The sequence below is a fragment of the Paucibacter sp. KCTC 42545 genome (genome assembly GCF_001477625.1).
Classification (GTDB): domain Bacteria; phylum Pseudomonadota; class Gammaproteobacteria; order Burkholderiales; family Burkholderiaceae_C; genus Paucibacter_A.
The window spans coordinates 3,144,214-3,199,334 of record NZ_CP013692.1 but is presented as its reverse complement, the minus strand read 5'-3'; the positions used below and the strand labels follow the sequence as shown (position 1 = coordinate 3,199,334).

Annotated in this window: 56 protein-coding genes, 3 tRNA genes, 2 pseudogenes and 1 riboswitch (2 of these 62 only partly in view); of the genes and pseudogenes, 42 read left to right on the top strand and 19 right to left on the bottom strand. The window is 59.5% G+C overall.

Annotated elements, in window-relative coordinates; genetic code table 11:
- The 9 genes and pseudogenes from AT984_RS13895 to tatC form a co-directional block, all read left to right on the top strand.
- A protein-coding gene (locus AT984_RS13895; RefSeq protein ID WP_058720598.1) for an ATP-binding protein crosses the window boundary here: on the top strand, positions 1–540 show its 3' portion. 396 nt of this gene lie to the left of the window's left edge; 540 of the gene's 936 nt are visible here — the last part of the coding sequence; the start codon falls outside the window, past its left edge; the stop codon is at positions 538–540.
- Positions 506–967: pseudogene (locus AT984_RS23280) on the top strand (NUDIX domain-containing protein); the annotation flags it as partial. The gene AT984_RS13895 and the pseudogene AT984_RS23280, both read left to right, overlap by 35 nt.
- A gap of 6 nt (positions 968–973) precedes the next feature.
- Positions 974–1,375 (top strand): phosphoribosyl-AMP cyclohydrolase, encoded by a 402-nt coding sequence (hisI, locus tag AT984_RS23275; protein ID WP_058722328.1) that lies wholly within the window; start codon positions 974–976, stop codon positions 1,373–1,375.
- Positions 1,372–1,743 carry a phosphoribosyl-ATP diphosphatase gene (locus AT984_RS13880; protein WP_058720597.1) on the top strand — a complete coding sequence of 124 codons (372 nt, stop codon included), beginning with the start codon at positions 1,372–1,374 and terminating at the stop codon, positions 1,741–1,743. The genes hisI and AT984_RS13880 overlap by 4 nt, the downstream gene beginning before the upstream one ends.
- Positions 1,736–2,125, top strand: a complete 390-nt coding sequence (locus AT984_RS13875) for a DUF4870 family protein (protein ID WP_058720596.1) — start codon at positions 1,736–1,738, stop codon at positions 2,123–2,125. Before AT984_RS13880 ends, AT984_RS13875 begins: the two co-directional genes overlap by 8 nt.
- Before the next feature lie 17 nt (positions 2,126–2,142).
- Positions 2,143–2,490 carry a histidine triad nucleotide-binding protein gene (locus AT984_RS13870; protein WP_058720595.1) on the top strand — a complete coding sequence of 116 codons (348 nt, stop codon included), beginning with the start codon at positions 2,143–2,145 and terminating at the stop codon, positions 2,488–2,490.
- Positions 2,491–2,638: 148 nt separating this feature from the next.
- A complete protein-coding gene (tatA, locus tag AT984_RS13865; protein WP_058720594.1) occupies positions 2,639–2,866 on the top strand; it encodes a Sec-independent protein translocase subunit TatA in 228 nt (75 codons plus the stop codon).
- Between the two features lie 24 nt (positions 2,867–2,890).
- Entirely contained in the window at positions 2,891–3,406 is a 516-nt protein-coding gene (gene tatB / locus AT984_RS13860) for a Sec-independent protein translocase protein TatB (protein WP_058720593.1), read from the top strand.
- Between the two features lie 12 nt (positions 3,407–3,418).
- Positions 3,419–4,222 (top strand): twin-arginine translocase subunit TatC, encoded by an 804-nt coding sequence (gene tatC, locus AT984_RS13855; protein ID WP_058720592.1) that lies wholly within the window; start codon positions 3,419–3,421, stop codon positions 4,220–4,222.
- A 108-nt stretch (positions 4,223–4,330) separates the two neighbouring features.
- On the opposite strand, the gene AT984_RS13850 is transcribed toward tatC, so the two are convergent.
- Positions 4,331–5,530, bottom strand: coding sequence for a S1C family serine protease (locus AT984_RS13850; RefSeq protein WP_082680027.1), 1,200 nt, complete (start codon positions 5,528–5,530; stop codon positions 4,331–4,333).
- 16 nt (positions 5,531–5,546) lie between these two features.
- Here AT984_RS13850 and AT984_RS13845 point away from each other — a divergent pair, with 16 nt between their 5' ends.
- Positions 5,547–6,296, top strand: a complete 750-nt coding sequence (locus AT984_RS13845; RefSeq protein WP_058720590.1) for a Nif3-like dinuclear metal center hexameric protein — start codon at positions 5,547–5,549, stop codon at positions 6,294–6,296.
- Entirely contained in the window at positions 6,293–7,300 is a 1,008-nt protein-coding gene (gene pdxA / locus AT984_RS13840) for a 4-hydroxythreonine-4-phosphate dehydrogenase PdxA (RefSeq protein WP_058720589.1), read from the top strand. The genes AT984_RS13845 and pdxA overlap by 4 nt, the downstream gene beginning before the upstream one ends.
- Here pdxA and AT984_RS13835 read toward each other — a convergent pair.
- Positions 7,297–9,753, bottom strand: a complete 2,457-nt coding sequence (locus tag AT984_RS13835; RefSeq protein WP_058720588.1) for a DUF1631 family protein — start codon at positions 9,751–9,753, stop codon at positions 7,297–7,299. The genes pdxA and AT984_RS13835 overlap by 4 nt on opposite strands.
- Before the next feature lie 178 nt (positions 9,754–9,931).
- The gene (gene mscL, locus AT984_RS13830; protein ID WP_058720587.1) at positions 9,932–10,366 is read right to left on the bottom strand and encodes a large conductance mechanosensitive channel protein MscL; all 435 of its coding nucleotides are present in this window, start codon (positions 10,364–10,366) and stop codon (positions 9,932–9,934) included.
- 225 nt (positions 10,367–10,591) lie between these two features.
- Between mscL and petA the strand changes: the two genes are divergently transcribed.
- From petA to AT984_RS13800, 6 genes are all read left to right on the top strand, one after another.
- Positions 10,592–11,188 carry a ubiquinol-cytochrome c reductase iron-sulfur subunit gene (gene petA / locus AT984_RS13825; protein WP_058720586.1) on the top strand — a complete coding sequence of 199 codons (597 nt, stop codon included), beginning with the start codon at positions 10,592–10,594 and terminating at the stop codon, positions 11,186–11,188.
- 55 nt (positions 11,189–11,243) lie between these two features.
- The gene (locus tag AT984_RS13820) at positions 11,244–12,653 is read left to right on the top strand and encodes a cytochrome b (RefSeq protein ID WP_058720585.1); all 1,410 of its coding nucleotides are present in this window, start codon (positions 11,244–11,246) and stop codon (positions 12,651–12,653) included.
- Positions 12,654–12,678: 25 nt separating this feature from the next.
- Positions 12,679–13,461: a cytochrome c1 gene (locus tag AT984_RS13815; protein ID WP_058720584.1), complete on the top strand. Its 783-nt coding sequence runs from the start codon at positions 12,679–12,681 to the stop codon at positions 13,459–13,461.
- A gap of 150 nt (positions 13,462–13,611) precedes the next feature.
- Positions 13,612–14,229 carry a glutathione S-transferase N-terminal domain-containing protein gene (locus AT984_RS13810; protein WP_058720583.1) on the top strand — a complete coding sequence of 206 codons (618 nt, stop codon included), beginning with the start codon at positions 13,612–13,614 and terminating at the stop codon, positions 14,227–14,229.
- Between the two features lie 20 nt (positions 14,230–14,249).
- Entirely contained in the window at positions 14,250–14,876 is a 627-nt protein-coding gene (locus AT984_RS13805; RefSeq protein ID WP_058720582.1) for a ClpXP protease specificity-enhancing factor, read from the top strand.
- A gap of 69 nt (positions 14,877–14,945) precedes the next feature.
- Positions 14,946–15,021, top strand: a tRNA-Thr gene (locus AT984_RS13800).
- 138 nt (positions 15,022–15,159) lie between these two features.
- Here AT984_RS13800 and AT984_RS13795 read toward each other — a convergent pair.
- Positions 15,160–15,525: a hypothetical protein gene (locus AT984_RS13795; RefSeq protein ID WP_231741424.1), complete on the bottom strand. Its 366-nt coding sequence runs from the start codon at positions 15,523–15,525 to the stop codon at positions 15,160–15,162.
- 310 nt (positions 15,526–15,835) lie between these two features.
- On the opposite strand from AT984_RS13795, the gene secA reads away from it, so the two are divergent.
- The 3 genes from secA (at position 15,836) to AT984_RS13780 (ending at position 20,156) form a co-directional block, all read left to right on the top strand.
- Positions 15,836–18,586 (top strand): preprotein translocase subunit SecA, encoded by a 2,751-nt coding sequence (secA, locus tag AT984_RS13790; protein WP_058720581.1) that lies wholly within the window; start codon positions 15,836–15,838, stop codon positions 18,584–18,586.
- Between the two features lie 291 nt (positions 18,587–18,877).
- Positions 18,878–19,423, top strand: coding sequence for a hypothetical protein (locus AT984_RS13785; protein ID WP_156422034.1), 546 nt, complete (start codon positions 18,878–18,880; stop codon positions 19,421–19,423).
- A gap of 43 nt (positions 19,424–19,466) precedes the next feature.
- Complete coding sequence (locus AT984_RS13780; RefSeq protein ID WP_058720579.1) at positions 19,467–20,156, top strand: PEP-CTERM sorting domain-containing protein; 690 nt, start codon at positions 19,467–19,469, stop codon at positions 20,154–20,156.
- A 98-nt stretch (positions 20,157–20,254) separates the two neighbouring features.
- On the opposite strand, the gene hemP is transcribed toward AT984_RS13780, so the two are convergent.
- The gene (gene hemP, locus AT984_RS13775) at positions 20,255–20,476 is read right to left on the bottom strand and encodes a hemin uptake protein HemP (RefSeq protein ID WP_082680026.1); all 222 of its coding nucleotides are present in this window, start codon (positions 20,474–20,476) and stop codon (positions 20,255–20,257) included.
- 181 nt (positions 20,477–20,657) lie between these two features.
- On the opposite strand from hemP, the gene bfr reads away from it, so the two are divergent.
- Positions 20,658–21,137, top strand: a complete 480-nt coding sequence (gene bfr, locus AT984_RS13770; RefSeq protein ID WP_058720578.1) for a bacterioferritin — start codon at positions 20,658–20,660, stop codon at positions 21,135–21,137.
- A gap of 118 nt (positions 21,138–21,255) precedes the next feature.
- The gene (locus AT984_RS13765; protein WP_082680025.1) at positions 21,256–21,495 is read left to right on the top strand and encodes a (2Fe-2S)-binding protein; all 240 of its coding nucleotides are present in this window, start codon (positions 21,256–21,258) and stop codon (positions 21,493–21,495) included.
- 110 nt (positions 21,496–21,605) lie between these two features.
- Here AT984_RS13765 and AT984_RS13760 read toward each other — a convergent pair whose 3' ends face one another.
- The 13 genes from AT984_RS13760 to AT984_RS13700 form a co-directional block, all read right to left on the bottom strand.
- Positions 21,606–21,995 (bottom strand): glutathione S-transferase N-terminal domain-containing protein, encoded by a 390-nt coding sequence (locus tag AT984_RS13760; RefSeq protein WP_058720577.1) that lies wholly within the window; start codon positions 21,993–21,995, stop codon positions 21,606–21,608.
- A 93-nt stretch (positions 21,996–22,088) separates the two neighbouring features.
- A tRNA-Asn gene (locus AT984_RS13755) sits at positions 22,089–22,164 on the bottom strand.
- Positions 22,165–22,273: 109 nt separating this feature from the next.
- Positions 22,274–22,349 (bottom strand) — tRNA-Asn (locus AT984_RS13750).
- Between the two features lie 36 nt (positions 22,350–22,385).
- The gene (locus tag AT984_RS13745; RefSeq protein WP_058720576.1) at positions 22,386–24,530 is read right to left on the bottom strand and encodes a TonB-dependent siderophore receptor; all 2,145 of its coding nucleotides are present in this window, start codon (positions 24,528–24,530) and stop codon (positions 22,386–22,388) included.
- Positions 24,531–24,611: 81 nt separating this feature from the next.
- Positions 24,612–24,714, bottom strand: a riboswitch (TPP riboswitch).
- A 277-nt stretch (positions 24,715–24,991) separates the two neighbouring features.
- Positions 24,992–26,116, bottom strand: coding sequence for an NAD(P)/FAD-dependent oxidoreductase (locus AT984_RS13740; protein ID WP_058720575.1), 1,125 nt, complete (start codon positions 26,114–26,116; stop codon positions 24,992–24,994).
- A 49-nt stretch (positions 26,117–26,165) separates the two neighbouring features.
- Complete coding sequence (gene fdxA / locus AT984_RS13735) at positions 26,166–26,489, bottom strand: ferredoxin FdxA (RefSeq protein WP_058720574.1); 324 nt, start codon at positions 26,487–26,489, stop codon at positions 26,166–26,168.
- A gap of 62 nt (positions 26,490–26,551) precedes the next feature.
- Entirely contained in the window at positions 26,552–27,346 is a 795-nt protein-coding gene (gene cobA, locus AT984_RS13730) for a uroporphyrinogen-III C-methyltransferase (RefSeq protein WP_058720573.1), read from the bottom strand.
- Between the two features lie 17 nt (positions 27,347–27,363).
- A complete protein-coding gene (locus AT984_RS13725; protein ID WP_058720572.1) occupies positions 27,364–28,704 on the bottom strand; it encodes a sulfate adenylyltransferase subunit 1 in 1,341 nt (446 codons plus the stop codon).
- Positions 28,704–29,663: a sulfate adenylyltransferase subunit CysD gene (gene cysD / locus AT984_RS13720; protein ID WP_058720571.1), complete on the bottom strand. Its 960-nt coding sequence runs from the start codon at positions 29,661–29,663 to the stop codon at positions 28,704–28,706. The genes AT984_RS13725 and cysD overlap by 1 nt, the downstream gene beginning before the upstream one ends.
- Positions 29,660–30,457: a phosphoadenylyl-sulfate reductase gene (locus tag AT984_RS13715; RefSeq protein WP_442952145.1), complete on the bottom strand. Its 798-nt coding sequence runs from the start codon at positions 30,455–30,457 to the stop codon at positions 29,660–29,662. The genes cysD and AT984_RS13715 overlap by 4 nt, the downstream gene beginning before the upstream one ends.
- A complete protein-coding gene (locus tag AT984_RS13710; RefSeq protein ID WP_058722325.1) occupies positions 30,454–30,945 on the bottom strand; it encodes a DUF934 domain-containing protein in 492 nt (163 codons plus the stop codon). The genes AT984_RS13715 and AT984_RS13710 overlap by 4 nt, the downstream gene beginning before the upstream one ends.
- A gap of 17 nt (positions 30,946–30,962) precedes the next feature.
- Positions 30,963–32,660 carry a nitrite/sulfite reductase gene (locus AT984_RS13705; RefSeq protein WP_058720569.1) on the bottom strand — a complete coding sequence of 566 codons (1,698 nt, stop codon included), beginning with the start codon at positions 32,658–32,660 and terminating at the stop codon, positions 30,963–30,965.
- Positions 32,661–32,678: 18 nt separating this feature from the next.
- Positions 32,679–33,446 (bottom strand): sulfite exporter TauE/SafE family protein, encoded by a 768-nt coding sequence (locus AT984_RS13700; protein ID WP_058720568.1) that lies wholly within the window; start codon positions 33,444–33,446, stop codon positions 32,679–32,681.
- 296 nt (positions 33,447–33,742) lie between these two features.
- On the opposite strand from AT984_RS13700, the gene AT984_RS13695 reads away from it, so the two are divergent.
- On the top strand, positions 33,743–34,648 hold the full coding sequence (locus AT984_RS13695; RefSeq protein WP_058720567.1) for an NYN domain-containing protein: 906 nt from the start codon (positions 33,743–33,745) through the stop codon (positions 34,646–34,648).
- A 34-nt stretch (positions 34,649–34,682) separates the two neighbouring features.
- On the opposite strand, the gene ybiB is transcribed toward AT984_RS13695, so the two are convergent.
- The gene (gene ybiB / locus AT984_RS13690; protein ID WP_058720566.1) at positions 34,683–35,603 is read right to left on the bottom strand and encodes a DNA-binding protein YbiB; all 921 of its coding nucleotides are present in this window, start codon (positions 35,601–35,603) and stop codon (positions 34,683–34,685) included.
- Positions 35,604–35,711: 108 nt separating this feature from the next.
- Here ybiB and AT984_RS13685 point away from each other — a divergent pair, with 108 nt between their 5' ends.
- The 19 genes and pseudogenes from AT984_RS13685 to AT984_RS22540 all read left to right on the top strand — a co-directional run.
- A complete protein-coding gene (locus AT984_RS13685; protein ID WP_058720565.1) occupies positions 35,712–36,221 on the top strand; it encodes a DUF1993 domain-containing protein in 510 nt (169 codons plus the stop codon).
- Positions 36,222–36,331: 110 nt separating this feature from the next.
- Entirely contained in the window at positions 36,332–36,472 is a 141-nt protein-coding gene (locus AT984_RS23270; protein WP_197418099.1) for a hypothetical protein, read from the top strand.
- Between the two features lie 151 nt (positions 36,473–36,623).
- Entirely contained in the window at positions 36,624–37,037 is a 414-nt protein-coding gene (locus tag AT984_RS13680) for a gamma-butyrobetaine hydroxylase-like domain-containing protein (RefSeq protein ID WP_058720564.1), read from the top strand.
- 26 nt (positions 37,038–37,063) lie between these two features.
- Complete coding sequence (ubiE, locus tag AT984_RS13675) at positions 37,064–37,795, top strand: bifunctional demethylmenaquinone methyltransferase/2-methoxy-6-polyprenyl-1,4-benzoquinol methylase UbiE (RefSeq protein ID WP_058720563.1); 732 nt, start codon at positions 37,064–37,066, stop codon at positions 37,793–37,795.
- A 584-nt stretch (positions 37,796–38,379) separates the two neighbouring features.
- On the top strand, positions 38,380–39,396 hold the full coding sequence (locus AT984_RS13670; RefSeq protein WP_058720562.1) for an EpsD family peptidyl-prolyl cis-trans isomerase: 1,017 nt from the start codon (positions 38,380–38,382) through the stop codon (positions 39,394–39,396).
- An 8-nt stretch (positions 39,397–39,404) separates the two neighbouring features.
- On the top strand, positions 39,405–40,274 hold the full coding sequence (gene epsE / locus AT984_RS13665) for a polysaccharide export protein EpsE (protein ID WP_231741423.1): 870 nt from the start codon (positions 39,405–39,407) through the stop codon (positions 40,272–40,274).
- 13 nt (positions 40,275–40,287) lie between these two features.
- Positions 40,288–41,721: a chain length determinant protein EpsF gene (gene epsF / locus AT984_RS13660; RefSeq protein ID WP_058722323.1), complete on the top strand. Its 1,434-nt coding sequence runs from the start codon at positions 40,288–40,290 to the stop codon at positions 41,719–41,721.
- Between the two features lie 2 nt (positions 41,722–41,723).
- Complete coding sequence (locus tag AT984_RS22550; RefSeq protein WP_082680348.1) at positions 41,724–42,638, top strand: polysaccharide biosynthesis tyrosine autokinase; 915 nt, start codon at positions 41,724–41,726, stop codon at positions 42,636–42,638.
- A gap of 31 nt (positions 42,639–42,669) precedes the next feature.
- Positions 42,670–43,548, top strand: coding sequence for an exosortase B (gene xrtB / locus AT984_RS13650; RefSeq protein WP_058720560.1), 879 nt, complete (start codon positions 42,670–42,672; stop codon positions 43,546–43,548).
- Complete coding sequence (epsI, locus tag AT984_RS13645; protein WP_231741422.1) at positions 43,545–44,231, top strand: exosortase-associated protein EpsI, B-type; 687 nt, start codon at positions 43,545–43,547, stop codon at positions 44,229–44,231. Before xrtB ends, epsI begins: the two co-directional genes overlap by 4 nt.
- 27 nt (positions 44,232–44,258) lie before the next feature.
- Positions 44,259–45,377 (top strand): GDP-mannose 4,6-dehydratase, encoded by a 1,119-nt coding sequence (gene gmd / locus AT984_RS13640; RefSeq protein ID WP_058720558.1) that lies wholly within the window; start codon positions 44,259–44,261, stop codon positions 45,375–45,377.
- Between the two features lie 148 nt (positions 45,378–45,525).
- Positions 45,526–46,239, top strand: coding sequence for a polysaccharide deacetylase family protein (locus AT984_RS22545; protein WP_197418097.1), 714 nt, complete (start codon positions 45,526–45,528; stop codon positions 46,237–46,239).
- 39 nt (positions 46,240–46,278) lie between these two features.
- Positions 46,279–47,220 (top strand): GDP-L-fucose synthase family protein, encoded by a 942-nt coding sequence (locus tag AT984_RS13635; RefSeq protein ID WP_058720557.1) that lies wholly within the window; start codon positions 46,279–46,281, stop codon positions 47,218–47,220.
- Positions 47,221–48,735 (top strand): lipopolysaccharide biosynthesis protein, encoded by a 1,515-nt coding sequence (locus AT984_RS13630; protein ID WP_058720556.1) that lies wholly within the window; start codon positions 47,221–47,223, stop codon positions 48,733–48,735. It begins immediately after the preceding gene.
- Complete coding sequence (locus AT984_RS13625) at positions 48,728–50,131, top strand: O-antigen ligase family protein (RefSeq protein ID WP_058720555.1); 1,404 nt, start codon at positions 48,728–48,730, stop codon at positions 50,129–50,131. The genes AT984_RS13630 and AT984_RS13625 overlap by 8 nt, the downstream gene beginning before the upstream one ends.
- A 393-nt stretch (positions 50,132–50,524) precedes the next feature.
- On the top strand, positions 50,525–51,274 hold the full coding sequence (locus tag AT984_RS13615) for a glycosyltransferase family 2 protein (RefSeq protein WP_082680022.1): 750 nt from the start codon (positions 50,525–50,527) through the stop codon (positions 51,272–51,274).
- Positions 51,275–51,589: 315 nt separating this feature from the next.
- Entirely contained in the window at positions 51,590–52,501 is a 912-nt protein-coding gene (locus tag AT984_RS13610; RefSeq protein ID WP_197418094.1) for a glycosyltransferase, read from the top strand.
- 40 nt (positions 52,502–52,541) lie between these two features.
- Positions 52,542–54,431: pseudogene (gene asnB / locus AT984_RS23590) on the top strand (asparagine synthase (glutamine-hydrolyzing)).
- Positions 54,432–54,590: 159 nt separating this feature from the next.
- Positions 54,591–55,121, top strand: partial view of a glycosyltransferase gene (locus AT984_RS22540; protein WP_197418091.1) — the 5' portion only. 315 nt of this gene lie beyond the right edge of the window; the window shows 531 of its 846 coding nt (coding positions 1–531); its start codon is at positions 54,591–54,593; its stop codon lies off the right edge, out of view.

The following is a 55,121-nucleotide window of genomic DNA, read 5'->3' as shown; positions in this document are numbered from 1 at the left end:
GATCTGATCGAGCTGGTGGCCGAGCGGCCCGAGCGCTTTGTGATCTTTTGCGACGACCTCAGCTTTGACGAGGGCGAGCCGGGCTACAAGGCCTTGAAATCCATCCTCGACGGCTCGGTGGCCGCCGCCACCGACAACTTGCTGATCTACGCCACCAGCAATCGCCGCCACCTCTTGCCCGAGCAGATGCGCGACAACCTGGGCTACAAGCACACCGAAGACGGCGAGGTGCATCCCGGCGAGGCGGTGGAGGAGAAGATTTCCCTGTCCGAGCGCTTTGGCCTGTGGCTGAGTTTTTACCCCTTCAGCCAGGACGAGTATCTGGCCATCACCGGGCAATGGCTGCGCAGCTTTGGCATGGATGAGGCGCTGATCAGCGCCGCCCGCCAACCCGCCCTGGTGTGGGCGCTGGAGCGTGGTTCGCGCTCGGGCCGGGTGGCTTATCAATTTGCGCGCGACTTGGCAGGTCGAGGCGCGCTGGAAGTGCAAGCTGTGCCGATTGCCGATGTGCGCCCACCTGAGGGCCTGGACCATGTCTGAGCGCCCGATTGTGGATGTCGCCGTGGGCGTGCTGGTGGAGCGCGACGCGCAGGGCCAGGAAGGGCGCTTTTTGCTCACCTCGCGCCCGCTCGGCAAGGTCTACGCCGGCTACTGGGAGTTTCCTGGCGGCAAGCTGGAGCAAGGCGAAACCGTGGCGCAAGCCCTGGCCCGTGAGTTGCACGAAGAGTTGGGCATCACGATTGGCGCGGCCCACCCCTGGCAAGAGCTGGTGATGGACTACGAACATGCGCGGGTGCGTCTGCATTTTTGCAAGGTCTACGAGTGGACGGGTGAGTTTGAGATGCGTGAGCAGCAGGCCATGGCCTGGCAGACCCTGCCGGTCCAGGTGCAGCCGGTGCTGCCGGGCACCATCCCCGTGCTGGATTGGTTCGCCGCCGAGCGGGGCTTTACAGGCGCCACTTACACTGTCGCGATGAATTGTCTGGACGAAGTTAAATGGGATGCCGACGGCCTGGTGCCGGTGATCGCGCAAGAGCAAAGCAGCGGCGATGTGCTGATGTTTGCCTGGATGAATCGCGAGGCTTTGCAGCGCACCATCGAGCTCGGTGAGGCGGTGTATTGGAGCCGTTCGCGCCAGCGTCTGTGGCACAAGGGCGAGGAGTCGGGCCATGTGCAAAAAGTGCATGAGCTGCGTATGGACTGCGACAACGATGTGCTTTTGATGCGCATCACCCAGCAAGGCCATGAGCCCGGTGGACCTGGAATTGCCTGCCACACCGGCCGCCACAGCTGTTTTTATCAACGCCTCGACGCCGGCGCCTGGGTCGCCACCGAGCCGGTGCTCAAAGACCCAAAACAGATTTACAGCAAATGAGCGCAAGCCCTTTGAACAACGCCGATATCCTGGCCCGCGTGGCCGCCGTGATCGAGTCGCGCAAGCCCGCCAATGGCGGTGACCCGGCCACCAGCTATGTGGCCAAATTGTTTGACAAAGGCCTGGACTCGATCTTGAAAAAGGTCGGCGAAGAGGCATGTGAGACGGTGATGGCCGCCAAGGATGGCGAGCCCGCCAAGATCGTCTACGAGGTGGCGGACCTCTGGTTCCACTCCATGATTGCGCTGGCGCATTTCGGCCTCAAGCCCGAACAGGTGCTGGCCGAGTTGGCGCGGCGCGAGGGCTTGTCGGGCTTGCAGGAGTTTGCCGCGCGTAGCAAAACCGTGGAGGAAGAACCGAATGACTGAGCAACTTGCCGACACCGTGCTGCTGGATCCGCAGCGTGAGCAAAGCCTGCGCACGGCCGGCATGATCAGCTATTTGCTGCATGCAGTGGTGGCGGTGGGCGCGGTGATTCCAGCCTTTCAGCCCAGCGTTTTGCTGCTGGTGTTCGCGGTGATTCTGGATCTGGTCAAGCGTGATGAGGCCGCCGGTAGTTGGCAGGCCTCGCACATCAGCTGGCGTTTGCGCAGCGTGACCTGGGCGGGTGTGCTGTACTTGATCACCGTGCCGCTGTGGTTCTTGTTTGTGCTGCCGGGCTGGATTGCCTGGGGCTTGATTTCGCTCTGGTTCCTCTACCGCATCGTGGTGGGCTGGAGTGCGATGAATGCCGGCCGCGCCATTTCCTGAGTTCGAGGTTTCTAAGCATGTCCCACGATCCCAATTGCCTGTTCTGCAAAATCATTGCCGGGCAGATCCCCAGCCGCAAGGTTTATGAAGACAGCGAGCTGCTGGCCTTCCACGACATCCACCCTTGGGCGCCGGTGCATGTGCTCATCATCCCCAAGCTGCACATTGCCAGCATGGTTGAGTTGACTGACGAACATGCCGCCTTGCTGGGCAAGATGAGCGTGTTGGCGCCCAAGCTGATGCGCGAGCTGGGCGTGACGAACGGCTTCCGCACCGTGATCAACACCGGGCCGGATGGCGGGCAAGAGGTTTATCACCTGCATATGCACGCGATGGGCGGCCCGCGGCCCTGGCTCAAGGGCTGAGCGCTAGAGCGGCAAAACCGTAAAACGGCTAAGCCTTGAGCAGGCTCAAGCAGCTTTTGGGCTGAATTCAGCCCCAGCGGCGCCGACGGCAAGATTGCCGTCACAGGCGCCAACTAGAATCAAGCAATCTTTCGTAGGAGAAAAAATCATGGGTTCATTCAGCATTTGGCACTGGCTCATCGTGCTGCTGATCGTTGTGCTGGTGTTTGGTACCAAGAAACTGAAGAACATGGGCAATGACCTGGGTTCGGCAGTCAAGGGTTTCAAGGACGGCATGAAGGATGGCAGCGCTGACGCACCGGCCCAGCAAGTCACCGCCAGCCAAAAGGCCACCGACGCCAATACCGTCGACGTCGAAGCCAAGACCAAGTCTTGATGACGACTGGCCTGAGCGCTTGCCATGATTGACTTTGGCTTTGACAAGATTGCCCTGATCGGCGCCGTGGCGCTTATCGTGCTGGGCCCCGAGCGCCTGCCGCGCGTGGCCCGCACCGTGGGCCATTTGCTGGGCAAGGCGCAGCGCTATGTGTCGGAGGTCAAGGCCGAGGTGAATCGCTCGATGGAGCTGGAAGAGTTGCAGAAGATGAAGAAGGGCGTCGAAGAAGCCGCCCGCGACATCGGCGCCTCGGTCCAGCAGGAGGTCAACTCGGCCAGCCAGGTGTTTGAACAAACTTGGTCCGACGCCACCTCCGGCCTGGGCGACAGCAGCAGCTTTCATGCTTATGAAGGCGGCCCGCTGAGCCCGAGCTACAAGCACCCGAAAAAGAACTGGCGCGTGAAACGCGGCGCCACCCCGCAGTGGTACAAGCGGCAAGCCCAGGTGCGCACCCATGTGCAATCAGCGGCCGCCCGCGTGGCCCGGTTCCGTCCGGCCGGCCACCGTAGCATCAGCACGCACAACAGCCAGAATTTCTGACCAAGCCAGCCCATGAGTGATGCCCCCAAGCCCGAGGATGAACTCGCCGGCACCGAACAGCCTTTTGTCTCTCACCTGATCGAATTGCGCGACCGTCTGGTGCGCGCCACCATCGCCGTGGCGGTGGTGTTCGGCATCTTGGCCTTCTACCCCGGCCCCGCTCAGTTGTACGACCTGATGGCAGCGCCCTTGGTGGCGCATCTGCCCAAGGGCTCGACCATGATCGCCACCAGCGTGATCTCGCCATTCATGGTGCCGCTCAAGATCACCTTGTTGGCGGCCTTCATGCTGGCGCTGCCGGTGGTGCTGTATCAGGTCTGGGCCTTTGTGGCGCCGGGCCTGTATTCGCATGAGAAGCGCCTGGTGATGCCGCTGGTGGTGTCTAGCACCGTGCTGTTCTTCGTCGGCGTGGCCTTTTGCTACTTCTTCGTGTTCGGCCAGGTGTTCAAGTTCATCCAGGGCTTTGCACCCAAGAGCATCATTGCCGCGCCTGATATCGAGGCTTATCTGAGCTTTGTGATGTCCATGTTCATTGCCTTCGGCGCCGCTTTTGAGGTGCCGGTGGTGGTGGTGGTGGCGGCACGCATGGGCCTGATCTCGGTGGCGCAGCTGCGCGAATATCGCGGCTACTTCATCGTCGGCGCGTTTGTGATTGCAGCCATCATCACGCCGCCCGATGCCGTGTCCATGCTGGCGCTGGCTATTCCCATGTGCATCTTGTACGAGTTCGGCGTCATCGCCGCGTCCTACTTCATTCGCTTCTCCAAGGCGCCAGATGATGAGGATGCGCTGGCGGGCGAAGCGGCCAAGAAGTGAGCAGCAATTGAGCCGCGTTTGAGCGTCGAACGTTCAGCGCGACAAGCGTGAATTGAAATGGAAAGGCCCGCCAAGTGCGGGCTTTTTTCTTGGCTCAGCGAGCTGAGCTTATTGCTTGGGCTTGGGTCGCTGTGCCACGGTCAATTCGATCGCCAATTCCTTCTCGCCCCGCAACAGGGTGACGGTGGTGGCGGTTTTGGGCGGCACGGCCGAGACCGCCAGCAGCAGCTGCGCCGGCGTGTGGACGGCGGTGCTACCGATCTGCGTGATCACATCGCCGGGCTTCACACCGGCTTTGGCGGCGGGCGCATTGGCCAGCACGCCGCTGATCAGCACGCCTTCTTTGACCGGCACTTTGAAGGCTTCGATGAACTCGGGCGTCAGCTCGCGGGTCTGCACCCCGATCCAGCCGCGTGCCACCTGGCCCTCGCGCATCAGGCTTTCCATCACCTGGGCGGCGGTGCTGATGGGGATGGCGAAGCCGATGCCCAGACTGCCGCCGCTGCGCGAGTAGATGGCGGTGTTGATGCCCACCAGATTGCCGTCCACATCGACCAGGGCGCCACCCGAGTTACCGGGGTTGATGGCCGCGTCGGTTTGGATGAAGTTCTCAAAGGTGTTGATGCCCAGCTGATCGCGGCCCAGGGCGCTGACGATGCCGGAGGTGACGGTCTGACCCACATTGAAGGGGTTGCCGATGGCCAGCACCACATCGCCCACCTGCAGGGTTTCGGCGTGCCCAAACTGAATCACCGGCAGGTGGTCGAGCTCGATCTTGAGCACGGCGATATCGGTCTCGGGGTCGGTGCCGACCAGGGTGGCTTTGGCCTGGCGGCCGTCGGTCAGCAGTACTTCGATGTCGGAGGCGCCTTCCACCACATGGCTATTGGTCAGCAAGTAGCCTTGCGCCGAGACGATCACGCCGGAACCCAGGCCGGTCTGCGCCCGCTCGCCAGACGGATCCTTGCGCCCGCCCGGGCCGCGCTGGCCGAAGTGAAATCGGTGCCAGCGTTCATCCATCTCAGAGTCGCGCGCCGGTGCCTTGCTGGCGACGATGCTGACCACCGTGGGCGCGGCCCGTTTGGCCGCCAGGCTGTAGCCGGAGCGGGAGGAGCTGCTGGCTTCAGCCGCGCTGAGGGCCGCGCCGGCAGGTCCGCCAGATGCTGCGCCGCTGCCGCCCAGCACAATGGTGGGCGCAATTGCCCCCTGGCCTTTTTGCAGCCAGGTGGGTTTGAGCGTGCTCACAACGAACACAATGGCCAGCGCCACGGTCGTGACCTGAGCGAAAATCAACCACAGTCTGCGCACCCCGAATCCTTCCCCTATGACTCATCGAAACGATCTCGAACGCCATCTCGGCCAATTGCTGGACGTCGCTCGCTTTAAGGATTATGGGCCGAACGGTCTGCAGGTTGAGGGCCGGGAGCAGATTGGGACGCTGGTCTGTGGGGTCACGGCCAGCTTGGGCCTGATCGAGGCGGCCATTGCCGCCAAGGCCGATGCCATCCTGGTCCACCACGGCCTGTTCTGGCGCGGTCAAGACGGCCGCGTCACCGGCTGGATGAAGCAGCGCCTGGCACGCTTGCTGGCGCATGACATCAATCTTTACGCCTACCACCTGCCGCTGGACGCGCATGCCGAACTGGGCAATAACGCGCAACTTGGGCGGCTGCTGGGCTGGCAGGGCGAGAGCCGTTTTGGCGAGCAGGACTTGGGCTGGCTGGGCAGCTTGACGCAGGCCTGCAGCCTGACCGAGCTGGCTGCGCAGATCGGCAGCACGCTGGGCCGCACCCCGGTGCTGGCGCCGGGGGATGGCCGTGCGCTGCGTCGCGTGGCCTGGTGCACCGGCGGGGCGCAAGGCTATTTCGAGGCGGCCATTGCTGCCGGCGCGGATGTGTTCGTGACCGGCGAAATCTCCGAGCCGCAAGCACATTACGCGGCCGAAACCGGCGTGGCCTTCATCGCCGCCGGCCATCACGCCACCGAGCGCTACGGGGTGCAAGCCGTGGCCCAGCAATTGGCGGCCGAGTTCGGCATTCGTCAGCAATTCATCGACATCGCCAATCCAGCATGAGCCCACTCTTTTTGATCAGCCAGGGCGACCCCAGCGGCATCGGCCCCGAAATCATCGCCAAGACTTTTGCGGCCGGACTGGCGCCGGACTGCCTTGTGATGGGCGATGTGGCGGTGATGCGCCGCGCGTTGCGCCAGTGCGGCCTGAGCCTGCCGGTGGTGCAAGTCAGCCGTGTCGGTGAGACTGTGCCGCCGAACTGTCTGCCGGTATTCCAGGTGCCAGGTATTGCTTCTGGTTTGGCCGATTTGGCGCTGGGGAAGGTGGATGCCCGTGCCGGCGCGGCTGCGGCGGCCTGCATCACGGCGGCCGTGGCCAGCATTCAGGCGGGTGAGGCGGCGGGTCTTGTGACGGCGCCTATTCACAAAGAGGCCTTGCACGCGGCCGGTGTGACATTTCCCGGTCACACCGAGATGCTGCAGGCCTTGGCCGCGCAAGGCGGAGCGCTGCCGCCGGTCCGCATGATGCTGGCCAATGAGGAGCTGCGCACGGTGCTGGTCACCATTCATTGCTCGCTGCGCCGCGCCATCGACCTGATCACGCAGGAATCGGTGCTGCAAACCCTGCGCATCAGCCATCAGGCTTTGCAGCGCTTTGGCATCGCTAAGCCGCGTATCGCGGTGGCGGGTTTGAATCCGCATGCCGGGGAGGGCGGTTTGTTTGGCGATGAAGAGCAGTTGCACATCATGCCCGCCATTCGCCAGGCGCAGGCCGAGGGCATCGCCGCCAGCGGGCCCTTTGCGCCCGACACGGTGTTCATGCGGGCTCGCCACACGGACGCGCATCCCGGTGAGTTCGATCTCGTGGTGGCCATGACCCATGACCACGGCCTGATCCCGGTGAAATACCTGGGGGTGGAGCAGGGCGTCAACGTCACATTGGGCCTGCCCTTTGTGCGCACCAGCCCGGATCACGGCACGGCTTTTGACATCGCTGGTTCTGGTCGGGCTGACCCGGCCAGCTTGCAAGCGGCCATTCGCATGGCACGCCGTTTGGCGGTCAATTAAGCTTTGGCACCTATTTCGGCCAACTGCTTGCGGGTGCGCGCCATCGCGCGTTCCAGCAGATAGGCATTCTCAAAGGCGCGCAGGCGGCCGGACTCGCACAGGCGCTTGAGCATGCGCGCAGTCATGGTGACCGTCTGCTGGTGCTTGGCGCCGTGGGTGAAGATGAAAAAGCTGCGCCCTGCGCTGACATGGGCCAGCCGCACTTTCTGCCAATGCCCTTCGCTGTGCATCTGGTAGGAGAAGCCGACGTGCAGATGCTCCACCAGCAGCTCGCCCTCGCTGGGCTCGGGCGCTTCCACGGCAGCGGGCAGGCCGTCGATGCTGATGTCCACGGCCAGCAAGGAGGGCTCGGCGCTCAGGTCGATGTCAAGCTCGCCACTCCAGTCGAGATTGACTTCGGTCAGCAGGCCCATGCTCTTGGCTTCGTCCGCGCTGAGGCCTTGGGTCAGGTCCAGGTCGGGCGGCAGGCTGCTGTCCAGCGTTTGGCCCAAGGTCTGCTCGTCCGGCAGGGGCGCAGTAAAGATATGGTCTAACTGCTTGAGCAGCAGATTGGCTTCGAGCGGGCTGGGCGCTTGGCCTTTCAGTGATTCGGCATGGGCCGGCAAAAGCGCGCCGTAAAACTGCTTGCGGGTTGCTTCCGGGCAGGCGATCAGGTCCAGGCCTTCGCCCAGCGTGGCCATCAGGCCGGGCAACTGACCCAGAAAGACTTGGCGTTGCTCGGTGCGGCCCTTGGGTTGGACGCTGACGACCAAGTCACGTGCCAGCTTTTGAAAGCGTGACACGCGCTCTGGCGCGCCTTGCAAATCACGCGCCGCGCGGACGATGGCTTGGCTCCAGGTCTGGGCCAGGAAGTCGCGCAGAAACTCCGGCATCGTTACCGGCTGCAAGGCGTTGCCGAGCTGCTGGGCGTAACGCTGCTGCAGATGCAGGTCGACCTCGCGCCGTGCCAGCTGATCCGTCAGCTGGCCTTGCGATTGCAGGCCGGCGCTGATCTGGGCTTCGATGAAAGCTTCCAGCGCCGAGAGCTTGGCCTCGTAAACAGCCATGTGCTCGAAGTCGCCGCTGACGAGCTCGTCCACCAGCTCCCGCACATGACCCAGGAAGGCCTTGCCTGGGTCTTCGCTAAAGTCATCAAAGGCGCAAGACAGCGAGGCCATGCGGTTGACGAAGAGGCGCACCGGGTGGCGGCGCTGCGAGAAGAAGCTGGGGTCGCCAAGCGCTGCGCGCAGCACCGGCAGCTGCAGCCGGGCCAGCAGCCGCGCCATTTGCGGCGGCACCTTGGGATCAGACAGCACCTGATCGAACAGGCTGCTGACCACATCAATGACCATGTGATCCAGTCGACCCGTGGCGGCCTGGCGCAGCTCTTCCCGGTGCTGTTGAATCAGATTGGTCGGCAGGACGTTGGGCCGGGTGGTGGCCATGAAATCGTCATGCCAGTCGGGGCTGGCAGCTGCTTGTGCCGAGCCGCCGGCATCTCCCATGGGCATGCTGGCCGACCATTCCGCATGGCTGGAGTCCATCGGTGCAGGGCTGGCCATTTGGGCCAGGCGCCGCAGCAGATTCATCAGTTGCGGGTCTAGATTGCCCATCTGGCCGCCGGTCTGTCCACCGTAGCTGCCGGAACCACTCATGCCAGCGCCATACCCACTCGGGTAGCCGCCGGAGCTTGCGCCGGAACTTCCACCAATTTGGCTGCCAATCTGCCCGCCGAATTGGCTATTGAAGTGGCCTGCATGGGTCGACATGGCCTGGCCATGTTCCAGCGCGCCGGCATTCGACTGCAGGGTTTGGGCGCGGCTAAAGCCGGTATTGCCGCCCCCTGGCGAATCCGCGGAGCTGCGCACGCGCAGATCTTGCGGGCGCAGGCCACGGCTGCGGAACAGTTCGGCAATATCGGCGTAGCACGCGCGCATCTCCAGCGCCAGTGCGCGGGTCAATTCATCGATCAGGATCTGACGCGGCTCGGCCTCGTCGCTGAGTTGGTGTACCGCGCTCAACAGAGCTTGGCCGATGGCCTCGGGGCGCAGCGGGTGGCGCTCGCCCAGCTGCATGCCGGCGACATAAGACTCCACCTCGCGCAGCTCCCACTCGCTCTGGTGGCCAATGGCCAGACCGACGCGGTCGCCCACCACCAAGGCGTCGACCTGGTCGTCGTCCATCAGCGACAGCTCGGTCCAGCCGCGTGGCGCCGTCTCGGCCGCGCGTTCGGTCTGGCTGCTGCGCATTTGCTCGCGCAGCTTTTGCGAAAAGATCTGCGCGAACTGCGCCTGCTGTTTGCGGAACAAGAGCTGCGCGTCGAGCAACTCATCGCGGCGCTTGACCTTGCCGGCCGATAAGGCCGACATGCCTAGCCCTTCCGCGCAACGTTCGGCTGCTTGTTCAACGGCCGTGCGCACCCGCTGGAGGGCGGTTTCCAGGTGAGGGTTGAGGCGGGAATCGGTGGAAATCATGGATGCGGCATTGCGAAATGTAGTGGTAGCACTACAAACTTTGGACGCAAGTATCGCTGTGAATTCACCATGATCGGCGCAAGCCGAGTCTTCGTGAGCGGCAGCCTTGCCAAAAGCTGCGCATCTTGTGCGCTTACATGGGGCTGCCCGGCCGCGGGCAGGGCAGCTCTGGGCTGGCTTAGCGCTTGAGGGCGTCGCGGATTTCGCGCAGCAAGATCACATCTTCCGGTGTGGCCGGTGCTTCAGTGGGTGCGGCCGGCTCTTCGCGCTTGAGGCGGTTGATCTGCTTGATCATCAGGAAAATGATGAAAGCCAGAATCAAGAAGTTGAGCAAGATGGTCAGGAAACTGCCGTAAGCAAACAACGGTACGCCGGCCTTGGTGAGGGCTTCGTAGGTCATGGGGCCCTTGAAATCTGCGGGCGGGTTGGAGAGCATCACGAAGTAATTGGAGAAATCCAGGCCGCCGACGACCTTGCCGACGACGGGCATGATCAGGTCTTTGACGATCGAATCGACGATCTTGCCGAAGGCGCCGCCGATGATCACGCCGACCGCCAGGTCAACTACATTGCCTTTGACGGCAAACTCTTTGAATTCCTTGAGAAAACTCATTCCTGAAGCTCCTTATTGATGGCATACCTGTGTTGGCTGTGAAATGTAAGGCAAGTGAGCGTGCCCTTCGCGCATCATCTGTCCCGTTTTGCTGTAAGTAGCAGGGGTAAAACGCCGATACTGTGGTGCGAATACCAGCCTGCGTGCGTTGCACCGGCTCGGTGCTCACGCAGTCCGTTAGAATCTCGGGTTGCCCCCGATCAGAAGTCTCGTTTGAGGATCCTCATGAGTGACCAGCAAGTGGACCACGGCAAGCGCACATGGCTCATCGCCACAAGTTGCGCCGGCGCCGTTGGCGGTGTAGCCACCGCCGTACCTTTCGTCAGCACCTTCGCGCCTTCCGAGCGCGCCAAGGCCGCCGGTGCGCCGGTGGAGGTGGACATCAGCGGCATCAAGCCGGGCGAAAAGCTAACCGTCGAATGGCGCGGCAAGCCGGTCTGGATCGTGCGCCGCACGCCAGAGCAGTTGGCGGCACTGTCCAAGTTCGACGGCGAGTTGGCCGACCCGAACTCGTCCCGTACCGCTTACCCGACGCCGGACTACGCCAAGAACGCCGCGCGTTCGATCAAGCCCGAGTTCCTGGTCGTGGTGGGCATTTGCTCGCACCTGGGTTGCTCGCCGAGCGATAAGTTCCAGGCCGGCCCTCAGCCCTCCTTGCCGGACGACTGGCATGGCGGCTTCCTCTGCCCTTGCCACGGTTCGACCTTTGACTTGGCCGGCCGCGTCTTCAAGAACAAGCCCGCCCCCGACAACCTCGAGGTGCCGCCGCATATGTATCTGTCCGACGCCAAGCTCTTGATTGGTGAAGACAAGAAGGCTTGATGCCCAGCGGCCTTTTTAAAAATGGCTGAACCAAGGTTTTAGGACAGAGGTCAATATGGCTGAATTCAAAGTAGCTCCCGCCGGCGCAAGCAAGGGCGAGCAGTTCATGACATGGGTGGACAACCGCTTCCCGGCCACCCAGCTCTTCAAAGAGCATATGTCGGAGTACTACGCTCCGAAGAACTTCAACTGGTGGTATATCTTCGGCTCACTCGCCCTGCTGGTGCTGGTGATCCAGATCGTTACCGGTATTTTCCTGGTGATGCATTACAAGCCTGATGCGGCCCTGGCGTTCGCCTCGGTCGAGTACATCATGCGTGAAGTGCCCTGGGGTTGGTTGATTCGCTATATGCACTCCACCGGCGCCTCCGCCTTCTTCGTGGTGGTGTATCTGCATATGTTCCGTGGTCTGCTTTACGGTTCTTACCGTAAGCCGCGCGAGTTGGTGTGGATCTTCGGCTGCGGCATCTTCTTGTGCCTGATGGCCGAGGCTTTCATGGGCTACTTGCTGCCCTGGGGCCAGATGTCCTACTGGGGCGCACAGGTGATCGTGAATCTGTTTGCCGCCGTGCCTTTCGTTGGCCCGGACTTGGCTCTGCTGATTCGCGGTGACTTTGTGGTGGGTGATGCCACGCTGAATCGCTTCTTCAGCTTCCACGTCATTGCTGTGCCGCTGGTGCTGCTGGGCTTGGTGGTGGCGCACATCATTGCGCTGCACGAAGTGGGCTCGAACAACCCGGATGGCGTCGAGATCAAGGGCCCGAATGCGCCCAAGGATGCGAACGGTCACCCGCTGGACGGCGTGCCTTTCCACCCCTACTACTCGGTGCATGACATCTACGGCGTCTGCCTGTTCCTGATGGTGTTCACCGGCATCATCTTCTTCGCGCCGGAGTTGGGTGGCTACTTCCTGGAGTACAACAACTTCATCCCCGCTGACCCGCTGAAGACGCCGCTGCACATTGCGCCGGTTTGGTACTTCACGCCCTTCTATTCGATGCTGCGTGCCACCACCGACCCCATGGTCAATGTGCTGGCAGGCATCGTTGGCCTGAGCGCGGTGCTGGCAGTGTTGAAGGGCAGCTTCTCCGCCAAGGGCAAGTTGGCAACCTTGGTCGTGGCCGTGGTGGCCGTGGCCCTGCTGAAGACCTTCGACGCCAAGTTCTGGGGCGTGGTGGTGATGGGCGGCGCGGTTGTGATTCTGTTCTTCTTGCCTTGGCTGGATCACAGCCCGGTCAAGTCGATCCGCTATCGTCCGGGCTGGCATTCTTATGCCTACGCTGTCTTCGTGGTGTTCTTCCTGGTGCTGGGCTACCTGGGCATTCAGCCGCCTACCGACCTGGGCACGCTGGTGGCGCAGATTGGCACGGTGTTCTACTTTGGCTTCTTCCTGTTGATGCCTTGGTGGAGCAAGCTGGGTACCTTCAAGCAGGTGCCTGACCGCGTGACCTTCCACCCCCACTGATCAGACAAGCAACGGAGTCCAAAGAATGAAGAAACTCATCGCTACGCTGCTGACCTCGCTGCTGCTCAGCCTTGGCGTGCAAACCGGCGCCAATGCTGCTGCGGGTGGCATCGAGTGGGACAAGTTCCCCAAAGAGAAGATGCAGGATATGGCTGCCCTGCAGAATGGCGCCAAGTTGTTCGTCAACTACTGCCTGAACTGCCACTCGGCCGCCTACAACCGCTACAACCGCCTGCGCGACCTCGGTCTGACCGAAGCGCAGATCAAGGGTAATCTGATGTTCGCCGCCGATAAGGTGGGCGATCAGATGAAGATCTCGATGGACGCCAAGCAGGCCAAGGACTGGTTTGGTGCCACGCCGCCCGACCTGACCGTGATCGCGCGTTCGCGCGCTGATGGCGCCAAGGGTTCTGGTGCAGACTACCTCTACACCTATCTGCGCAGCTATTACCGCGACGACACCAAGGCCACCGGCTGGAACAATATGGCCTTCCCCAGCGTGGCCATGCCGCATGTGCTGTGGGAATTGCAAGGCCAGCGCGCCGCTAAGTTCGAAGAAGCGGCTGATCCTCATGACCCTGCCAAGAAAGTCCATGTCTTCAAGGGCTATGAGCAGTTGACGCCAGGCCAGCTGGATGCGCGTCAGTACGACAATGCGGTCGGCGACTTGGTGGCTTATCTGCAGTGGATGGGCGAGCCTGCCCAAGCCCAACGTTTCCAGCTGGGCGTGCTGGTGCTCTTGTTCCTGTCGGTGCTGACGCTGTTTGCTTGGCGTCTGAATGCCTCGTACTGGAAAGATGTGAAGTAAGCCCGTAGCCTCGAGCTGGCATTTTGTGCCGGTGACGGGCCACAAGGCGCAGTGGATCGCTCTTTTGAGCGCCCACTGCGTTTGCCATTTGTGCGGATCCATTGATCGGACCGCATGTTTTTTTGACCTGACCCTCGGGAGCCTGCCGCCATGATGGTGCTTTATTCTGGAACCACCTGCCCTTACTCGCATCGCTGCCGCTTCGTGCTGTTCGAAAAGGGGATGGACTTCGAAATCCGCGATGTCGACCTGTTCGCCAAGCCCGAAGACATCGCCTTGATGAACCCGTACAACGAAGTGCCCATCCTGGTGGAGCGCGACCTGATCTTGTATGAGTCGCACATCATCAATGAGTACATCGACGAGCGTTTCCCGCATCCTCAGTTGATGCCCGGCGACCCGGTCGCTCGCGCCCGCGTGCGCCTGTTCCTGCTCAATTTCGAGAAGGAGCTGTTCGCTCACGTCAACGTCCTCGAAGGCCGTAGCCAGACCGTCAAGGCTGCTGACAAGCAGCTGGAAAAGGCTCGCGCCCAGATCCGCGACCGCCTGACACAACTCGCCCCCATCTTCTTGAAGAACAAGTACATGCTGGGTGACGACTTCTCGATGCTGGACGTGGCCATTGCGCCGCTGCTGTGGCGTCTGGATTACTACGGCATCGACATGTCCAAGAATGCCTTGCCGCTGCTGAAGTACGCTGAGCGCATCTTCTCGCGTCCGGCCTATATCGAGGCGCTGACGCCGTCCGAAAAGGTCATGCGCAAGTAACTCGACAGCGAGGGCCATTCATGGATCAAAGCAAGGGCAAGGGAAGCAATGTGGACGGCACGGCAGCAACGCCCAGCACGTCCACGCGCCCCTATCTCATCCGCGCCTTGCACGATTGGTGCACCGACAACGGCTTCACGCCTTACATCGCAGTGCATGTCGATCGCTTTGTGCAGGTGCCGATGGAGTACGTCAGCAACAATGAGATCGTGTTGAACGTCGGCTTCGAGGCGACGAGCAGTCTTGATCTGGGCAATGAGTTCATCCAGTTCAAGGCTCGCTTTGGCGGCTCGGCGCGCGAGATCATCGTGCCGGTCGATCATGTTGTGGCGATTTACGCGCGTGAAAACGGGCAGGGCATGGCCTTCCCGCCGCCTGAAGTGGATGGTGGAGGGGCTGCGGCTCTGACGGCGGCGCCTGCCTCGGCAGCTGCTTCGCCCGCCTTGGAAGCGTCGATTGCTGCGACTCCGGATGCGGCCGTGCCGGCGAAGCCGGTGCGTGGCTTGCGCCTGGCGCCCAATCCGGTTGCTACGGAAGCCGACGCTGAATCGACAGCTCCCGAGGCTTCATCATCGGGTTCGCCCGATGATGAGCCCGATGGCCCAGGCCCTGGGGCCGGCCGACCAGCTCTGAAGCGCGTGAAATAGATTTAAATTGAAGTCAAAGCGCCAATATTGATTTGGGGTCAAATTTTTACCCTATAATCATGGGCTTGTGCCGGCTTAGCTCAGTTGGTAGAGCAACCGCCTTGTAAGCGGTAGGTCGTCAGTTCGAATCCGACAGTCGGCACCACACGCACAACACAAGCTGCCATCGGGCAACTTTAAAACCCGCCCTCCGCAAGGAGCGCGGGTTTTTTCATGGCCGCGCGCGGCACGCCTCAAGGTGTGCTGGTGTAAATCGGCGTGGGGCGGGCGCCGTTTGCGAAACTCAGCCGCCCTGACTTTGAACCTTGACCCGCACCTTGCTCGGCACCAGCCCGGCCTCCATCAGCATGTCTTCCAGTCTCGGCTGAAGATGCCGCAACTTGGCCGCGACGGCCGCGTTGGCCGCCAGCAGGGTCCATCCCTCTTCATCGACGGGGCCGGGTTTGACGAAGCGCACCAGCGCACCCGGCAGTGCGGGCTGCACCACTGCCATGCGGCGATTCGATGCTTGCAGCAGTGCGCCTAGCCGGGCCAGACCTTCGTGCTGGGCCAGAGCCTTGGCGATGGGCAGCGGATCGGGTACCTGGCCGCCTTGGGCTGACTGCCGAAAGTGGGGGCCAAGGTAGCGAGGGCGGCTGGGCGGGAGCATGGGCTCAGTGTAGTCCTGTCCCGGGCTTGTACGGGCCCGCCTGCGCATTGGCCAAGCCTGCTGAGTGCGGATGCTAAACTGCCAAGGTTTTGCGCCAGGCCTATTTGGCGGGAGCTTTCGGCGTTGGGCTATTGCAGAGCGCGGGGAGTGACCCCATATGTGCCCGACGTCTGATTGCAAGAATATCCAATAGCCATTGCAGGTCTCGACCACGGCGACGCGTTCGCAGTGACGAGATCTTCATCGAGGGGCGTTGCCATACCCTTGGCATCTACCGTCACCCGAGTCATCGATACAACCATCACGCTGCATGTTGCCCAAGCTTCTCACCCAGATTTTCGGTAGCCGTAACGAGCGACTGCTAAAAGGCTACCGCCGCACCGTTGCGCAGATCAATGCGATGGAGCCTCAGTTCGAGCAGCTCGATGATGCTGCGCTGAAGGCCAAGACGGACGAGTTCAAGGCGCGCGTCGCCAAGGGCGAGTCGCTTGACGCTTTGCTGCCCGAGGCTTTTGCCGTCGTTCGCGAAGCCGGCAAGCGCGTCTTCAAGATGCGCCATTTCGACGTGCAGCTGATCGGCGGCATGGCCTTGCATGACGGCAAGATCCCTGAGATGGGCACCGGCGAGGGCAAGACCCTCACGGCAACTCTGCCGGTCTACCTGAATGCCTTGACCGGCAAGGGCGTGCATCTGGTGACGGTCAATGACTACCTGGTGCAGCGCGATGCCGAGTGGATGGCCAAGCTCTACAACTTCCTCGGCCTGACGGTGGGTGTGAACCTGCCGCAAATGCCGCGTGAGCAGAAGCAGGCGGCCTATGCCGCTGACGTGACCTACGGCACCAATAACGAATACGGCTTCGACTACCTGCGCGACAACATGGTCCACGAGGTGCGCGATCGCGTGCAGCGTCCGCTGGCCTACGCCATCGTCGACGAGGTGGACTCGATCCTGATTGACGAGGCGCGCACGCCGCTGATCATCTCCGGCCAGGCCGATGACCAGACCGATGTCTACCTCGCCATCAATCAAGTGGCGCCCAAGCTGAAGAAGCAGATTGGTGAGCTGGACATTCGCACCGGCGAAGGTGTGATCGAACCCGGTGACTTCACCGTCGACGAGAAGTCGCACCAGATCTATCTGACCGAAGACGGTCATGACAATGCTGAGAAGTACCTCGCCGAAGCCGGCCTGCTGGCCGAAGGCGCGAGCTTGTACGACGCCGCCAACATCACCTTGATGCACCACTTGTACGCCGCTCTGCGCGCACACCATGTGTATCACCGCGACCAGCACTATGTGGTGCAAAACGGCGAAGTCACCATCGTTGACGAATTCACCGGCCGCCTGATGACCGGCCGCCGCTGGAGCGATGGCCTGCACCAGGCCGTGGAAGCCAAGGAAGGGGTGCAGGTTCAAAGCGAGAACCAGACCCTGGCCTCGATCACCTTCCAAAACTATTTCCGCATGTACGGCAAGCTCGCCGGCATGACCGGCACGGCCGATACCGAAGCCTATGAGTTCCAGGAAATTTATGGCCTGGAAACCATCGTCATTCCGCCGAATCGCCAGCGCCAACGCAAGGACGAGCAGGACTTGGTCTATAAGACCAATAAGGAAAAGTTTGATGCTGTGATCGCCGACATCCGCAGCTGCCACGAACGTGGCCAGCCGGTGCTGGTGGGTACGACTTCGATCGAGAATTCCGAGCTGATCTCGGCCATGCTCAACAAGGCCAAGTTGCCGCACGCTGTGCTCAACGCCAAGCAGCATGCCAAGGAAGCCGAGATCGTGGCCCAGGCCGGTCGCCCCGGCGTTATCACCATCGCCACCAATATGGCTGGCCGCGGCACCGACATTGTGCTGGGCGGCAACGTCGAGAACCAGATCAAGCTGCTGGAAGCCGATGCCTCGATGGGCGAGGCCGACCGCGCTGCGCGCATTCAAAAGCTGAAGGATGAGTGGCAAGGCTTGCATGAGGCCGTCAAGGCTGCCGGTGGCCTGCGCATTATCGCCACCGAGCGGCATGAAAGCCGCCGCATCGATAACCAGTTACGTGGTCGTGCCGGCCGCCAAGGTGATCCGGGTGCGTCGCGCTTCTACCTGTCGCTGGATGACCAGCTGATGCGCATCTTCGCGGGTGACCGTGTGCGCGCCATCATGGATCGTCTGAAGATGCCTGAAGGCGAGGCCATCGAAGCCGGCATCGTGAGCCGCTCGATTGAAAGCGCCCAGCGCAAGGTTGAAGCCCGCAATTTCGACATCCGCAAGCAATTGCTGGAGTACGACGACGTCTCCAATGACCAGCGCAAGGTCATCTACGAGCAGCGCAACGACATCCTCGAAGCTGAGAGCCTGAACGCCCAGATCAACAATCTGCGCGCCAGCACCATGAGCGATGTGGTGCGCACCTTTGTGCCGGTGGAAAGCGTTGAAGAGCAGTGGGACCTGACCGGCCTGGAGCGGGTGCTGCGCGATGAATGGCAGCTCGACGTGGCCTTGAAGGCCATGGTTGAGAAGAGTAACTCCATCACCGACGAAGAGTTGGTGGAGGAAGTGGTTAAGGCGGCGGATGCGGCCTTCGCGGAAAAGCTGGAGCGCGTCGGCGTCGAGCAGTTCACGCCCTTCATGCGCATGGTGCTGCTGCAAAGCATCGACCAGCACTGGCGCGAGCATCTGGCCTCGCTGGACTATTTGCGCCAGGGCATCCATCTGCGCGGTTACGCGCAGAAGAATCCCAAGCAAGAGTACAAGCGCGAAGCCTTCGAGCTGTTCTCGCAGATGCTTGATGTGGTGAAGATGGAAGTCACCCGCACCTTGATGAATGTGCGCATCCAGTCGCAGGAGGAGGCAAGCCGTGCCGCCGAGGCCATTGAGCAGCGCGCCGAAGCCGTCAGCAATGTGACCTACACCCATCCCAACGAAGATGGCTCGGTTTCGCAAGAAGCCGCCCCGGATGCTGCCGCAGCTCTCGCTCAGTACGGCCATGTGGGTCGCAACGATCCTTGCCCCTGCGGAAGCGGCAAGAAGTTCAAGGCCTGCCACGGCAAGTTGGCATGAGTTGAATGCCTTGGCGGGGTGGCATTTGATGTGCCCCGCAACAAAAGGCCGCCGGCGCGTCGTTGGCGGCCTTTTGCATTTCTGCCTTGCCTAACACCCCCCGCAAATAAAGGGTGGAACGCGCAGGCGCTGAAATCGTTGTGCGAATAGTCACGCTTTTTGTGATCGCTCCCCCGGTACGCGGGGAGACGTTGTCATGTGCTTCCCCTAGCATGTGAAACATCAGGGAAGCGATAGCCAGCGCCCTTTGCCTAGCCTTGCCAGGCGGCCCTGGCATCGAAGAGGATTCATATGAAAACAATGAAGTTGATCTTGAGTTTTGGTTTGGGCCTGTTGATGCTGGCGCCCGTGGCGCAAGCCGGTCCGGTGACTCTGCAGGCGAGCGCACCCACTACATTCGCCAAAGAACCGATCAAGGCGACCGCCCTGACGACAGACAGCTACACCTTCCATTTGGATGCAGGCGCGAAGGTCTGGGGTGATTTGCATACCCTGGCTGTCAAGTCTGGACTGCCATCCATCAATATCGTCGATGCCTATCTGCAGAGCGCTGATGGCAGCCAAAACTTTAAGTTCATCGAAACCGTGGCTGGCGACTGGGATAACGGTTTCAACTGGCAAGAGCAGTGGCGTATGGGGCCCACCGAATTGGGTACAGGTGATTGGACGCTGACGGTGGTTCAGCAGGGTTTAGGCAGCAAGCAGTACAGCTTCTACCAGGCCAAGTTTGGCATCGAGCCAAATGCAGCCAATGTGCCCGAGCCGCAAATGGCCTTGTTGAGCCTGACGGCACTCGCCGCCATGGGCTTGGTGATGCGCAAGCGTCGTTCGATCTGACTGCCTTGATCTGCTTAGCGCAAAAAATCGCCGAAGGAAAAGTATGAAGATCTCTACCGCGTCACGCCTCGCTTTGCTCCTGTCACTGTTGGTTTCGGCCTCGCTGGCCCAGGCTGCGTCCACGCTGAGTATTCAGTTCGTGGGCGAGGATCCCAATGCGCCGGTGCTCAGCACCAGCTTCAGCGACGACTACGCCACTGGCCGCTTGAGCTATGTGGATGCCGGTGGCCGCAGCTTCTACGCCTACTGCGTGGAATTGCAGCAAGACTTTGCGCCCGCCAGCCTCGGCATGAAGACCTATACGGTGGGCAGCTTCAGTGCGCCTCAGGCGACTGCCCTCCAGGGTCTGTTTTCTACCAGCTACGCGGGCTTGAGCAATGCCTACCAGCAGGCTGCCTTCCAGGTGGCGGTGTGGGAGATTACCCATGAAAAAGAGAGCAGCACCTTCAATGTCTCTGCAGGCAATGGCGGTTTCTTTTTTGCAGGCTTGAGCGATGTTTCGGCGGCCGGCGCGGCTGATCTGAATGCCAACTTCACCAATCAGGTCAACAGCTACTTGGCTGCCGCCAGCGACTACCAAGGTCCCGCGCGCTATCAACTGACACGCCTTGATCACAAGGGCTTCCAGGATCTGGTGGTGGCCACCGCTGTGCCTGAACCCAGCAGTTATGCCTTGCTGCTGTGTGGCTTGGCGGGCATGGGTCTGATCGTGCGCCGCCGCACGGTGCGCTGATCTAGTCTCTCGCAGTAGCTAGGCTGCTGGCCAGTAAAAAGAGGACCCTCGGGTCCTCTTTTTTTCGTGCGTGCTGTTTGGGCTGGCGCGCCGCGAGCTTATTTGGTCAGGATCAGTTTGCCGAGAGAAGTCAGGCGCAGGCGGTAAAGGCTGCCGGAATGTTCGATTTCCAGCTCGCGCAAATTGCCCATTAATTCGCTGCTGCTGATGCGTCGTGTGGATGCCGTTGCTGGGTGCTGCACAGCGGGCGCAGGCTGGGCTTGAGCTGCGTTCGGCGCACTGGGCTGGCCATTCGCGATTGGGGGTGATGATGCTTGCATATCGCCATGTTAAATGCGAATGATTGCTAATTGCAAAAGTTTGCGTAAATTTTCCACATTTGACCGAGCGGGTGGGGCGGGCGCCTCGCATTCCCAACAGTTTTTTCAGGCATTGCCACAACTGCATGGGCTGCCCAAGCACAATGGCTCTGTCTACTGTTGACCTCATGAGGAGCAGACGATGAAAGGTGACGCCAAGGTTCTGGAGTTTCTCAACGCTCAGTTGAAGAACGAGCTAACTGCCATCAACCAATATTTCCTGCATTGCCGCATGCTCAAAAACTGGGGCTTCGAGCGCCTGGCCAAGCATGAGTATGAAGAGTCCATCGAAGAGATGAAGCATGCAGACAAGCTCATCGAGCGGATCTTGATGCTGGAGGGCCTGCCCAATCTGCAAGATCTGGGCAAGCTCTACATCGGTGAGTCAGCCGTCGAGGTACTGCACTGCGACCTGAAGATCGAAGTCGGCTCGCATCCGCTGCTCAAAGATGCCATCGCGCATTGCGAGAGCGTGCGTGACTATGTCTCCCGCGAAGTGCTGGAAGACATTCTGTCGGACACCGAAGAGCATATCGATCACCTGGAAACCCAGATCGAACTGGTGGCCCAGTTGGGTGAGCAGAATTGGCTGCAGTCTCAGCTAGGCAGCTCAAGCTCCTGAGCTTGACCATCGCGGGCGCGTGGCCATAGATAAACATTATTGAGATGGATTCGCATTTGCGTTAAAGTTCGACTCGTGCCGCTTGGCTCCTTGTCCAACTTCCTCGCTCGGCGTTTCCATGATTGTTTGCCTGTGTCACCGCGTCTCTGATCGCGACATTCGCCGCAGTGTCGAGTCAGGCATCCAGAACTTCGACTTGCTGCAAGACGAAACCGGCGTGGCCTCGGCCTGCGGCTGTTGCCTGGACTGCGCGCGCGAGGTCTTTGATGAGGCCTTGGCTAAGGGTGTGTGCCCTGGCAAACAGCCGGCCGAAGCCAGTCTGCTTGGCATTCGGGTTTTGAGCATCAGCTCAAATTGAGTCGCTCGGCGCGACTTCTCTGCTCAGCTAAGTCGCGTCTCGTTTGGTTGTTTCCTACTGAGTGCGCCCGCTAGGCTAGGGTCACGCCTTGGCCTAGCGCTAGAGTCAACTCAGGCGGCGAAGCGGCCGCGCAGATAGCTGATGATCGCGCCAGATTCAGTCAGCCATTTCACCTGACCATTGGCCTCGGTGATCTTCAGGCATGGCACCTTGTGGCTGCCCGAGCCTTGCAGCAGCTCGCTGCGATTCGGTCCTTCATGCTGCGCATCGCGGCGCTCGATATTGAGTGAGAGGCTGCGCATTTCCTGGCGCACCTTGATGCAAAAAGGGCAGGTCTTGAACTGATAGAGGGTCAGGTCTTGACACTGGCGATCAACGGCGGCTTGCTGCTCGTTGTTGCGTTGCAAACCTGCGGGTCGGGTCAGGCGCTCTTTCAGCAACAAGATGGGGCCAAGCACAAGACGCAGGGTGCGGAAAAAGAGTCGGATCAATGGCTTCATGTGCGCGTGCTGGTTGGTTTGCTTTTGTGTGAATGCTGTGGAGCACCCAAGAAAAAAGCCCCGCAACGTTTGACGTTGCAGGGCTTCTTCGTTTGGCTCCTCGACCTGGGCTCGAACCAGGGACCTACGGATTAACAGTCCGGCGCTCTACCGACTGAGCTATCGAGGAATTGATCGGTACAAATTTTGTGATGCGGGCCGAACTAAAAAATTGGGCCTTCACCTTCAGCTAAAAGCCGCTGAGACTTGCGCGTCAGCGGCTTTGCGCCTTAATTTTTTGGCTCCTCGACCTGGGCTCGAACCAGGGACCTACGGATTAACAGTCCGGCGCTCTACCAACTGAGCTATCGAGGAACTAAGCCTTGCATTATAGACCGGATTTTTAGAGGTTTACAAGCTCATTTCAAAACTTGTTCGCCAAGTGCGTGGAGCCAGTGGATACAGATAGACATGATCGAACTGGAAGGGCGACTCTTTCCACGCGCGCCGGTCGGCGAGATTGTCCACGCCCACACGCCATGTCAGCAGCGTTTTGCCCACCAGTTGTTCGTAACGCGCACCAGCGTCGAGACGCGTCCAGCCTGGAATCGCGACGCTATTGTCCGGCAGCACGGCGCGCGGCCCTTCGTAGACCAAGCCCAGCTGCAATTGCAGACCTGGCACGCCGGCGAGGTTCTGACGCGCTTGCAGGCGCAGATTGTTCTCGGGCACGTTGGTAGGCTTCAGGCCATTGAGCGCGGCCTCGGCACTACCTTCGCGGCGGGCCTTGAGCTTCATGGCGCTGGCCAACAAGCCGCCGCCGCCCCATTTCAAATCTGCTTGCGCTTCGAGGCCCTGGTGATGGGCTGTGCCGTCGGCTTGGCGGCTCAGGCAGGCATCGGCTTGGGCGCAGATGCTCACATCTCGCCAAGCCGGGCGCTGCACATCAAACCAGTTGACCGACCAATCCACCGTATTGCTGCCGGACTTCAGGCCGACTTCCACTTGCTTGCTCTTGAGCGCAGGCAGGGCCTGACCTGGCGTGCTGTACTTCTTACGGTTAGGCGTCACTTCGCTCTCCACGCCTTCGCCCCAGCTGGCATAGGCCAGCAGTTGTGCATTGAGGTGGTAGCCCAGCCCCAACCAAGGCGTGGTGAAGGCTTGCGAGTAGCTGGTGGCGCGTGAACCGTCAGTGCGCACGCTGTCGCGCTGCAGACGGGTGTGGCGCAGGCCGGCCCAGACTTGCCAGTCGGCGCCGAGTTGCACGCTGTCACGCAGATAGAACTCGGTGTTGCGCTCGTCGCGGTTGGTGTTCTCGTCGGTCAGGCTAGGGTCGGCAGGCAATTGAGCGTTGCCTTGAATATTGCCCACGCCGACGAGGTTGTAGGCTTGGCGATCGAAGCGGCTGTTGAAGCGACTCATGAGCAGACCTGTGCTCACCGTATGGCGCAGGCCGGCAGTGTCAAACTTGCCGGCCAGATTGAGATCTAGGGCATCGCTGTTGCGGCGTTCGTTTTCACTGCGGAAATCCCAGACCGAGAAGGTGCCCGCAGCGCTGTAGCGGTCGCAAGGCGCGCACTCGTAGGTATTGGGGTCATACAAACCGTTGGCATAGGCCAGGCGATCATCCGTCTTCAAGCGCTGCAGACCCAGATGGGCCTTGGCCGTCCAGTCCGCATTCAACTTGTGAGTCAGGCGCAGCGAGGCATGCCGGTTGTTGAACACCACGGGCTGGCTCCAGCTCTGGTTGTTCAGATTGAGGCGCGGGTCGATTTGCTTGGCATCGGGCAGCTTGTCGCCCAGCAGGCTGAAGCCCGGCAGGCTGGGCTGGCTTTGGCGATTCCACTCGACTTCGGCTTCCAGCAAGGTGCTGGGCGACACGCGCCAATCGCCTGCCAGGGCGAAAAGTTGGCGATTGCCATCGGCGGTGTAGAACTCGGGCTTGAGCTGCGCGGCGCTGGCGTTCACGCGCAGGCCAAAAGCCTGGCCCTCACCGAAGCGGCGGCTCAGGTCGACCGAGGCTTCCGCAGTGCCACGCTCACTCACGCTCAAGCCGACAACCGTGAGGTCCTTGGCCGTGGGGCGTTTGACCAGCAGATTCACCAGGCCGCCAGGCGAGCTGGTGCCGGCCTGGATGCCGCTGCTGCCCTTGAGCACTTCCAGGCTGGACTTGTTACCCAGGTTCAGTGCCGTCTCTGCATTGATGGGCAGGCCGTCGCGGCGGTAGTTGAAGCGGTTGTCCAGGTCGTAGCCACGGATCTTCAGATAGGACACATAGCCGTTGGAGTTGTAGGCATCGCTGAGCGAGGCGTCCAGGGCGGTGATGCCGGCCAATGAGCTCAGCCCCGACTCTTGCAGACGTTCCGCGCTCAGGACATTGGCCTGCATGGGCAGTTTGGCGATGGGCGTCTCGCCAAAGCCGCCGACGCTGACGGGCGCATCGGCGCCGCGGCCGGTCACGGTGACGGCGGGCAGGGTGGATTGAGCCAGGGTCGCCGAGCAGGCGAGCAGGGCGGCAGTTGCGATCAAGGACTGGGAGATTTGTGGGTATGCCATCGGGACTTCAAGCGATGGCAGGGGGCAAGCGAGATGCTGAACGGCGCCCAAGGCTCGTGCTTGACGAGGCTTGGACGATGGCAGCATGCGAGCTGGCTTCCCTGCGCGAGGATTAACTCAATCAGGTTCAAAGGGTTTTATCTCAGCCGGCTCATCTGATGAGCCAGCACCCCTAGCGAAGTGCGCCGCCAGCTGTTTGCATGCATGCACAGCTGGCGGCGACGGGTGGATTCTAGCGGCAAGTGCCGACTGCTCGTTCATTAAGCAGGCTGTCGAACCTTCGATGGATAGGGGCTTGCGCGCGATGTCCCACCGGGCGTCCCCATAGTTGTCCACAGATTCTGTGGATGCTTGGCTGCGGTCGGCCATAAAAAAAAGCCCGCGGTGAGCGGGCTTCTTGCTGTGCAGCCGAGGCTGCGTATCGATCAGCGCTACCGCCGATCAATCTTTTACCCAATCAATTAATCAAACACCGGCGATTCCACGCCCAGCACCTTGTGCAGCTTGGGGCTGGTGGTGGTGTACTGCAGGTGGATGCGCTTATCCGGGAAGATATAGGGCGCGGCAGCAAAAGCGGCCAGGGCGCACTCGTGGAAGCCCGACAGAATCAGCTTCTTCTTGCCCGGATAGGTGTTCACATCGCCCACGGCGAAGATGCCGGGAACGCTGGTTTCGAACTTCTCGGTGTCGACAACGATTTGCTTGCGCTCCAGGGCCAGACCCCATTCGGCGATGGGGCCGAGCTTGGGCGAGAGGCCGAAGAACACCAGCAGCTGATCGCAAGGCACCACGCGGGTGACGCCGTCGCCGCCGGTGACCTTGATGGCGTTCAGCGCGCCATCGGCCTCGACGATGTCGGTAACCTGGCCGACCACGAATTGCATCTCGTAGGCCTCGCACAGCTCGCGCATCTTGGCCACGCTGGCGGGTGCTGCGCGGAAGCCATCGCGGCGGTGCAGCAGGATCACGCTTTCGGCCTTGTTGGCGCCACCGTCTTCGTTGCCGGCGCAGAAGTTCAGGGCCCAATCGAGCGCCGAGTCACCGCCACCCACCACCACGAGGTTCTTGCCTGCGAACTGCTCGGGATTGCGCACGCGGTAGTGCAGCTGCGTGCCTTCGTACTTCTCAATGCCATCCACCTTCAGCGTGCGCGGCTGGAAGGAGCCCACGCCGCCGGCGATGAAGATGGTCTTGGTCAGAAACTCCGTGCCCTTGGAGGTGGCGACGAAGAAGCGGCCGTCGGCTTGCTTCAAGACAGTCGTCACTTCCTGGCCCAGGTGGAAGGTCGCGCCGAAGGGCTCGATCTGCTTGAGCAGGTTGTCGGTCAACTCCTTGCCGGTGCAGATGGGCACGGCCGGGATGTCGTAGATCGGCTTATCGGGATAGAGCTCGATGCACTGACCACCGGGGTAAGCCAGCGAGTCGATGATGTGCGCTTTGATCTCGAGCAGGCCGAGTTCAAACACCTGGAACAGGCCCACCGGGCCGGCGCCGACGATCACGGCATCGGTTTCAATCACATTGGGCCCGGGCGTGGGGAGCTCGGCGGCCGTCACGGCAGTCTCTGCGTTCAATTGAGTATCCATTTGGTTGGGCTCGGCGCTGTGGCGCCGAGCGGCGTACGAACGAGCTGGTTCAGCGGATCAGCTGGGACAATTTGTCCGTGCGGTCTTTCCACTCTTCAGCGTCGGGCAGGGCGCTCTTGCGCTTGGTGATGCTGGGCCACTTCTGGGCCAGTTCAGCGTTGAGCTTGATCATGTGCTGCATATTGCCGGGCACATCTTCCTCGGGAACGATGGCGTTGACGGGGCACTCGGGGATGCACACGGCGCAGTCGATGCATTCGTCCGGATCGATGGTGAGGAAGTTCTGGCCTTCGCGGAAGCAATCGACCGGGCAGACATCGACGCAGTCGGTGTACTTGCAGCGGATGCAGGATTCGAGGACGACGTGGGTCATAGATCAGCTCGTTTTGAATTGGTTCGGGGCGTTGCCGTGGTCGGCAACGTCAACCGGATATTTTAATCGGTCAGGCTCTTGTTCTTGGCTTGATGCCGCGCAAGTCCTGGGGTGATATGGGAATTTGAGGCTTTGCTGGCCTTCAAGGCGTCGGATTTTGGCTGCACCGGGCGGGCGCCTGCACCCACGATGACCACGGTGGGCCGCCCTTTGTGCAGCAGTGAGGCTTCGGCCAGCTCGGCTACGCTGTGCTCGCTGGCCAGGGCGTCGACGCAGCCGGCGCGCGAAACCACGCTGACCGGCGTGTCCGCTTCCCAGCCCGCCGCCAGCAGCTTGCGGCCCAGGGCGGGCAGTTGCCGGCCGGCCATGTAGAAGACCTCGGTGTCAGCGCAGGCCTGTTGGGCTTGCAACTCGGCGTCTTGCGTCATGGCGGTGCTGAGGCTGACGCTGCGGCCTAAGCCGCGCCGTGTCAGCGGGCGTTGCGTGTGGGCGGCCGCGGCAATGGCTGCGGTCACGCCGGGCACCACTTCGCAGGCGATGCCGGCTTCGCGCAAGGCCAGCAGCTCTTCTTCCAGGCGGCCGAAGATGCTGGCGTCGCCGCCCTTCAGGCGCACCACCAAGTCATGCGTCTGCGCCTGCTTCACCAGCGCGGCGTTGATGGCGCACTGCTTGGTGGAGTCGCAAAAGCCCCGCTTACCCACATCGATCCAGACCGCGTTCGGCGCCAGTTCGCGCAGGGCCGGGTCAGTGAGGGCGTCGAACAGCACCACCTCAGCGGCGGCCAAGGCCCGCGCGCCGCGCAGCGTGATGAGGTCGGCGGCCCCAGGGCCGGCACTGACGAAAATGACTTGTCCCATGACGATCAAGGCTCGCGTTAGCGCACCAGCAGGGCGCCGCTGGTGCGGTTGCTGGTTGGGTCGACCACGATCAGGCTGCCGCCCAGGCGGTTGGCCGTGTAGGGCTCCACCGGCAGGGGCGATTGCGTTTCGATGCGCACATGGCCGATCTCATTGACCTTGAGTTCCTGCGCGTCTTGCTCGGCCAGGGTGTGGATGTCCAGGCGATGCTCGATGGCGCTGATGCGCGCTTGCACCCAGCGGTTGCCATGACGCAGCCAGTATTTGCGGCCGGGCACGGCGGGCTCGGTGTCCAACCAGGCCAGGGTGGCTTCGAAGGACTGGGTCGGGGTGGCCGAGCCTGGGGTGACGATCCAGTCGCCGCGCGAGACGTCGAGCTGGCGGTCCAGCACCACGCCGGCCGATTCGCCGGCCACGCAATGCGCGACGGTTTCACCGGCGCGGCGCACTTCCGCCACGATGGCGGTTTGGCCGCTGGGCAGAATCTGCACCTCGTCGCCGGCCTTCACCTGACCGTGGGCAATGCGGCCCCACAGGGCGCGCGGCTGGTAGCCCGTTCCGGCCATTCGGCCATCACCTTCGCCTTGCTCGCCAGAATCGCGGGCCACGTACTGCACGGGGATCGAGAGTTGGCCTTCAACTTTTTCCTGCACGCCCGGCAGGCTTTCCAGCACCTGCAGCAGTGAAGGGCCTTGGTACCAAGTCGCCCATTCGCCGTCCAGCGGCTGGGTGACGTTGTCACCGCGCAGCGCCGACACCGGCACGATGGCGGTCACCGCAATGCCGGCCTGCTCGGCAAAGGCGCGCAGCGCCTTGCTCACCGCGGCAAAAGCCGGGCCGGGCTGGGCCAGCGCGTCCAGCTTGTTGACGGCGAAGACGATGCTGGGCACGCGCAGCAAGTGCGCCAACAAGCTGTGGCGGCGGGTCTGCGGCAGCAGCACCACTTCATCCGCGGCAGTGTCCAGCTTGGTGATGTCCACCAGCACCACCGCCGCATCGCTGCCGGCGGCGGCGGTGACCATGTTCCGCGTGTACTGCTCATGGCCGGGCGCATCGGCAATGATGAATTTGCGCGTCTTGGTGGCGAAGTAGCGGTAGGCCACATCGATGGTGATGCCTTGCTCGCGCTCGGCTTCCAGGCCGTCGGTCAACAAGCTCAGGTCGATGGGCTGGCCGGCGGCGCGCTTTTCCAAGGTGTCGAGCTGGTCGGCCAGGATGGCGCGGCTGTCGAACAACAGGCGGCCGATCAATGTGCTCTTGCCATCGTCCACGCTGCCTGCGGTCAGGAAGCGCAGGGCGCGGTGGTGGCTGTCCACTTCAATGTCGTGGATCAGATGGGTGTCGGTCACGGCGTTCATCAGAAATACCCTTCCTTCTTGCGGCGCTCCATCGAGGCCTCTGAAGTTCTATCGTCCATGCGGGTGGCGCCGCGTTCGCTCACGGTCACCGTCAGCGTCTCGGCCACGATGTCGGCGGCGTTGGCCGCCGTGCTTTCCACCGGGCAGGTGCAAGTCATATCGCCCACGGTGCGGAAGCGCACGGTGGCGGTTTCCACCGTCTCACCAGCCTCAGGCGGAGTCACCTCGGTCAGCGGCACCAGCAAGCCCTTGCGTCGGATCACCTGGCGTTCATGTTGGTAGTACAGGCTGGGCAGGGGGATGTTTTCGCGGGCGATGTAGAGCCATACATCCAGCTCCGTCCAGTTGCTGATCGGGAAGGCACGGAAATGCTCGCCCGGGCGGATGCGGGTGTTGAACAAATTCCACAGCTCGGGCCGCTGCTCCTTGGGCTGCCATTGGCCGAAGCTGTCGCGGTGGCTGAAGATGCGTTCCTTGGCGCGCGCCTTTTCCTCATCGCGGCGGGCGCCGCCGATCAGCACATCGAAGCGATGCTCTTCAATCGCTTCCAGCAGGGTCACGGTCTGGTGGCCGTTGCGCGATTCCAGCGGATGGGCCAGGCGCACGGTGCCTTTTTTGATCGACTCGTCCATGTGCGCAACGATCAGGCGCTCGCCCATCTCGGCCACGCGCTTCTCGCGGAACTCGATCACTTCGGGGAAGTTATGGCCAGTGTCCACATGCACCAGCGGGAAGGGCAGCTTGCCCTTGAACTCATTGCCGGCCACGCGTTGCTTGAAGGCCTTCTCGGCCAGGCGCAGCACCACGCAGGAATCCTTGCCGCTGGAGAACAGCAGGCCCGGGCGCTCGAAGGCGGCGGCCACTTCGCGCAGGATGAAGATGGCCTCTTCTTCCAAATGGTCCAGATGGCGCTGGTCCACCGTGGCGGCCAGTGCTTGCGGATTGAGAGGGGCGTTCATGCAGCGGTTCCTGACTTCAGTTCTTCGTTCGAATGGGCCTTGTGCAGGCCGCATTCCTTGGCGTTTTCGTCCTCCCACCACCAGCGGCCCGAGCGGAAATCTTCGCCAACCGAGATGGCGCGGGTGCAAGGGGCGCAGCCAATGCTGGGCATGAACTGGTCATGCAAGGCGTTGAAAGGCACTTTGTAGCTGGCGATGTAATGCCACACATCGGCCCAGCTCCACTCGGCCAAGGCATTGAATTTGACGCGGCCGGCGCCATCGGGTTCGGCGAAGGGCACGTCGGCGCGGTTGCTGGACTGTTCGCGGCGCAAGCCGGTGATCCAGGCGGTGCGGCCGTCTAGCATGCGCTTCAAGGGCTCCAGCTTGCGCACCGCGCAGCATTCCTTGCGCAGGGCCAGGCTTTCGTACATCGCGTCAGCGCCACGCGTGCGGACAAAGGTGATCACCGCGTCATGCACCGGGCTGAACACCAAGACCTTCAGGCCATAGGCTTGCTCGATCTGCGGCAGCAGGGCCAGGGTTTCGGGGTGCAGGCGGCCGGTGTCCAGGGTGGCGATGGCAATCGGCAGCTGGTGGCGGGCGATCAGGTCGGTGATGACCATGTCCTCGGCGCCCAGGCTGCTGGACTGGATCAGGCCCTGGCCATGCTCGGCCGCGGCTTGCTTGAGCAGCTCGACGCTGCGCGCCAGCCGCTCTTCGAAGCCGGCCGTGGCGCGGGCATACAGGCCGATGGCCGAGGCGCGCGCAGGCGCCGTGCCCACTCCACCCAATGATGAGACTTCCCCGCTCACGCCACCACCTTGCGCGCAAACACAGGCTGGGTCACGTCCACATCACCTTGGTAATGGGCCGGGAAAAAGTCCAGGGCGCGTTGCGCGGCCTCCACGCTTTCACCGGCACGCAATTGCACAGCCGTGAAGCCGGTGCGAGCCAACAGGGGCAGCATGTCCACCAGCACTTCACCGGCGGCACGCAGTTCACCGGCAAAGCGGTAGCGGGCGCGCAGCAGATGGGCCTGGCTGTAGGCGCGGCCGTCCACCCACTTGGGGAAGTTCAGCACGATCAGGCTCAAGCGCGGCAGGTCGGCGGCCAGGGTTTCTACGTCAAAGTCATTGCTCAGCTCAATGCCGGTGGGCAGACCGGCTGGCCAGTGATCGCGCACCGCATGCCATTGCTCCAGCGTCAGCAGCAAATTCGGCGCGGGATCGGGGTCGGGCTTGGGGCCGTCTTCGCCCACAACGCGGTGCCACTCGGGATGATGAGAGTCGATGAATTTCATGATGGTCTGGCGCGGGTTCACTGCGCTGCGCCGGTCAGCGTGCGCACGGAGTTAGCGGGGGCTTTGAAGGGGTCGATGCCGATGCGGCGCACGGTGTCGATGAAGCGCTCGGCGGCGCTGCTGCGCTGGCTGCGGTAGGTTTGCACCACGGACTCGATCACGTCCGGTACTTCGTCCGCAGCAAAAGAGGGGCCGATAACGCGGCCGGCTACCGAGCTGCCCGACAAGGTCGAGCCGTCCGAGCCGCCCAGAGAGATTTGGTACCACTCCTTGCCGTCCTTATCGACGCCGAGGATGCCGATATGGCCGCTGTGGTGGTGGCCGCAGGAGTTGATGCAGCCACTGATGTGCAAGTCGATGTCGCCGATGTCGTACTGCTCATCCAGGTCCTCAAAGCGCTCGGTGATGGCCGCGGCCACCGGGATGGAGCGGGCATTGGCCAGGGCGCAGAAGTCACCGCCGGGGCAGGCGATCATGTCGGTCAGCAGGCCGATATTGGGGGTGGCGAAACCATTGCTGCGGGCGGCTTCGAAGAGCGCAGGCAGATCGCTTTCACGCACCCAGGGCAGCACCAGATTCTGGTCATGGCTGACACGCACCTCGCCTTGGCTGTAGCGTTCGGACAGCTCAGCCGCGCCTTCCATCTGCGCATCGGTGGCGTCGCCGGGGGCGATGCCGCTGCGCTTGAGCGACAGCGTGACGCAGCGGTAGCCGCTCAAGCGGTGGCCGTGCACATTGCGCTCCAGCCAGCGCTTGTAGGCGATGTCTTGCACGCCGGCGAAGATGTCAACGCCAGGCACGGCCTGCACGCCAGCGGGGACGACAAAGCTGGCTGCCACGCGGTCGAGTTCGGCCTGCGGAATCAGGTGCTCCCGGCCGCCTTCGTCGAGCGCAAGAATCTGCTCGAATTCCTTGTTCACATCGTCGAAAAAGGCCTGGCCCTCGGCCTTGACCAAGATCTTGATGCGCGCTTTGTAGAGGTTGTCGCGGCGGCCGTAGCGGTTGTAAACCCGCACGATGGCTTCGATGTAGACGAGGATTTGCTGCCAGGGCAGGAAGTCGGTGATGGTCTGGCCGATGATGGGCGTGCGGCCCATGCCGCCACCGACCAGCACCTGGAAGCCGATGTCGCCGGCGGCGTTTTTCTTCAGCTGCAGGCCGATGTCATGCCAGGCAATGGCCGCGCGGTCTTCCGTGGCGCCGGAGATGGCGATCTTGAACTTGCGCGGCAGGAAGGCGAATTCCGGGTGCAAGGTGCTCCACTGGCGCAGCACTTCGGCGTAGGGGCGGGGGTCGACGATTTCGTCCGGGGCCACGCCGGCAAACGCGCAGCTGGTGATATTGCGGATGCAGTTGCCGCTGGTCTGGATGCCGTGCATGTCCACATCGGCCAGGCGGTCCATCACATCGGCTGATTTGTCCAGCGGGATCCAGTTGTATTGCAGGTTCTGGCGGGTGGTGAAGTGGCCGTAGCCACGGTCGAACTCACGTGCGATGCCTGCCAGCTGGCGCAGTTGCTTGGCGGACAGCACGCCGTAAGGCACGGCCACGCGCAGCATGGGTGCATGGCGCTGCACATACCAGCCGTTTTGCAGGCGCAGCGGGCGGAATTCGTCGTCGCTCAGCGTGCCGGCGATATTGCGCTCAAGCTGGTCGCGGAACTGCGCGGCGCGGGCGCGGACGAATTGGCGGTCGAAGTCGGTATAGGCGTACATAAACTTTTCGTCAGTAAATCAGTGAATGACTTTCCAGCCAGCCATCAAAAGGGAAGCGCACAGCAAGCCGCGCACCACGCGCTCCGGCAGGCGCCGGGTCAGCTGCGCACCCAGCCAGATGCCGGGGATAGAGCCGATCAAAAGCGGCAGCAGCAAGCCCCAGTTGACATGGCCCAGCGTGGCGTGGCCGATGCCGGCCACCAGGGTCAGGGGCACGGCGTGGGCGATATCACTGCCCACGATGTAGCGGGTTTCCAGGCGCGGGTAAATCAACAGAATCAAGGTGGCGCCGATCGCGCCGGCGCCGATGGACGACAGCGACACCAGCACGCCCAGGATCACGCCCGAGGCAATCGTCAAGGCCGGCTTGCGCGAGGCCGGAATGACGCGCTCCAGCCGCAAACCCACGGCCTGCCAGCTCTTTTTGAATGCGACGACGACTGCCGTCAGCAACAGGGCAATGCCCAGCGAGAAGGTCAGGGTGCTGGCCCAGCCCTTGGTGATGCCGGTGAAGTGCATCAGCGCCACGGTGGCGATGGAGGCCGGGATGCTGCCAGCTAGCAGCAGGCCGGTGATGCCCCACTTCACATGGCCGTGGCGCGCATGGGCGGCCGAGCCTGAGAGTTTGGTGATGGCGGCAAACCACAGGTCGGTGCCGATGGCCACCGCCGGGTTGAGCTTGAAGACCGACAGCAGCAGCGGCGTCATCAGTGAGCCGCCGCCCACGCCGGTTACCCCGACGATGGCGCCGACACCGAAGCCGCTTGCGATTGCTATCCAGTCCATCCAGATTCCTTGTGTGAGCCCCATGCAGGGCTGAACGAGCTTCGGACTGTAGGGATGGGCTCTATATAAGCAAACTACTTGTTTGTAAATTGCTTATCTTCTTTTGCGTATATAGGGCTGCCGGCTGAGGGCAAGTGGCCTCTGTTCAATTACGCCAAGCCGGCCACCGTCATCCCAGCTCGGCGATTGGGCGCGTCAGCTGGGATTTGTGCAAGCGGCGCGCCGGAATCTCGTTAAGCTCGGAGCCCCGCTTCCCCCTTGAGCGTTTCTTGAGCGTTTGTTCAACAACAGTTCCCATGCATCCACACAGCCCACAACGATTCGAGCCCACCAAGGTGGCGATTTACTGGGATTTCGAAAATCTGCACGCCGTGCTGGCCAACAACGCCCACGGCGACGGTGCCTACAGCGAGAACCGCTTCAAGCCGCAGCCGGTGTTTGTGGACCTCAAGCCGATTCTGGAATACGCGGCTTCGCTGGGCGACATCATCATCAACCGCGCCTATGGCAACTGGCAGTTCTTCGCCAACTATCGCCATGCCCTGAACGAGGCCGGGGTGGATTTGATCCAGATGTTCCCGCGCGGCTCGAATATGAAGAACAGCGCCGACATCCGCATGGCGCTGGACGCGCTCAGCGATGTCCACAACCACCCGCACCTGACCCATGTGGTCGTGATCTCCAGCGACAGCGACTTCATCAGCCTGGCGCAAAAGGTCAAGCAGGCCGGCCGCTTCATCGCCGGGGTGGGCGTGGCCGGCTATAGCAACCGCTTCTGGAGTGCGAGTTGCAATGAGTTCAAGTTCTACCAAAACCTGCTGGCCGCCTCGGCCGAGCCCGGTGTGGCCCTAGAAGCCCCGCTGGTCCCGGCACCCACGGCCACTGCGGACGCAGATGCTGAAGAAGCGGTGGGTTCGCCCTCGCTGGACGATGCCAAGCAGGCCTTGCAGCGCGCGCTCAAGCAGTTGGTGGACCGCAATGGCGAAAACTATGTGTCCCGCAGCGCGCTCAAGGTCTTCATCAAGCGCTTGCTGCCTTCTTTCGACGAGCAGGCGCTGGGTTGCAGCAATTTCTCGGAGTTTTTGCACCGCTTCCCCGAGTTGGTGATCGAGGTGGATGCGATCAGCGGGGGGCATGTGGCCTTGGTGGGTCAAGCGATTGGCCTATCCAACTCAGACACCGACGCGCCCGAGCCGGATTGATCCTCAGCGCTGTCGCCGCGAGCCTGGTCGACCCTCAGTCGCGGGCCAGCCGCGCCAGCACTTGCACCTGTTCTTGAATGCGCGGCGGGATCGTCTCTTCGCCCGCTAGCATGGCTTGAATCAAATGCGCGTTGGCAGCCGCGTCGCGGGCATCGGAAAGCGGCCAGTCCAGGTCCTGGCTGTCGGCGTCATGCAAATCATGCCGCTCGCCGTTGATGAAGCCATAGAACTGCGCCTTGCGCCGCAGATGGGCATAGGCTTCACCTTCGCTGGCTTTCATCAGCAGGGCGCGGCCCCCGGGGGTGGTGGACGCTTGCAGCGCTTCGCCCATGCTGATCAGGTATTCGGGGTGCGTGACGGCCACCACCCGCACACTGCGGCCCGGCGCGGCATCCAAGAGCTTGGCCACGCTGTGGCCGCTATTGCGCACGCCCAGCCTAGGGCGCAGCGCCATCAGTGCATCAAGCCCAGGGTTCAAGCACGCCAGCGGCAGGCAGGCGAGTCGCTTGACGGCCAATTGCTGCGAAGCCTCCGGTACCGAGTCGGCCAGGGGCAGGCCCAGCGCCGCCAGCAGCGCAAAAGGGCTTTCCCGGCTGTCGAAATCATGGCGGCCGTGAATCAGCACAGGCACCTCTTCACGGGCCAGGAGCAGGGCCACCAGCGGCAGCAGATTGGCTTGTTTGCGGGCCCCGTTGAAGGTCGGCAGCAGCACACAGCGTGGGCCACGGGGGACTTCGAGACGGGCCGTTCGGGCCTGCATGGCACGCTCAAAACCGGCCAGCTCGGCCTGGCTTTCCCCTTTGATGCGCAGCGCCAGCAGGATGGCGCCCAACTCCATATCGGGCACCTCACGGTCCAGGATGGCGCCAAACAGTGCTTCGGCCGTGGCCGAGTCCAAAGCGCGCGCACCCTTGATGCCGCGGCCGACGTCTTTGATCAAAGAGGAAAATTGCATCGGCCGCAGTTTAGATCTCCCGGCGCCTGGGGCTTTCTACCGGGCAGCCGGCAGATCTGGGTTTCGCCAGCGAGAATGGCGGCCACTCAGTTAATTGGAAAACTCATCATGAGCCAAGTCATGTACCAAGCGTCGGTGCCGGTGTTCACGCAAATGTTGGGCGGCTTGGCCGATGTGCTCGCCAAGGCCGAGGCCCACGCCACCGCCCGCAATATCGAGGCCGGTGTGTTCCTGCAAGGCCGCCTGTCGCCCGATATGTTCCCCCTGCTGCGCCAGGTGCAAGTGGCCTGCGATTTCGCCAAGAGCGTGAGTGCCCGCCTGGCCGACGTTGATGTGCCCGCCTTCGATGATGCCGAGCAAAGCTTTGCCGATCTGCAGACCCGCGTCGCCAAGACCCTGGCCTTTGTCCAAGGCCTGACCGAGGCCCAATTCGCTGGTGCGGCCGAGCGCGCTATCGTGCTGCGCCCCGGCACGCCCAAAGAGCGCAGCATGAACGGCCAGCACTATCTGCTGCACTACGGCTTGCCGCAGTTCTTCTTCCACGTCACCACCGCCTACGCCATCTTGCGTCACCAGGGTGTGGAGCTGGGCAAGAAGGACTACATGGGCGCTTACTGATCTGCCGCTTGCCTGAGCCGTGGCACACTGCGGGCGGGATTGCCATCATCCCGGCACATTCGGTGCGACTGATGCAACAGGCATAGCAAGCAATTTGTGAGGAGAAGCCCATGGCCAAAGGACAGCAAAAAACGAATAAGGAAGCGAAGAAGCCCAAAAAGGACACTTCGCCTCCGAAGCCGATTTCAAGCGGCGCCGTGATGCCCACCATCACCACCGTGGTTCCCGATCGCAGCAAGAAGACCAAGTAAGCCGCTCGCTGATCGGCTGTGTAAGTCAAGAGCCAAAGCCTCCGCCATGCGGGGACTTTGGCTCTTTGCATTGGGGCCTTGACCTTGTGGGCACGGGCAGCGGGCCGTGAAAGACTAAACTGCGGGGCTCACGCGAGCGCACACACACATCATGGCCGGTCTCAAATCTTCTACCCCCACCCCTACCGAAATCACCGTCCACCAGCAGTCTCGCTTGTTGGAGGTGGCTTTCAGCGACGGCGCCCGCTTTCAGATTCCTTTTGAGCTGATGCGGGTCTACAGCCCCTCGGCCGAGGTGAAGGGCCACGGCCCGGGCCAGGAAACGCTGCAGACCGGCAAGCGCGATGTCAACATCACCGCGCTGGCGCCCGTGGGCCATTACGCCGTACAGCCGCAGTTCTCTGACGGCCATGAGAGTGGCCTCTACTCCTGGGAATACCTGTACGAGTTGGGCTCTCAGCAGGAACAGCTGTGGCGCGACTACGAGGCCCGCCTGCAAGCGGCTGGCGTGGACCGCGACGCGCCCATGCCCGTCAAATCCGCCGGCGCCTGCAGCAGCCACTGAAGCATCAACCAAGAAGAATTCATCCTATGAGCAGCACCCATTTCGGCTACCAGACCGTTGACGAGCGTGAAAAGGCCAGCCGCGTGCGCGGCGTGTTCGATTCCGTGGCCTCGCGCTACGACGTCATGAACGACCTCATGTCCATGGGCATGCACCGTGCCTGGAAGGCGTACACGGTGGCGGTGGCTAATTTGAAGGCCGGTGACCGCGTGCTGGACATTGCCGGCGGCACGGGCGATTTGTCCCGCGCTTTCGCCCGCAAGGTGGGCGACACCGGCATGGTGGTGCACACCGACATCAACGAGGCCATGCTGCGCCAAGGCCGCAACCGCTTGCTGGACGAAGGCTTGATCCTGCCCACCGGCTTGTGCGACGCCGAGAAACTGCCCTTCAAGAACGCCAGCTTCGACCTCGTCAGCGTGGCCTTCGGCCTGCGCAATATGACCCACAAAGACCAGGCGCTGGCCGAGATGTGCCGGGTGCTCAAGCCCGGTGGCCGGCTGCTGGTGCTGGAGTTCTCCAAGGTGGCGGAGCCGCTGCAAAAGCCTTACGACTGGTATTCCTTCAAGATCTTGCCCCGCCTGGGTCAAATGATTGCGGGTGACGCAGAAAGCTACCGCTACCTGGCCGAGTCCATTCGCATGCATCCCGGCCAGCAAGAACTCAAGGCCATGATGAAAACCGCCGGCTTCGGCCATGTGGATGTGCACAACCTGAGCGCGGGCGTTGTTGCCCTGCATGCCGGTATCAAGTGCTGAATCGGGCCTGAGCCGCTGCTGGCTCACCGCTGCGGCGCCTGACAGGGGCTGATCCCGTCAATTCTCAAATCCCGCCGCCCCAGCGGGAGCTAAAGACCGAGCCTTATCTCTGAGGCGCTTGGCGTGCCAGACGCGGGAGCGTTCGGGCGCCGATTGGTCTTTTTGCCAAATCGGCTAGGGCTTGGCGACGCCCAGCCCATCAATATGCACAGGCTCTGGCAAATCAAGGCAAGGCCAAAGCTCCCCGTGCTGGCGCTGGTTGGCGCGGCGCAGTTTGCCGCTCTGACCTGCCGATCGTCATGGGCCTGAGATGGCCCGCCGATGTCATAAATCCAAACGGCTTTTGGTCATGAATTTGACTTAATCGCCAGCCTCGGGAATGCCCTTGCCCTGCGGCTTCTATTGGCACGTTTTGTTGCATTCGGCTGTTCGGGTTCGCCCCCTGTTCGAAGGCCCAGCCCCGGGGCGAATTGTCACTTTCCAAAGCTACACTCGTTCGTCCTGATATCACCGGGCCGTTTGCTGCAGGGCAGCATCGGTTATCGCGCCCAAAGGGCGCATCGCGGAGAAAAGAGAAAGTTGCCATGTATCTGATGAACGACGACAAAAAGAATTCCTTGGTTCAACGTGCTTTTGCTAACCACCTTCGCGTCGCGGCCGTAGCGGCCGCTGTGGTGGCACTGACCCTCACCGGCTGTGGCGACAGCAAGAAGAGCGAGAAAGCCTCGCAAACCGCTGCCAAGGTGAACAAGGAAGAGATCACCGTTCATCAAATCAACTTCGTGCTGCAACGCCAGCAAGGCCTTAAGCCCGAGCAGGCCGAAGCCGCCAGCAAGCAAGTGCTGGAGCGTTTGATCGACCAAGAACTGGCCGTCCAGAAGGCGCAAGAGCTCAAGCTCGACCGCGACCCTCGCGTGGTGCAGCAGATTGAAGCCGCCAAGCGCGAAATCATCTCGCGCGCCTATGTGGAGCGCATCGGCGAGTCCATCTCCAAGCCCACCAACGAAGAGATCGCCAAGTACTACAACGAGAAGCCCGCCCTGTTCAAGGAACGCCGCATCTACAGCCTGCAGGAAGTAGCCATCGAAGCCAAGCCCGAGCAGTTCGCGCAGATTCGCGACAAGCTGCAGGCCGCCAAGAACAAGAACGAGTTCGCCGAGTTCCTGAAGGCCAATGACTTCCGCTTCACCGGCAACCAAGCCGTGCGCGCCGCCGAGCAATTGCCCCTGGCCGGCTTGGACGCCATTGCCCGCATGAAGGACGGCGACTCTGCCATCAGCCAAACGCCCACCGGCCTGACCGTGCTGTTCCTGGTTGGTTCGCGCCCACAAGCGGTCAGCGAAGAACAAGCCCGCCCCGCCATCGAAGCCTTCCTGAGCAATCAGCGCAAGGGTGAAGTGGTGCAGAAGGACATCAAGGCCTTGCGTGACGCCGCCAAGGTCGAATACGTGGGCAAGTTCGCTGAGAAGGCGCCTGAAGCCGCCGGCGCCGCCTCGGCCGCCGCAGTGGCCGCGCCAGCCCCCGCACCGGCGCCTGCCGCAACACCCGCCTCTGGCGGCCTGAACGCGGCCGACATCTCCAAGGGCATGGGCCTGAAGTAATCATGAGGATGAACAGACCGATGAAGACGCGCAGCATGCAAGCCAAACTTAGCAAACTCGGCCTGGGCCTCAGCCTGGCATTGGGCCTGTTCACTCTGACCGGCGTGGGCAACCTCGCCGCCGCGCAAAGCGCAGCCTCGGCCACCGCCAGCGCCGAGTACCGTCTAGGCTCCGGCGACGTGATGCGCATCTCGGTCTATCAGAACCCCGATCTGACTCTGGAAACCCGGGTGTCGGAAAACGGTCTGGTCTCCTATCCCCTGCTGGGCAATATCAAGCTGGGCGGCCTGAGCGTCACGCAGGCGGAGAACCTCATCTCCGCCGGCCTGAAGAACGGCAACTTCGTCAAGAACCCGCAAACCACCATCGTCGTGCTGCAGGTCAAGGGCAACCAGGCCAGCGTGCTGGGCCAGGTCAATCGCCCGGGCCGCTATCCGATTGAAACGGCCGATATGCGCCTGACCGATCTGATCGCTAACGCCGGCGGCGTGGCGCCCACCGGCGCTGAAATCGTGGTGCTGACCGGCAAGCGCAATGGCCAAGACTACCGGGTCGAAGTCGATCTGCCGTCCATCTTCGCCCGTGGTGGTTCCGCGCAAGACATCTTCATCCTCAACGGCGACGCCGTCTGGGTCGACCGCGCCCCCATGGTCTACATCTACGGCGAAGTGCAGCGCCCCGGCCCCATGCGCCTGGAGCGCGGCATGACCGTGATGCAAACCCTTGCCACCGGCGGCGGCATCACCCAACGCGGCACCGAAAAAGGCATCCGCATCAACCGCAAGAGCGCCGACGGCTCCGTCGAAAGCCTGCAGTTGCCGATGGACGCGTTGCTGAAGGATGGCGATGTGGTTTATGTCAAAGAGAGTTTGTTCTGATCCGAGGTAAATGATGTCATTCGCACAATTTTTATCTATTTGCCTGGCACGGTGGAAAATCTCTATATCGATTTTCGTCGGCGTAGTCGCATTAACACTTTTTGCAAGCTTGCTCTGGCCTAAAAAGTACTTGGCTACTGCTTCTGTAGTTGTGGAAGTGAAGCCGGATCCGTTGAGCGCCATGATGTTCTCGGGCGGTCCAAATCCTAGTTTGATTGCGACTCAAATTGATGTTATCACTAGTGATCGCGTCGCTTATAAAGTGGTTCGGAACCTCAAGTTGGCCGAGAATCCAGAAGTTCGCGAGCAATGGAAAGACGACACAAAAGGTGAGGGTTCCATTGAGCAATGGTTAGGAGAGAGTTTCCAAAAAGGACTCGATGTCAGGCCCTCACGTGAATCAAATGTCATTACGGTTGGGTACAAAGCGGCTGATCCTAGGTTTGCAGCTGGTTTGGCAAATGCTTTTGTTCAGGCATATCTAGAGACAACCCTCGAACTGAAAGTCGATCCAGCAAAGCAATATGTTGGGTTTTTTGAAAATCGGGCAAAAGAGGCTCGGGAAGCAGTAGAAAAAGCGCAATCTCGTCTCTCTGACTATCAGCGAGAGAAAGGGATTATTGCTTCTGATGAGCGACTTGATGTGGAAAACACTCGCCTCAACGAGCTTTCCACCCAGTTGGTCGGCTTGCAGGCATTGGCGAGTGACTCTGGTAGTCGTCAGTCCGCCTCTAAAGGGGCAGGGGGCGAGCGCATGCAGGAGGTGCTTGGTAATCAGCTGATTGCAGGTCTAAAAGCTGATCAAGCCCGGATGGAGTCCCGCCTGGAAGAACTTAATTCGAAGCTGGGATCCAATCATCCTCAAGTAGTTGAGCTTAAAGCCAATATGGCTGAATTGAATAGGCGCATTGCCGAGGAAACGGCCAAGGTTGGGAGCAGCATCAGTTTGGCTAACTCGATCAATCAGCAGCGTGTTGCGGAATTGAAGAATTCATTGGATTTGCAGCGCACCAAAGTGTTGCAGATGAAGGCTGTACGCGATGAGGGATCCGTGCTGCTGCGCGATGTTGAGAATACCCAGCGTATTTATGACCAAATCCAACAGCGTTTGAATCAGGTGTCGCTGGAAAGCCAGGCGAATCAGAGCAGCGCTGCCGTCTTGACGCAAGCTGTACCCCCTATGCAACCCAGCTCACCCCGTTTGGTGCTGAACATGGCCCTTTCCGTTTTTGTTGGTACCTTGCTGGGTGTGGGGGTGGCATTGATGCTTGAATTGTTCAATCGCCGTATTCGCACGGCTGATGATGTCGTTCAAGCCGTTGGCTTGCCGATCATCGGTGTCTTGCAGGCCCCAACAGCCAAGCGCTTGTTTGGCCGGGTTTCGGCGGCTAATTTGGCTCAGAGAAGGTTGCTGGGGACAGTTCCTAGCAACAACCGGGTTGCATGAGCATGAGTACAGTGTTTTCAGATAAGGCTCAAACCGTGAATACTGAAAAGATTCAGGAGGAAGTGTCGCAGGCCTCGCAAGGGCGCACCATTGGCGACATCATTCGTGACGCGCGCAGCCTCAGTGCGGCAGAAGTTGAAAAGGTTCTAGCCTATCAACGAGAAAAGGGCGTACGGTTTGGTGAGGCTGCGGTCGCTTTAGGCCTAGCCAGTGAAGACGATGTATTAAGTGCCTTGGCCAAGCAGTTCCATTACCCAATGGCAAGTGCTGAGCGAAAGCTTTCGAGTCCCGAACTGGTCACGCTCAATCAGCCTTTCTCTGTTCAAGCAGAAGCGATTCGAGCTGCTCGAAGCCAAGTGACCATGCGACTACATGGCGCAACTCAGGATCAGACTTGCAGTGCCGTAGCCATCATCAGCCCTGAGCATGGCGATGGAAAAACCTATTTCGCAGCTAATTTGGCGGTATCACTTGCCCAACTGGGTGGGAGGACATTGCTTGTCGATGCTGATTTGCGTTCGCCCCGTCAGCATGAAGTTTTTTGCGTATCCAACGCAGCGGGTTTGTCGAATGTTCTGTCTGGCCGTGCTGAAGCTCAAGTTATTCAGGCTGTCGAGGGCGTAGCTGGTTTGTTTGTATTGCCGGGTGGCTCGATTCCGCCAAACCCACTCGAATTGATTGAGCGACCCGCTTATGCGTTGCTGATGCGAGAGCTCTGCTCTAAATTCGACAATGTGATCGTCGATACGGCGGCTGCGAGTAACGGTGCGGACGCATGTGTTGTTGCCGCGAAATGTGGGTCGGCTATTGTTATTGCGCGAAAAAATACTTGTAAATATGAATCTTTGCAAGATTTGATCGCCAGCTTGGCAGGTAGCTCGGTAAATATTCTCGGTGCGGTTATGAACGAGTATTGATCTGCGATTCAAAGGCATCCGAGCTAATTCCATGTCAACCTCACTCTCTTCCGTTACGCCGCCGCTTAAATTCGATCTGCCGGTGATCCTGTTATTGCTTTTCGGTTTTGTGGCCATGTTCGGCCCCACGGCTTTGACACTAGCGGGTACGGTTTGGGTGAAAGATGAGCAGGGTCATGGCCCGATTATATTTGCCGTAGCGCTTTGGCTTTTGTATGGCAAGCGGCAGGCCCTAGTTGACATTATCCCCCGGCCGAATTTGGCTTGGGGCATAGGTATGTTTGCTTTTGGCTTCGTACTTTACGTTTTGGGCAGATCGCAAGCAATTTTGATGTTCGAAGTGGGGGCGTTGATCCCCATTTTGATCGGACTTATCTTGTTGTTTAAAGGGCCAGAGGCATTGCGACTGTGCTGGTTTCCGATATTTTTCCTAATCTTCATGGTGCCCTTGCCGGCAACTCTGGTGATCGCGATTACGACACCATTGAAAAGCGCAGTGTCGGCGGTTGCAAGTTCCATACTCTATAACCTTGGCTATCCCATAGGGCGTAGCGGCGTCATCTTAACGGTTGGACCGTATCAATTATTGGTTGCCGACGCGTGTGCTGGCCTGAACTCAATGTTCACTCTTGAGGCTTTGGGCATGCTGTACATGAATCTGATGAACTACAAATCAGCGGCCAGAAATATTGCGCTCGCGATTCTGATTGTGCCGATTTCATTTGTTGCCAATATCATTCGAGTAATGATTCTCGTGTTGGTGACCTACCATTTTGGCGACGAGGCCGGGCAAGGGTTTGTGCATGGTTTCGCGGGGATGGTTTTATTTATCGTAGCCTTGGCGTTGATTTTGTTTGTTGATCATGGCATGCAAGTTATTGCTCGGTTAGTAAAGGCGGTTCGCAAGTGAATTCGCGTCGAACAGCGTTGATGGTGATGGTTGCCATGATGGGTTCCGCTGCTTTGGCGGAGTGGGCCCGTCCGACTATTAAAGTTTCTGACTCTTTCAAGGGTTTCAAGCTCGAAGCCGTGTTCCCTAGGGCGTTCGGGGACTGGGTTGTAGATGAAAGCATGCCTGTGATCTTGCCTCCGCCGGATCAACAGGCGATGCTTGACAAAATCTATAACCAAACTTTGGCTCGAACCTACGTCAACAGTCGTGGCTTGCGCATCATGTTGTCCGTCGCTTATGGTGGCGATCAATCCGATGGGTTGACAGTGCATGTTCCTGATGTTTGCTATGTGTCGCAGGGTTTCAAGTTGGAGGCCAGTCGAGATGCAACACTACAGGCGGCGCCGGGCATTGTCATACCGGTGCGACATTTGATGATGACAATGGGCGCGCGAATGGAGCCCGTTACTTACTGGGTACTGATGGGCGATCAAGCCACGACGTCTAACACTCAGCGGCGTTTGATCAGTATCCGCTTCGGACTGAAGCGTCAGATTCCAGAGGGGATGTTGATTCGTGTTTCCTCAATCAACCCGGATATGGATAAGGCCATTCCCGTCCACACGGATTTTATTAACCAACTGATGGCTGCAATGCCGCCCGAGCAGCGTGAGCGTGTTATCGGCAAGGTCAGTATTTAGTCCTCCCAAAAGATTCGAGAAGTAGTTATGACAAAAAAGGTCGCATTGATCACGGGCGTTACTGGACAAGACGGCGCCTATCTGGCCGAACTGCTGCTATCCAAAGGCTATGAAGTGCATGGCATTAAGCGCCGTGCCTCATCCTTCAATACCGACCGCATCGATCACCTGTACCAAGATCCGCATGTGGAGAAGAAGAACTTCACTCTTCACTACGGCGACTTGACCGACAGTTCCAACCTGATCCGTATCATCCAGCAGGTTCAACCGGACGAGATCTACAACCTCGGTGCCATGAGCCATGTGGCCGTCAGCTTCGAGAGCCCCGAGTACACGGCGGATGCGGACGGCATGGGCACGCTGCGCATCCTGGAAGCCATCCGTATCCTGGGCTTAGAGAAGAAGACGCGCTTTTATCAAGCCTCCACCTCTGAGTTGTACGGCTTGGTCCAAGAAATTCCCCAGAAGGAAACCACGCCCTTCTACCCACGCAGCCCTTACGCCGTGGCCAAGATGTATGCGTACTGGATCACGGTGAACTACCGTGAGGCCTATGGCATCTATGCCTGCAACGGTATCTTGTTCAACCACGAAAGCCCACTGCGCGGCGAGACCTTCGTGACCCGCAAGATCACCCGCGCCATCTCACGTATCGCGCTGGGTCTGCAAGACTGCTTGTACCTGGGCAATATGAGCGCACTGCGTGACTGGGGCCATGCCCGCGACTATGTGCTGATGCAATGGATGATGCTGCAGCAAGAAGTGGCCGAAGACTTTGTCATCGCCACCGGCGTGCAATACAGCGTGCGCCAGTTTGTTGAGTTTGCCGCGCTGGAGTTGGGCATCACCATCGCCTTCACCGGCGACGGCGCCGACGAAATTGGCACCGTGGCCGCCGTTACTGGCGACAAGGCCAAATGTAAGGTCGGCGACGTGATCGTCAAGGTCGATCCGCGCTATTACCGCCCCACCGAAGTGGAAACCTTGCTCGGCGACCCGACCAAGGCCAAAGAAAAACTCGGCTGGGTGCCCACCACCTCGTTGCGTGAGTTGGTGGCCGAAATGGTCGAGGCCGACTACACCTCAGCGCGCCGCGACAGCTTGGTCAAGATGGCCGGCTTCAAGGCTTACGACTACAACGAATAAGTTCTAAACGGATTTGCCGTCGATTCACCCAAATAAAAATGATCCCCCTCGTTCTTAAAATAATAAGAGGGCAGGTCTAACCGGGAGTCGGCTGTGCTGAGGGAGGGGTATGCTGGTCAAAAGGCTAAAACATCCGGTCGAGCGAAGCTTGGATCGACTTTTGCCAAGGCGGGAGTTTGAGCGGTGCCAATGGGGTGGCAGAGCCGCCGTTAGCTTTGTGTTTGATGATGGCTATTCTGCTGATATCGAGTACGGGGTAAAGCCCTTGGATGAGTTTGGAGTTAAAGGTGTATTTGCACCTTGTTCAAATTTGGTTGGCGCGGCGGGGTTTTTGTCGGCCGACGAATTGAGGTATATGTCAGAGCGCGGGCATGAAATTGCCAGTCATATGGATAGCCATACAGCGCTCTGGGATCGGAAAAGCGGCTCAGTTCATCGAGGCATGGTGAGCGCGAAAGAAAATTTGCGCAATACGATTGGCGTGCCAGTAGATTGCCTCGTCTATCCCTATGGTGCAAATACCCGCGAGCTAAGAGTTGAAGCTGCAAAAGTGTACAGGTCGGGCTTTACGACTTGGGAAGGGCTGAATGTCGGCTGTTTTAATCGGTATGCAGTCCGTCGAATTGCCTTTGGCTCTCACACTAGGCCGGGCGAGAATCGGCTTGAACATTACTTGAAGTTGGTGCATTTGGCTCAGTTGACTGGCGCTTGGTTGGTTTTTATGCTGCATCCACAAGAGTCGGCGCATGATGCCTATCAGGATAATTGCTTAAGGCGAGTGATTGAAGACATATTGAAGCGCAATATGCCCGTGCTGACAGCTCATAGTGCACTGAATAATTATGTGGAAATCAGGGTGTAGACATTAAAATTGTCGACCCTGTTGAAGGGTGATTTGACTATGGATAAAGGCAGTAAAATATTTGTAACCGGACATCGAGGCATGGTGGGTTCTGCCCTGGTGCGTCGCATGCAACAGAGCGGATACAAAAATATTCTCACCTGCACGCGCTCCGAACTTGACTTGCTGAATCAGCAGGCTGTGCATGAATTTTTGGCGAGGGAGAAGCCTGACTACATCTTTATTGCCGCAGCCAAAGTTGGTGGCATCAATGCCAATAATATCTATCGGGCTGAATTCCTCTATCAAAATTTGCTCATTGAAGCGAATCTGATCCACGGAGCCCATTTGGCCGATGTGCAGCGCTTGATGTTTTTGGGCTCTAGTTGTATTTACCCGCGAAACTGCTCGCAGCCCATCAAGGAAGAGTATCTCTTGACTGGCTCGCTTGAGCAGACCAATGAACCCTACGCGATCGCCAAGATCGCAGGTATCAAACTGGCTGAGAGCTACAATCTACAGTACGGTCGGCAATACATTAGCGCTATGCCCACTAATTTGTATGGGCCAAACGACAACTACGATCTTAGTAATAGCCATGTGTTGCCTGCATTGATTCGGAAGGCTCATGAGGCCAAGTTGCGCGGCGATACTGAGTATGTGGTGTGGGGTAGCGGTACGCCGATGCGGGAGTTTTTGTATGTGGATGACCTTGCAGACGCCTGCGTCTACCTGATGGAATCGGGCTATGACGGCCCTTTGGTCAACATCGGCACCGGCACCGACGTCACCATTCGCGAACTGGCCGAAACCGTCATGAAGGTGGTCGGATTTGAAGGCCGCATCGTGTTTGATGCCAGCAAACCCGATGGCACCCCGAGGAAGTTGATGGATGTCAGCCGGCTGACGGGCTTGGGATGGAAAGCCACGACACCCTTGTCAACAGGTATTGATCTGGCCTTGCAGGACTACCTCAGCCGGCATGCGCTTGGTTGTCGCTAAATGGCCAGCTTAGGAGGTAAGTCAATTTCGGCGGTTTTCTGGGGCGCGGGAGGGGCCGGGTTTCGGATGGTTTTGCAACTGGGGACTCAAGTTACGTTGGCCCGACTGCTCGGCCCGATTGAATATGGCGTCTTCGCGATCGGGGCGCTCGTGATTGGCTTCAGCGCCTTCTTTTCTGATGTTGGTTTGGCTTATGGCCTGATTCAAAAGCGTGAAGTCAACGAGCGGGATGTTCGCTTTGTTGTGACCTGGCAATTCATTTTGGGCACGGTCGTCACCGCGCTGATTGCGCTCGCTGCCAGTCCGATCGCGACCTTTTTTGGTGAACCCCGTGCAGCCTCAGTGGTCTTGTTTTTGTCAGCACTTTGTTTGATCAATGCGCTCACGGCTCCGGCCTTGAATTTGCTGAAGCGCGACATGGACTTTAAGTCGATACAAATCGACTTTTTGCTGAGCTATGTCGTCGGCTATCTGTTCGTTGGTTTGCCCATGGCCTTGTCGGGTTTTCACGTGTGGGCCTTGGTTTGGGCTTGGTTGATACAGGCGGCAGTGAATGGCCTGTTGCTGTACCGCAGAACTCAGCACGCCTTAAGGCCGCTTATCTGGTATGAAGAGGCTCTGGTACAGGGGGCCTATGCTGGGACCGTCTTGGCCACCAATATGCTGAACTGGGCCATCGCCAATATTGACCGAATCATCATTGGGCGCGTGCTTCCGAGTCGAGAACTTGGTATTTATTCCAATACCTTCAACCTGCTCTACAGCCCCACGAATAGTGTGCTGAGTGTTTTGCAGCCGGTTTTCTTTTCTGCCTCTTCGCGGCTGTCGCATCAGAGCGATAGCTCCCGTATCGGCTCAGGTTTCTTGGCTCTAGTCGCTGCAATTGCGCTATTTGTCTTGCCCGTCTTTATGTCGGTCGCCGCGATTTCCGAGACTTTTATCTTGACCCTATATGGCGGAGCATGGGCGAGCGCAGCAGCTGTCTGTACGCCTTTGGCCCTGGCCATGCCCTTGTATTTGCTTTGGGGAATGAGCACCCCTTTGCTTTGGACGGCAGGCCGAGCTTCAAGTGAGTTTCTGGCGCAATGGCCTCTGGTGCTTACCTGGGGTGCCGCGTGCTGGCTGTTGGCGCCTCTGGGCTTGGCTGCGGTCGCTTGGGGTGTTCTTGGGCTATTTCTAGTGCGCTGCGGCTTGGTGCTTCGCGTGGGATTGCCGCTGCTCGGCATCCGCTTCCTTGATCTTTGGCTGGCTGTGCGTGGCGGCGCCATGCTTAGTTTGGTCGTGGCAGCTTTGGCGGCGGGCATCGATGCAAGCCTGAATGAACTCCGGCCCGCTGTTCGTTTGATCTGCGCCGGTCTCAGTGGCGGACTGTTCTTCATCAGCGTGTTGCACTTGTTTCCTAGACTTATCGGGCAGGAACTTTCTGAAGTCTTGAGGCGAGTCAGCAGTCGATTGCCGCCCAAGGCTGCGGCCTATATGAACACTCAATTAGATAAGGGACAAAAGAGTGAGTGAAAAGGAACTGATACCCCTGTTGATATATATGGGTGGGGCGCTGGTGTTCGCCTTGATCTTGGTGGCAGTGCAGGCGGCTTTTCTTGAGTTTGAATTGCGGATGGGACGTTGGTTGCTGCCATTGATTATGCCATTGCTTCTGCTTGGTATTGGTTTTAGCACTTTGCTCGCAGGGCGCAGCCTTAAATACGCAGCCATGAATATTGGCGGCATAGGAAGCAACGCAGGCGGCGGCGACAATTTAATGCGAATGATTACAGCCCTGGTGCTCGCAATTTCAATTTCTAAGATTGTCCGTGCCTTGTTTTCAGTGACGTCGGTGGCCAAATTAGAAAACTCTGCAGAACCCGGTGTTTCAAAATTTGTTTTTGTATCTTTTCTGGCTTTTTTCTTTTGTACGGTAATCTTCCCAAGTGCATTGGGTGCGCACCCGACATTTGTGCACAATGCCGTGTACCCCGTTATTTTATTTTCTGCTGCGTATTTTTCTAGGAAAGAGCCGATTGAACTGCTGATCCAGTGGGCAAAAACCGGTCTCTTTATCTTTTTGTTTTGTAGCTTGGCCTTGGCGCTCATTAAGCCAGATATGGTTTTGCAGCCTGCTTATCAGGGCTGGGTGCCCGCACTGAATGTGAGGTTGTGGGGTTTGGGCGCACATGCCAACAGTATTGGGCCGCTTGCCTTGTTTCTCATCTTGCTGCAGGTCTTGCGGCCTTCGCCCAATCGGGGGTTCGGATTGTTGATCTGGTTCACGGCCTTGATAGTTTTGGTTTTGGCGCAATCCAAGACTGTTTGGTTGTCCGGGATATTAGTGGCGCTGATCATCGCGGCATATCGAGGCGGCAGAGAGCCAGGCGGAGGCATTAAGCCCAGTTTCATGTTGGGGCTGATCGGCTTGATGTTGCTGGCTTGCTTGAGCCTGCTTTTTGTGGATATTGATCGCCTGCTTTTGAAGTTGAGCTTGACGCAGGCCGGCTCAGACATCAGCACCTTAACCGGACGCTCGAGTATTTGGGCGGTAGCAATGCAAGTTTTTGCCGCTTCGCCGGTTTTTGGCTATGGCCTTGAAGCTTGGGGGCCGGCGCATCGCATCCAGATTGGCATGCCTTTTGCTTTCCACGCACACAACCAGTTGTTGCAAACCATGTCTGTGGCCGGGGCTGTGGGGGGGCTGAGTTTGCTGGTTTACTTTTTCGCCATTCTCAAGGCCGCTTGGCGGGCAGCACCCCGCACGGGTGGCGTTTCCTTGGGCTTGGTCTTGTTTATTGCCATCCGTTGTGTCGGCGAGGCCCCATTGGAGCTAACGGGTTTTTTCGTTGGCGAGCTGGTCCTGCACTTCTTCTTGTTTGCCTTGTTGGTCCATGAGCCCGCCCAGAAGCGAGAGGGCTGCCAGTGAGTGGGCCAAGCGCAAGCCCTGGCCCCGCCACGCAACCCTGAATTGTTGTCGTGATTCCTCTGTATAACAAAGCAACGTATGTTTTAGAGCAGGTGCAGTCAGTGCCGTCGCAAGGTTCGGCTGTTTTTGAAGTCTTGGTCAACGAAGATGGGACAATCGACAACGGCCTGCGAACACGTGCCGGTATTCAATATGAGCGGCTTCTTTATGTCTAGAAAGAAAATGGTGGCGTATTGCCATTTCTGAATATGGGGATTCAACGGCCCCAAAGGGGCGTGCATTGCGTTTTTTTTGATTCAGGTAGTTATTGGTATTGTCTTGGCAATTTTCCTGCTTTCGAAGAATCTGTAGATGAATCTAAAGTCCAGTCTTTTTGTTGAATGAAATAGAATCATGTTGATATCGGTAATTACTTGCACATGGAATAGCATTGCTACGTTGCGTCAAACCGTGGAGTCCGTCATGGCGCAACAGGATGCCGAGGTCGAACATATTTTTGTTGACGGAGGGTCGACGGACGGCACTTTGGAGTACATCGAGTCACTTTCGTATGAATATGTACTTTTGCGGCAAGTAGGTGGTGGTATCGCTCGCGCTATGAATGAAGGCGCCAAAGTAGCGACAGGGCAATTTTTATGTCATCTTCATTCTGATGACTATTTTCTCTCGCCCTTGGTGCTCAAGCGTGTGAGCGATATGCTGGCGGTAGGAGGGTATGATTGGTTGTTTGGCCGAATATTGAGTGATGTTGATGGTGCAATGATTCCTGAATCATTCAAGGTTCCTGAATATTCTTTTAAGCGGCTTGTTCAAGGCAACTTCATACCTCACCCGGCTACTTTTGTCCGGACCTCTGTGTTTAATGAGCTTGGAGGTTTTAAAGAGGACCTGAAATTTGCGATGGACTATGAATTCTTCCTCAGACTCGGTTCAAAGCATGAGCCCCTCGCGCTCAGGGAGGCCTTGGCGGTGTTTCGTGTCCACGCCGGCAGCACAACAGTGAAGAACAAAATGGCTTCCTTCGAGGAAGATCATCAGGTCCGTTTGCGTTACGCGGGCCGCTCACTGGCCGAGCAACTGATGCACGCTGCCCGCTATGCGGTGCGCAAACGCCGCCTCAGAGCTGCTTTGGTCTCTCCCTAAAGTTTCTTCTCGGCCAGGTCAGTGCCAGTTCATGCAGGCTTGTGGTGACCCAGTTGACGGTGGCGGCGAGGCCGGATGCGGCGTTTTGCGAGGTTCGAGTTTTGCGCCATGGCAAGACTCTGGAGGCACCGGCGGGGCCCGGGAAAAGGATGATTGGTGATATGCCGTCTGAATGTGAGCTGTTGACTTCAACGGCGATGGCGTTCGATTAGCTACCGGAGCGTACGTGCGTTTTGTTGCGAATGGAATTGGCACGGTGACTACATAAGACATTTCCCCTTTCTAGTGATGCACAAAATGAGAAGTAGGCAAGACATGTTTTTGATCAGCATCTGCGTCTGTACCTTCAAGCGGCCTGCTGGTTTAGCCAAGTGTTTGGCGAGCCTCGCCTCAATGCAACTTCCTGGGGGCTGCGAGTTGGAGGTCGTGGTGGTTGACAACGATTCGGCCGCCAGCGCCAGGCCTTTTGTTGAAAGCTTGCAAACGAGTTATCCCTTGGCACTTCGCTATTTTTGCGAGCAGCAAAGTGGTGTTGGTTTTGCCCGCAACCGTTGTTTGGCCGAATCCGCCGGTGCATGGATCGCCTTTATTGATGATGACGAATGGGCCGACCCCCAGTGGCTCAAGGAACTTTGGTCGCATTTGCAGGCTAGCGGAGTGGATGGCGTGTTCGGGCCAGTGCTTGCGAATTTTGAAGTAGATCCGCCGGCATGGTTGCGCCAGAGCGGGGTTTATGAGCGGCATCGCGACCCAAGTGGCAAGCGCCTTTCTTGGAAGAATTGTGCCAGTGGCAATGTTATTTTCAGAAAGAAGCTGGTTGATGGCGTGGGCGGATTTTGTGCCGACTTCGCGGCTTCGGGCGCAGAGGACGCTGAGTTTTTCTGGCGCTGTTTGCAGGCAGGGGCTGTGTTTGAGTGGTGTGATTCCGCCATTGCGCAGGAAAATATTCCTCCGGCCCGAATGACTCGCCACTATGTACTTCGAAGGGCTTATTTGGGTGGGCATAATTATGCGCGATTGCAAGCCCATCAAATGGGGCCCTCGGTTTATTTGAATCTGTTCATACGCGGTTCTATCGTCATTGTCGCCTTTGGTTTTCTGGCCTTGCTGGCCCGTATTGCCGGTAACCCGCGTGCATTGTTCTTTGAGACCAAGGTGGCCGGTGGATGGGGTAAATTGAAAGCAGCCTTTTCAATGCCGGAACGAGAATATGGGCCAGGCAGTTAGCCGGAGCCCAATATGGAAGTATGTGCAGGGAGGGAAATAAATGTATGGAATAAACGGAATATTGCAGCTGCGCCCCAAGGGCCAGCCGCAGTTGCAGGAACAAATTACAGCGATGAACCTGGCGATTGCCCATCGCGGGCCTGATGGCGAGGGCACTTTTGTGCGTCCCGGCATCGCCTTGGGCCATAGGCGGCTGGCGATTCTGGACCTCAGTGAGGCCGGCGCTCAGCCCATGCACAGCGCGGACGGCAACTTCACGCTGGTGTTCAATGGTGAGATTTACAACTACCTTGAATTGGCGCAAGAGCTGCAAGCCAAGGGCTATGTGTTCAATTCGCACAGCGACACCGAGGTGATTCTTCACGCCTACCGCGAGTGGGGCGAGCTCTGCGTGCAGCGCTTCAACGGCATGTGGGCGTTTGCGCTTTGGGATGCTGCTCAGCAAAAGCTGTTTGCCTCGCGCGACCGCTTGGGTGTCAAACCCTTTTTCTATCTCCAAAGCGAAGAGCAGTTCATCTTCAGCAGTGAGATTGCCGGCATTCGGGCGGTCAACCCTGTCAAGGAAGCGAACTTAGGCAAGTTGCATGATTACCTCGCCTACGGTTACCGCACCAATAATGGCGAGACTTTTTTCAAAGGGATATTGGAGCTCAAGCCCGGCTACGCGATGACGGCGCAAGGCGGGCAGTTCAGTTTCAAGCGCTTTTGGGATATCAATGAGGTCAAGCCCGAGCAAGGCCTGCCCGCACCGGGCGAGCGTGTGGCGGCCTATGCCGACTTGCTGCACGATGCCGTGCGCTTGCGCTTTCACAGCGATGTGCCGGTCGCCCTGCTGCAAAGCGGCGGTATCGATTCCTCGGTGATCTGCACCATCGTCAATGACTAGATTGACTCGCATCGTTTGGGGGTGGAAACCGTCACCGCCTTCACCGCCACACATCCGGGCCACGCTTTCTGTGAGAGCGAGCCGGTGCGTGAGTTGATGCAAACCTGCCCTCATATCGAATCGGTCGAACTCAGCCCCGATGGCGACACCCTAGCTGAGGACTTTGCTGACTATGTGCGGGCCATGCAAGAACCAATGGGCAGTGCGGCCTCTTACGCGCATTGGCATTTGATGAAAGAAGTGCGCAGGCAGGGCATTAAGGTGGTGATAAATGGGCAGGGTGCCGATGAAGCGTTGGCCGGGTACGGCTACTACATTCGCGGCTACCGCCTGCTTGACTTGCTGCAAACCAACCCACTTGCCTCTTTAGCCGAGGCTCGCGCGATCCGACGACAAATGCCCTGGGGCTATGCGAGCCTAGCGGCGCAAACCTTTAAGTCCCTATTCGGGCGCCGGATGGTTTCGAGGATTCGCGCTCGGTTTATCGAGTGCTCTTTCAGTGTCCTGAAGGCTGACTACAAGAAAGCCCATCGAGACTATTTGGCTGACCTTCCCATGGTCTGGGACGGCAAGAATCTGGACCGGCATTTGTGCGGACAGTTGCAGGATTACGGGTTGAATCAGATTCTGAAGTACGAAGACCTGTCGGCGATGAGCCAGGGCATTGAAATTCGCTCGCCATTTGTGGACTATCGGTTGATGGAATTCGCATTCGCATTGCCCGATGCGGCTAAGTTCTCGGGCGGAATTACCAAGAAGATCCTCCGCGAAGGTTTCAACCATCGCGTGCCCCACTCCATCATTAACGCCAAAAACAAACTCGGGTTTTCGATTCCATTTGCGGAATGGATGCAAAGGCCCGCTTTACGGACTATGGTTCGCCATCTCGTTGACTCGCCGACCTTCAAGGCACGCAAGATATGGGATGCCGATAGGCTGGCGGCTATCCTGACCGACAATAATGCCGGCTTGAACGGTTTTCCTGTCTGGAGATTTTTGATGGCAGCTAAGTGGTTGGATGAATACCAAATTAGCAATGTTTGACGAGACCCTTAATCACTGACTTCGGGTGTCATCAGGGGAGTCAAGCAGTCTAATAATGTTGTGCTGCTGTTTGGCTTGATTTAATGTGGATTCCGAAGTTGTTTTTTAGTTGTTTCATTTTTAATTTATAAATGCTGTGTGAAAGCTTTGGGAATGTCTATGAATCACAAAACGCCTCAGTTATTTCAGCATTTTGTTTTGACTAGATTTAACGTAAAGCTGGCACTTGGTTCGGGAAACAAGAATGTGGATCCCGATTGGTTGCGGGCTCGGTTTAAGATGTTTGAGGAGGACTGCCTTGCTTCGATTACTGGGCAAAGTCGGAAGCCGGACCATTGGCTTGTCTTCTTTGATGCGAAAACGCCCGCTGAATTTGTCGAGAGAATTGAAAGTTTTAGAAAAATTTGCCCGCAGTTTACGCCCATTTTCTGCGATGTATTTTCTGTTGAATTGGCGACGCAGCATATGCGTGCCCGTTTGATGCCCAACGTAAATTGGGTTTTAAGCACCCGCATTGATAGTGACGACGCGATTAATTTGAGGTTATTTGAAGAGATTTGCCGCGTCGTCGAGGTTGGTCGGCGTGAGTTTATAAATCCCACGCAAGGTTTAGTTGTGAGTGGCGGAAAATTCTTCCGCAAGCGAGACTATGCGAATCCATTTATTTCGTTGAGTGAAGGAGCGGATAGT

Excerpts from the sequence above, each read along its gene's own strand:
- AT984_RS13705 (WP_058720569.1), bottom strand. The coding sequence starts at position 32,660 with ATGTACGCCTATACCGACTTCGACCGCCAATTCGTCCGCGCCCGCGCC.
- AT984_RS13615 (WP_082680022.1), top strand. The coding sequence starts at position 50,525 with ATGTTGATATCGGTAATTACTTGCACATGGAATAGCATTGCTACGTTG.
- AT984_RS13780 (WP_058720579.1), top strand. The coding sequence starts at position 19,467 with ATGAAGATCTCTACCGCGTCACGCCTCGCTTTGCTCCTGTCACTGTTG.
- AT984_RS13760 (WP_058720577.1), bottom strand. The coding sequence starts at position 21,995 with ATGAAGCCATTGATCCGACTCTTTTTCCGCACCCTGCGTCTTGTGCTT.
- AT984_RS13815 (WP_058720584.1), top strand. The coding sequence starts at position 12,679 with ATGAAGAAACTCATCGCTACGCTGCTGACCTCGCTGCTGCTCAGCCTT.
- AT984_RS13725 (WP_058720572.1), bottom strand. The coding sequence starts at position 28,704 with ATGAACGCCGTGACCGACACCCATCTGATCCACGACATTGAAGTGGAC.
- hemP (WP_082680026.1), bottom strand. The coding sequence starts at position 20,476 with ATGCAAGCATCATCACCCCCAATCGCGAATGGCCAGCCCAGTGCGCCG.
- bfr (WP_058720578.1), top strand. The coding sequence starts at position 20,658 with ATGAAAGGTGACGCCAAGGTTCTGGAGTTTCTCAACGCTCAGTTGAAG.
- gmd (WP_058720558.1), top strand. The coding sequence starts at position 44,259 with ATGACAAAAAAGGTCGCATTGATCACGGGCGTTACTGGACAAGACGGC.
- AT984_RS13880 (WP_058720597.1), top strand. The coding sequence starts at position 1,372 with ATGAGCGCAAGCCCTTTGAACAACGCCGATATCCTGGCCCGCGTGGCC.
- AT984_RS13700 (WP_058720568.1), bottom strand. The coding sequence starts at position 33,446 with ATGGACTGGATAGCAATCGCAAGCGGCTTCGGTGTCGGCGCCATCGTC.
- AT984_RS22550 (WP_082680348.1), top strand. The coding sequence starts at position 41,724 with ATGAGTACAGTGTTTTCAGATAAGGCTCAAACCGTGAATACTGAAAAG.
- xrtB (WP_058720560.1), top strand. The coding sequence starts at position 42,670 with ATGTCAACCTCACTCTCTTCCGTTACGCCGCCGCTTAAATTCGATCTG.
- AT984_RS13610 (WP_197418094.1), top strand. The coding sequence starts at position 51,590 with ATGTTTTTGATCAGCATCTGCGTCTGTACCTTCAAGCGGCCTGCTGGT.
- AT984_RS13630 (WP_058720556.1), top strand. The coding sequence starts at position 47,221 with ATGGCCAGCTTAGGAGGTAAGTCAATTTCGGCGGTTTTCTGGGGCGCG.
- AT984_RS13710 (WP_058722325.1), bottom strand. The coding sequence starts at position 30,945 with ATGAAATTCATCGACTCTCATCATCCCGAGTGGCACCGCGTTGTGGGC.
- mscL (WP_058720587.1), bottom strand. The coding sequence starts at position 10,366 with ATGAGTTTTCTCAAGGAATTCAAAGAGTTTGCCGTCAAAGGCAATGTA.
- ybiB (WP_058720566.1), bottom strand. The coding sequence starts at position 35,603 with ATGCAATTTTCCTCTTTGATCAAAGACGTCGGCCGCGGCATCAAGGGT.
- tatB (WP_058720593.1), top strand. The coding sequence starts at position 2,891 with ATGATTGACTTTGGCTTTGACAAGATTGCCCTGATCGGCGCCGTGGCG.
- AT984_RS13785 (WP_156422034.1), top strand. The coding sequence starts at position 18,878 with ATGAAAACAATGAAGTTGATCTTGAGTTTTGGTTTGGGCCTGTTGATG.
- cysD (WP_058720571.1), bottom strand. The coding sequence starts at position 29,663 with ATGAACGCCCCTCTCAATCCGCAAGCACTGGCCGCCACGGTGGACCAG.
- epsE (WP_231741423.1), top strand. The coding sequence starts at position 39,405 with ATGAACAGACCGATGAAGACGCGCAGCATGCAAGCCAAACTTAGCAAA.
- petA (WP_058720586.1), top strand. The coding sequence starts at position 10,592 with ATGAGTGACCAGCAAGTGGACCACGGCAAGCGCACATGGCTCATCGCC.
- pdxA (WP_058720589.1), top strand. The coding sequence starts at position 6,293 with ATGAGCCCACTCTTTTTGATCAGCCAGGGCGACCCCAGCGGCATCGGC.
- AT984_RS13670 (WP_058720562.1), top strand. The coding sequence starts at position 38,380 with ATGTATCTGATGAACGACGACAAAAAGAATTCCTTGGTTCAACGTGCT.
- epsF (WP_058722323.1), top strand. The coding sequence starts at position 40,288 with ATGTCATTCGCACAATTTTTATCTATTTGCCTGGCACGGTGGAAAATC.
- AT984_RS13795 (WP_231741424.1), bottom strand. The coding sequence starts at position 15,525 with ATGCTCCCGCCCAGCCGCCCTCGCTACCTTGGCCCCCACTTTCGGCAG.
- AT984_RS23270 (WP_197418099.1), top strand. The coding sequence starts at position 36,332 with ATGGCCAAAGGACAGCAAAAAACGAATAAGGAAGCGAAGAAGCCCAAA.
- tatC (WP_058720592.1), top strand. The coding sequence starts at position 3,419 with ATGAGTGATGCCCCCAAGCCCGAGGATGAACTCGCCGGCACCGAACAG.
- hisI (WP_058722328.1), top strand. The coding sequence starts at position 974 with ATGAATTGTCTGGACGAAGTTAAATGGGATGCCGACGGCCTGGTGCCG.
- fdxA (WP_058720574.1), bottom strand. The coding sequence starts at position 26,489 with ATGACCCACGTCGTCCTCGAATCCTGCATCCGCTGCAAGTACACCGAC.
- AT984_RS13680 (WP_058720564.1), top strand. The coding sequence starts at position 36,624 with ATGGCCGGTCTCAAATCTTCTACCCCCACCCCTACCGAAATCACCGTC.
- AT984_RS13740 (WP_058720575.1), bottom strand. The coding sequence starts at position 26,116 with ATGGATACTCAATTGAACGCAGAGACTGCCGTGACGGCCGCCGAGCTC.
- AT984_RS13805 (WP_058720582.1), top strand. The coding sequence starts at position 14,250 with ATGGATCAAAGCAAGGGCAAGGGAAGCAATGTGGACGGCACGGCAGCA.
- AT984_RS13835 (WP_058720588.1), bottom strand. The coding sequence starts at position 9,753 with ATGATTTCCACCGATTCCCGCCTCAACCCTCACCTGGAAACCGCCCTC.
- AT984_RS13845 (WP_058720590.1), top strand. The coding sequence starts at position 5,547 with ATGACTCATCGAAACGATCTCGAACGCCATCTCGGCCAATTGCTGGAC.
- AT984_RS13695 (WP_058720567.1), top strand. The coding sequence starts at position 33,743 with ATGCATCCACACAGCCCACAACGATTCGAGCCCACCAAGGTGGCGATT.
- tatA (WP_058720594.1), top strand. The coding sequence starts at position 2,639 with ATGGGTTCATTCAGCATTTGGCACTGGCTCATCGTGCTGCTGATCGTT.
- ubiE (WP_058720563.1), top strand. The coding sequence starts at position 37,064 with ATGAGCAGCACCCATTTCGGCTACCAGACCGTTGACGAGCGTGAAAAG.
- AT984_RS13745 (WP_058720576.1), bottom strand. The coding sequence starts at position 24,530 with ATGGCATACCCACAAATCTCCCAGTCCTTGATCGCAACTGCCGCCCTG.
- AT984_RS13810 (WP_058720583.1), top strand. The coding sequence starts at position 13,612 with ATGATGGTGCTTTATTCTGGAACCACCTGCCCTTACTCGCATCGCTGC.
- AT984_RS13820 (WP_058720585.1), top strand. The coding sequence starts at position 11,244 with ATGGCTGAATTCAAAGTAGCTCCCGCCGGCGCAAGCAAGGGCGAGCAG.
- AT984_RS13685 (WP_058720565.1), top strand. The coding sequence starts at position 35,712 with ATGAGCCAAGTCATGTACCAAGCGTCGGTGCCGGTGTTCACGCAAATG.
- cobA (WP_058720573.1), bottom strand. The coding sequence starts at position 27,346 with ATGGGACAAGTCATTTTCGTCAGTGCCGGCCCTGGGGCCGCCGACCTC.
- AT984_RS13635 (WP_058720557.1), top strand. The coding sequence starts at position 46,279 with ATGGATAAAGGCAGTAAAATATTTGTAACCGGACATCGAGGCATGGTG.
- AT984_RS13875 (WP_058720596.1), top strand. The coding sequence starts at position 1,736 with ATGACTGAGCAACTTGCCGACACCGTGCTGCTGGATCCGCAGCGTGAG.
- secA (WP_058720581.1), top strand. The coding sequence starts at position 15,836 with ATGTTGCCCAAGCTTCTCACCCAGATTTTCGGTAGCCGTAACGAGCGA.
- AT984_RS13765 (WP_082680025.1), top strand. The coding sequence starts at position 21,256 with ATGATTGTTTGCCTGTGTCACCGCGTCTCTGATCGCGACATTCGCCGC.
- AT984_RS13870 (WP_058720595.1), top strand. The coding sequence starts at position 2,143 with ATGTCCCACGATCCCAATTGCCTGTTCTGCAAAATCATTGCCGGGCAG.